This is a genomic window from Streptomyces sp. NPDC050732 (assembly GCF_040654255.1).
In the GTDB taxonomy this organism is placed as follows: Bacteria; Actinomycetota; Actinomycetes; order Streptomycetales; family Streptomycetaceae; genus Streptomyces.
Genome location: NZ_JBFAHP010000004.1, coordinates 1 through 57,671, shown reverse-complemented (window position 1 = coordinate 57,671; position 57,671 = coordinate 1). Strand labels below are relative to the sequence as shown.

The following is a 57,671-nucleotide window of genomic DNA, read 5'->3' as shown; positions in this document are numbered from 1 at the left end:
CCAGCGGCTGAGCGACGCGGCGACCGCCTGGGAACGGGAGCACCGCGATCCGGGGGCGCTGTACCGCGGCACACGGCTCGACGCGGCCGAGGACTCCTTCGCCGCTCCCGACAGCGGACTGACCGCACTGGAACGCGACTTCCTCACGGCGAGCGGCGCGGCACGCGACCGGGAGCGGCTGGCCGCGGCCCGCACCACGCGGCGGCTGCGCCGGCTCACCTTCGCCCTGTCCGTCCTGCTGCTGCTCGCGCTCCTCTCCGGCCTGCTCGCCTGGGACCAGTACCGGACCAGTGAGGGCCACCGGCGCGAGGCCGTCGCCCAGCAGCGCAGCGCCCTGTCCCGGCAGCTCGCGGCGCAGTCGGCGGCGCTCCTCTCCGAGGAGTCCGACCTCGCCTCTCTCCTCGCGGTCTACGCCTATCGGGTCGACCCCACCGCGGAGGCGACCTCCGGCCTCTTCGCCGCGGCCTCGCTCCCGCTCCAGCAGCGCATGGCCGGACACCGGGGCGATGTGCGGGCGGTGGCGTTCAGCGCCGACGGGCGGACCGTGGCGAGTGGAGGCCGGGACGGCACCGTACGCCTGTGGAACACGGTGACGGGCGAGTCGTCGAAGGTGCTGAGGGGGTATCAGGGCCCGGTGTCCTCCGTGGCGTTCAGCCCGGACGGGCACACCGTCGCCGGCGGGGGCGACGACGGGACCGTACGGCTGTGGAACACCGCCACCGGGGCGTCGCGCGCCGTGGACACCGGGAGGCGTGGGGATGTGGGGGCGGTGGCGTTCAGTCCGGACGGCCGCACGGTGGCGGGCGGCGTGCAGGACGGCAGCGTACGCCTGTGGGCGGTGACCACCGGCAAGGAGCGGCGCGCGACGGACGGCCCCGGATCGGTGACGAGGCATCAGGGTGCGGTGTCCGCCCTGGCGTTCAGCCCGGACGGGCGGACGGTGGCCAGCGGCGGTCGGGACGGGACCGTACGGCTGCGGAACACGAGGACCGGCGGGACGCGCGTCACGGAGTCCGGAGGGCACAGCGCCGTGGAGTCGGTGGCGTTCAGCCCCGACGGCCGTACGGTGACCGGCGGCGCCCGCGACGGCACGGTACGGGTGTGGTCGGTGGCCACCGGCGAGGAGCGCGGCGCCCTCGCCGAACGCCGCAGGGACGCCGAGTCGGTGGCGTTCAGCCCCGACCGGCGCACGGTCCTGAGCGGCGGGCACGACGGCACCGTACGGCTGTGGGACGCGGCGACCGGGGCGCTGCGCGCCGTGCTGGCCGGGCACAGGGGGACGGTGTCCGCCGCGGCGTTCAGCCCGGACGGCGGCACGGTGGTCAGCGGGGGCCGGGACGGCACGGTACGGCTGTGGGCGGTGGCCACCGGCAAGGAGCGCATCGCGGTGCCGGGCCGGCAGGGGCCTGTCGGGTCGGTGGCGTTCAGCCCGGACGGCCGCACGGTGGCCGGTGGCGCCCGCGACGGGACCGTACGGCTGTGGGACGCGGCCAACGGCAGGGCGCGGCAAGTGCTGAGAGGGCATCGGGGGCCGGTGCGGTCGGTGGCGTTCGGTCCCGACGGACACACCGTCGCCAGTGGGGGCGACGACGGGAACGTACGGCTGTGGGACGCGGCGACCGGTGAGGCGCGGGGCATTCTGACGGGACATCAGGGACCCGTGCGGTCGGTGGCGTTCAGCCCGGACGGGCGCACCGTCGCCGGTGGCGGTGGCGGTGGCGGTGGCAGTGACGGCGGGGCCGTACGCCTGTGGAACGCGGTGACCGGGGCACCCCGTGGTGTGTCGGAGGGGCAGCAGGGCACCGTGTGGTCGGTGGCGTTCGGGGCCGACGGGCACACCGTCGCCGTCGGCGGCGACGAAGGGGCCCTGCGGCTGTGGGACGCCGCCACCGGGGAGACCCGCTCGGTCCGCACCGGCACCACGTCACCGATACGCACGGTGGCGTTCAGCCCGGACGGACGCACCGTCGCCGGCGGCGAGGACGGCACGGTACGGCTGTGGGACACGGCCACGGGTACGGCCCGCGCCACGCTGACGGGGAAGCTCCGCGGCGCGCGGTCGGTGGCGTTCAGCCCGGACGGGCGGACGGTGGCCGGCGGCGGCCGGGACGGCACGGTGCGGCTGTGGGACGCGGCCACCGGACTGCAGAACACCGTGCTGGCCGGGCACGAGGGCACGGTCTGGTCCGTGACGTTCAGCCCCGACGGACACACCGTCGCCAGCGGCGGCGAGGACGGCACACTGCGCCTGTGGGGCGTGCTCCGCAACGCCGACGAGGCGCTCGACAGGATCTGCCGCTCGCTCCGCAGGGACCTGACCCGGCAGGAACGCGCCCGCTACCTCGACGCCCCGGGCGGCGAGTGGCCCCGCAGGGCGTGCGTGCGCTGACGCGACCGCCGCCACCTGGGCGACCGCACTGTCCGGGACCCTTTGTCCGGGGCTTGTTGTCCGGTGTCTGCCGGCCGACCCCGGACAACCCCGTACCGGTAGAAGCATGGCCATGACGTCTCTCACGACGACCGCGACCGGCACGACCCGCCCCTCCCCGGGCTCGTCGACACGGCACCGGCTGCTGTTCTGGCGCTCCCCCGCCGATCAGCCCCGGTGGGCGAGGCCCGCGCTCCTGGGCATCGCCGCGCTCGCCGCGCTGCTCTACACGTGGAACATCGCGAACAGCGGCTTCGCCCCCTACTACTCGGTGGCCGCGCGCAGCATGTCGGTGAGCTGGGAGGCGTTCCTGTTCACCAGCCTCGATCCGTCCGCCACGCTCACCCTGGACAAGATCGGCGGCTTCCTGTGGCCGCAGGCGCTCTCGGCGCGGATCTTCGGCTTCCACGACTGGGCGCTGACACTGCCCCAGTGCGTCATGGGAGTGATCTCCGTCCTGGTGATGTACCGGCTGGTGCGCCGCTGGCAGGGGCCCGCCGCCGGGCTGCTCGCCGCGGGGCTGCTCACGGTGACGCCCGTGCTGGCCTCCATGTTCGGCCACGCGATGCTCGACGGCTCGCTCACCCTGTGCCTCGTGCTCGCCGCCGACCAGTACCAGAAGGCGGTGGGCACCGCCCGGCTGCGGTCGCTGCTGCTGAGCGCCCTGTGGGTCGGGCTCGGCTTCCAGGCGAAGATGATGGAGGCCTGGATCATCGTGCCCGCGCTCTTCGTCGGCTATCTCGTGGCGGCGCCGGTCCGGCTGCGGCGCAGGATCGGCCAGCTGGCGGTGGCGGGCGTCGTGATGTTCTCGGTGTCGCTGTCCTGGGTGGCCCTGATGACCTTCACACCGGAGGACGACCGACCGTACGCGGACGGCTCCACCGACAACAGCGCCGCCGCGATGGTCTTCGGCTACAACGGCTTCAACCGGCTGCACGCGGGGCTGGTCGACGGTGCGGCGCCCGTCAGCAGCAACGGGCTCTGGGGCAGCGGCGGGAAGCAGGGCAAGCCCGCCGCGACCGACAGCGGGCGGGGGCCGTCCGGCGGGCCCTCCGAGGGGCGCACGGCCGGGCCGTCGGGACATCCCTCGGCCGGAACGCCCGGCGGGCCGTCCAAGGGGACTTCCGACGGGCCGTCGGGCACGCCGTCGAACGGAGCCACCGGCTCGCCGCCCCGGGACGGCGGCCGGGCCGGGCAGGCAGGCGCCACGCCGGCCGGCGCCCAGGCCGGCCCGGGGGCACCGTCGAAGACGTCCCTCTGGCTCAAGCTTCTCCGCAGCCCCCGTCTGACACCCCAGATCGGCTGGCTGTACCCGCTCGCGCTGATCTCCCTGGCGATCGGGCTGGCCCGGCACCGCAAGGCCGCCCGCACCCATCAGGGCCGCGCCGGACATCTGATGTGGGGCACCTGGCTCCTCACGGCGGCCGCGGTGCTCAGCGCACTCGGCAACCTTCCCCACACCGCCTACGTGGCCGTCCTCGCGCCTCCGCTCGTCGCCCTGTCCGCCGCCGGTACGGTCGCGCTGTGGCGCGCCCACCGTGCCGCGGCCGGGGGGCCGCGCGCCTGGGTCCTGCCCGCCGTGATCGTGGTCGAGGCCGCCTGGACGGTCCATCTGGCCTCCGGACACACGGACTTCGTCCCCTGGCTCGTGCCGCTGGTCGTGGTGGCCGCGCTCGGCGCCGTCCTCGCCCTCGGCCCGCTGCGGGGGACCAGTCGCGGGACCGCGCTCGCCGGACTGCTCGCCGGCTGCGTCGCGATGTTCGCCGCGCCGACGGCATGGTCGCTGTCCGTGCTGAACGAGCGGTACGGAGGGACGGCGGTCGACGCCCACGCCGGACCGGCCAAGGACATCCGCATCGCGACGGGGACACGCACCGTACGCGCCGCCGACGTCAGCGTCCGCACCACGCCGACGCCCACCCAGAGCAGGCTGCTCGGCTACGTCCAGGAACGCGACGGCGGCACGGCGTACGCCCTGTCCACCGAGACCTGGGAAGCCTCGGCCCCCTACATCTACGCCGAAGGCGCGTCCGTGCTGCCGCTCGCCGGGCTGCACGACGACTCCGTCACGCTCTCCCGATACCGGGAGCTCGTCGCCGCCGGCGACCTCCGCTTCGCCCTGGTCAGCGACCGAGGTGTGCAGACCTCGGAGATCAGCGCCTGGGTCGTGTCGGCGTGCGCCGAGGTCGACCCGCGGGCGTACGGCGGGAGCGGGGGCGACGGCACCCGGGACGCAGGCCCCTTGGACGAAGCCGGCCCGACGGCGCCCGAGCAGACCCTGTACCGCTGCGCACCGTCCGACGCCACGAGCTCCTGACCGGACGGGGCGCACCACGACCACGCGGCGTGCCGGCCACGGCACGCCCCATCGGGAACGGGGGAGGAGCGGTGGCCGCCCCGGCGTGACCCGCCGGTGCGGTCACCGCACCCCGTGTATTCGGCCCCTCATCCGTTCGATATTGCCGTCCGCCGTGGACTTCTCGTGGCCGGATCCCCGTGACGGAGCGGGAGCGACCCGCTCTGAACAGGACGCCGCCGGGGCCGGGCGGGGGCGGCCCCGCGGACGGGGCGGAGAATGGCAGGAAACGTCTTGCACCGCCCGGCACCTGCCCCCGGTCCTGCGTTTCTGCCTATCTGCCGTGCACATGCCGACGGCATGGTGTCCGAAAAGGGTGGAGCGGGCGTGAAGTTCCCGATGCCTCCGGTTACGCGTGGGACCACAGTTGATTGACAAACCATCAGATGGTCCGCGCTCCCTTTCGGACAGACCCCGGACTTTCGATTTCTCGTTGAATCCGGACCGCCTACGGTTGTTGCCGTGGGGGCAGGCACTGACCATGCCGGAGAGATGGCCGCTGCGCAGACGTATTCGAGGGGGAATCCGTGCGGCCGACGCCGAACGCGCGCCGCAGGAAAGGAGTTACCGTCCGGTTTGACCAGCCGGTCGGTAAGCCTGCGCTCTGCCGCTCGATGAAAACCTGCCCCCTGTCCGGCCGGCGCGTGCCGGAACGTCCATGTCGGGTTACACGGGGGCTTTCCAAGGGGGGACCCTAGTGACGGAATTTCTATCGAGCGATCCCGAAGCGGAACGGAGGGGCTCACTGTCGGACCGGAGCGGCCTGTTGCTGGAAGCCTTTGATCCACAGCAGTTCCGGGAGCATTCGGAGACCGCGCTCGCGAAGCTGGAGAAACATCTGTCGGACCTGTCGATCAGGGGCCTCGAACTGATCGAGCCCGCGACGCTGTCCCAGGCCGCGAGAGCTCTCATGACGACCGAGCACGAGAAGATCACCGCCTTCGACGAGGAGCGTCTCGCGGGGATCATCGACCTGTACATCCGCACGGGCATCCAGGTGCACTCCCCCGGCTACATGGGGCGGCAGTTCTCCGGTGTCGTACCGCTCGCCGGCGTCATCGACTTCGTGAGCTCCGTGGTCAACCAGCCTGCCTCGTTCTACGAGGCGGGCCAGCTGCCCAGCGCCGTGGAGCGGATCATGGCCGACGAGCTGAACCGCTTCATCGGGTGGGACCCGGACGACTTCACCATGATCACGACGTCGGGCGGCTCCCTGGCCAACCTGACGGCGCTGCTCGCGGCCAGGAACGAGAAACTGCCCGGTTACTGGTCACAGGGGGGTTCCGCGGTGCGCGGGCAGCCCAGGCCGGCCATCGCGGTGGGCGCCGACGTCCACTACAGCGTGGCGCGGGCGGCCGGTGTGCTCGGCATCGGCGACGCCCAGCTCGTCCGCCTGCCGCTCAACCGGCAGCAGCAGATCTGCCCGAGCGAGGTGCGCGCCACCCTGGAGGCGGCCGAGCGGCAGAACCTCAAGGTGTTCTGCATCGTCGCCTCGGCGGGGAGCACGTCGGTGGGCGCCTTCGACCCGATCGACGAACTCGCCGAAGTGGCCCGCGAGAAGGACCTGTGGCTGCACGTCGACGGCGCGCACGGCGCGAGCCTGCTCGTCTCGGACACCCTCCGCGACCGGCTCCGCGGGATCGAGAAGGCCGATTCCCTGACCTGGGACGCGCACAAGATGATGTTCGTGCCCTCCCCCTGCACGATGCTCTTCTACCGGAACAAGGAGCGCGCGCTCTCGGCATTCCGGCAGAAGGCCAGCTATGTGTTCGAGGAGGAGCAGGACATCTACACCGCGTTCGACAGCGGGGGAAAGAACTTCGAGTGCACGAAGCGCCCGATGATCATGACGCTGTGGGCGCTGTGGGCCATTTACGGACGGGCTCTGTTCGCGGAGAAAATCGAGTACCTCTGCCAGTTGACACGGGAGGCCCATGACGCCGTGCGGGCCGATCCCGACTTCGAGACCCTGCACCGCCCGGAAGCGAACATTCTCTGCTTCCGCTACCATCCGCCCGGCCTCGACAAGAAGGACGTGCACCGCCTGCAGATCGCCATCAGGAACCGCGTCAAATTCGAGGGGAACTTCTTCATCTCGAAGGTGAACGTGGACGGAGTGGCCGCCCTGCGCGTGGTCATGATGAACCACCGGATAACCGGCGAGCACTTCCGCATGCTGCTCTCCGAAATCAGGAGGACGGCCCAGGACCTCCTGACCGGATCAGAAACAGGAGCGCAAGACACAGCAAACGGAACAGAAAAAGGAACAGGTAAAGCGTAGAGGGGACGGATGTTGAGTACATCTCACGCTCCACAGGCAACGCATGTCCCACCGCCCGCACCGGCTCCCGGCGGCGCCCGCGAACTGGCCAACTGGCTCATCCCCGACTGGGAGCTGCAACCGGAATCCGTCGAGGCCGTCACCGTGCTCCCCTCCTTCGCGAGCAAGATGCGCGAGTGCGAGCGGGTCTGCCAGACGCTGTACAGCGAGATCCCGCACGAGATCCAGGACGCGGTCGTGCTGCGCCGGCTCCAGCAGATGGTGAACACCGTGCTGCTCAATCCGCTGTGGCGGGAGCGGCTGCGGGGCGCCGGCATCACGCACGCCCCGGAGACCTACGAGGAGTGGCAGCGCATACCGCTGTCGGACAAGGACGTCCAGCGCGACTTCTTCATGGACACGCGGCCGGGCATGGTGGTGCCGCTCAGCCGCGGCGAGTTCGAGATCGTCGCCAGCGGCGGCACCAGCGGCGGCAAGCCGCTCGAAGTCGTCTACGCCTTGAGCGAGTTGAAGGACACGTACGAGATCGCGGGCCGCTTCATGGGGGCCTATCAGCTCGCCCGGCACCTCGCGGGCACCGATCCCAAGTGGCTCTTCACCACGCTGGCGGACTACCAGATGTGGAGCAGCGGCACCATGGTCGGCGGCGTGCTCCAGCACGTGCCGGGCGTCAACTACGTGGGCGCGGGACCCGTCACCGCCCCCGTCCTTGAGCACATGTTCTCCTACCGGGGCCCGAAGGCCCTGATGGGCATCTCCGCGGGCATCGCGATCCTCGCGGAACTCGGCGCGGGCATGCGCCAGGAGTACCGCGACAGCTTCCGCGTCGCTCTGTACGGCAGCGGGGTGCTGCCGCAGCGCAAGCGGGTGGAGCTGCAGGCGCTGTATCCGAACCTCGCGATCCTCAGCTACTTCGCCGCCACCCAGGCGGAGACCATCGGCCTGCAGCTCGACGCGGCGTCGCCCTGGCTGTCCGCGGTGCCTGGTCTGCACTTCATCGAGATCGTCGACGCGGAGGGCCGCCAGGTCCCCGAGGGCGAGGAGGGCGAGCTCGTCGTCACCCGCCTGCACGCGCACGAGACGCCGCTGCTGCGGCTGAAGCTCGGCGACCGGATGATCCAGCGGCCCCGCACGGACGGACCGGGCCTGAAGACACGGCAGTTCGAGTTCGCGGGGCGCACCGGGGACATACTGCACCTCAACGACAGCCAGTACTCGGCGGCGCGGGCCTACGCCGCACTGCGCGACGAGCTGAAGGCGGCCGATGTGGTGGACCTGGACGCGGTGGCGCACGACGTCCAGTTCGTCAACCACCGGGAGGGCAGGACGATCACGCTCTACGCGGCGGTCGACGACGTGCTCGGCATGACCTACCGCGCCGACACGATGCTCGGCCCCTACGGCCTCCAGCAGGTCTTCGTGAACGCGCTGCCGCGCGCCCTGTCGCTGTTCAACCACGGCGAGGCGAACGCCGCGTCGATCGAGAGGACCGGATACACCCTCCAGCTCAAGTTCGTGCCCAGGCTGTCCGCCGAGATCGAGCGGACCGCCGTCGGAAAGGTCCCGCTGGTCCGGGACCGCGGCTAGGCACCCGAGAACAGGGAGTGGAATGAACAGGAGCGGAATGAAGTCGCAGGTGAACATCATCGCCGTCGTCGACGTCATCGGAGCGCTGTCGATCAAGTCGCTGTACGACGGCAACCTCTGCATGGTGGACGACAGCCCGTTCGACAGTACCCACCAGGGCACGCCGAATCTCGTCACCGTCGTCAAGCCCGGCCAGGTCGTGTCCTGGACCGCGCTCGCCGTCGACCTGCAGACCCCGGTCGAGATCAAGAGCATCTCGTTCACGCCCGCGGAGGGGCAGCAAGGGCACGAGGGGCAGCAGGGACAGCAGAGTCGGCTGCAACAGCCCGGACAGCAGGGACCCGGCACGCACAGCGGCCCCGCCACCGTCAGCGCCCCGCCGAGCGCCCCCGGCATGGGTACAGCGGTCCCGGGGCCAGGCCCCACGGACGCCACAGGTGCAGGCGCAGGCGCACAAGCCCACCAGCCCAACCAGCCCAACCAGCCCAACCAGAGCTACCAGTCCCACCAGCCCCACTCCTCGCAGGAGTCCGACGGCGACAAGCTCGACCTCGACGTGTGGACCGGAGTGGTGCCGCACTGGATGACACCGGGCGTTCCCTACCAGTACCGCCTCGAACTCCAGATGTACGAGGGCGACAACAGCGTCATGACCATCGATTCACCCGCGTTGATGTGTCAGTAGCGGTCGGCACGACGACGGCAAAGCCGGGAACGACGACGAAGGCGGAATCATGCCCCAACAGTTGGCGATCATCGTGCTCGTGGACGTCGGCAACGCGCTGGCCACCAGCACGCTCGAAGGCAACACCTATCTGTTCGACAACATGAAGCTGCACGGCTCCGAGAACCAGGGGACCGGCGAGCTGGTGACCGCGATCCACGGCTCCTACTGGCGGGACGGCTCGCAGGCCAGCGAGCAGGTCCTGAACTGGCTGCCGTACAGCCTCGGTTCCATCCCGCCGACCGTCCCGCGCGGTTACGAGACCGAGCGGGCGCGGCAGACCGACGAGCAGGCGCTGGCCGAACTGCAGGAGCTCGCCGCCAAGTCGACGGTGCCGGGCGCCGACGCCGCCGCGGAGCTCAACCGCATCCGGCGGAGCGTGGGCACCCGGGTCAAGACCACCCGGCGCACCCGCGGCCGGCTGTCCGGGCAGAAGATCGTGGACGTCATGGGCCAGGTCGTGACCGAGGACGCCACGGCGGCGGCCAGCCCGCCGGCCCCGGTGATCACCGACATCTACGGCGAGGCCGTGGACGCGAAGATCATGTACCCGGCGGAGTACGGCTCCCCGGACATGGTGACCGACGGCTGGTACTGGTCGGCGTCGGTCGACACGTCCCGCCCGGGGACGTACTCGTACACGATGCGCATCCAGCTGCACAGGCTGTCGCAGGCCAACGGCGAACTCCGGTGGGAACCCGTGAACCTGACGTGCGCGTCGGCCCTGAAGATCACTTCCGAGCCGCGGCGCAACGCCTTCACCAAGGCGGGCCTGGGCCAGCTCCCCATCCCGCCCTCGCGCCCGGCCCGCGGCGCCTGACCCCCACCGGACGAGGAGGACCTGATGACGACCAAATCGAAGCCGCGGGAGACCGCGGTGAAGCGGCCGATCTCCATCACCGCCGTCGTGGACTGCGTGGGCGCCCTGGCGGCCGGCAACATGGACGGCCACCTGTACATGTACGACACGAACCGGGCCGGCGGATCCACCGGGTTCGGCACGGAGCAGCTGCTGACCAAGGTCAAGCGCGGCGACCAACTGCTCTGGAACTGCCTGGCGTTGGAGTGCGAGGCGTACGTGTCGATCGAGGACATCGTGATCGACCGTGAGATCTGCGAGCCGGTGCGGAAGGTGTACCCCGGCACCGACGTGTCGTACTGGATCGCCACGGTGAAGAAGGCGGACCCGGGGACGTTCACGTACCAGATCAAGTTCAAGCTGGGCACGAGGGACGAGCCGATCACCACCACCCTGTCGTCGTCCCTCGTCGGCTAGGGGCCAGTCATGACGGCGTACGCGAAGGAGGAACGGGTGAGCACCACTACGCGCGGTGGCGTGGAGAAGCAGAACCCCGGCCAGCTGAACTCGGTCCAGCTCAACATCGTGACGCTCATCAACATGGAGCGGGCGACGGCGACGGGTTCGCTGAGCGACTCGATGTACATGATGGACAACAGCATCGGCGGCAAGGGGCAGGGCACCTCGTCGCTGGAGACGGTGTGCAAGCAGGGGCAGGTGATCAACTGGATCGTCCGCCCGATCGACATGGAGAAGCGCCTGGACGGCACCTGGCCGCCCATGCCGAAGATCAACAACATCGTGTTCCTCGACACCGAGCTGGGTGACGAGGAGGACGTGGCGGAGCGCCGGATCTTCAACGAGCTGAAGATCTACGGGATGCCGGACCGCATGCGGGACAAGTTCACGCCGGTCTACTACTACTGGGCCGGCACGGTCATGAGCACCGCGAAGCCCGGCCTGTACCGGTACCGGCTCGTGATGGAGCTGGAGCAGGAGAACAAGAAGGAGAGGCTGTACCTGAACACGGCCATCCATCCGTCGATCCGGGTGATCCCCGTCTAGACGGCGCGTCGGGCGCGAGCAGCGACACCACCGCAGCCACTATGCACGGGGTGTATACGCCCTGTGTATAGTGCTTGCATGCCTGCCGTGAACACACCTTCCGCCTTCAAGACGACGCGCTCGGCCAAGAGGTTGCGTCGCACCGCCCCCGTCCTCGCGGCGGGGGCGGCTCTCGCCCTCGCGCTGACCGGGTGCACCAAGCTCGACACCACGTCGCCCAGCTCCGTGCGCAACGGCGCGGCGGACGCGAAGGCCGCGGAGCAGGGGAAGTTCGGCACCGTCGACTGCCGCAGGGCCAAGTGCGTGGCGCTGACCTTCGACGCGGGCCCCAGCGAGAACACGCCCAGGCTGCTGAGCATTCTCAAGAGGGAGAAGGTCCCCGCCACCTTCTTCACGCTCGGCAAGAACCACATAGAGAAGTACCCCGAGCTGGTGAAGCAGATGGACGCCGAGGGGCACGAGGTGGCCAGCCACACCTGGTCGCACAAGATCCTCACGAAGATCAGCCCGAAGGAGGCGCGCCGCGAGCTGGAGCGCCCCAACGACGCGATCGAGAAGCTCATCGGCAAGAAGCCGACGCTGATGCGCCCGCCGCAGGGCCGCACCAACGACGACGTCAACAAGATCTCCAAGGAGCTCGGCCTCTCGGAGGTCCTGTGGACCGTCACCGCGAAGGACTACACGACCAATGACTCCAAGCTGATCCAGAAGCGCGTCGTCGACCAGACGAAGCGGGACGGCATCATCCTGCTGCACGACATCTACAAGGGCACGGTCCCGGCCGTCCCCGGTGTCATCACCGAGCTCAAGAAGCGCGGATACGTCTTCGTGACGGTGTCCCAGCTCCTCGCGCCGGGCAAGGCCGAGCCGGGCAAGATCTACCGCTAGGGCGTGTCTTTCGGAACACGTGGCACGCTCGGGGCGTGGCCATCTTCCAGATCACCCGAGACACGCCTCTGCCCGCCGCCGATACGTGGCGCCGGCTGACCGCGTGGGAGCGGCACGCCGACGTCGTCCCGCTCACCCGCATCACGGTCCGGACTCCCCCGCCCACCCACGCGGGCACGGTCTTCGTCGCGCGCAGCGCGCTCGGCCCCGTCGGCTTCGACGACGTGATGGAGGTCGTCGAGTGGTGCCCGCCGGACGGCACAGCGGCGGGGCGGTGCCGACTGGAGAAGCGGGGGACGTTCATGACGGGCTGGGCCGAGATCGAGGTCTACCCCACGGCCGGCGGCTCCGCGGTGGTGTGGCGTGAGGACCTCCGCGTGCGGTGGCTGCCCGCGCTGTGCGACGGGGTGCTGTCGTCCGTGTCGCGCCGGGTGTTCGGCCGCGCGGTGGACGGACTCCTTACACCCTGACCGGCGACCGGCAAAGGAGTCTTTCAGGCGACGGAGCCGATGCGCCCCGAAGGCCGGCTCGATGCGTCGTGGTGGATGGGCGTGTGGGCGCCGGTGAGGGAGGCCCCGCTGCCGCCCCGGCGGTTGGCGACGATCTCCGAGGCGATCGACAGGGCCGTCTCCTCGGGCGTACGGGCGCCCAGGTCGAGGCCGATGGGCGAGCGGAGGCGCGCCAGCTCCAGCTCGGTGACGCCGACCTCGCGCAGGCGCGCGTTGCGGTCCTCGTGGGTGCGGCGCGAGCCCATCGCGCCGACGTAGGCGACGGGGAGGCGCAGGGCGAGCCGCAGCAGGGGGACGTCGAACTTGGCGTCGTGGGTGAGCACGCAGAGCACGGTGCGGCCGTCGACCTGGGTGCGCTCCAGGTAGCGGTGCGGCCAGTCGACGACGATGTCGTCGGCGTCCGGGAAGCGCGTGGCCGTCGCGAAGACGGGCCGCGCGTCGCACACGGTGACGTGGTAGCCGAGGAACTTGCCCATCCGTACCAGCGCCGACGCGAAGTCGATCGCGCCGAACACGATCATGCGGGGCGGCGGGACGCTCGACTCGACCAGGACGACCAGCGGCCGCCCGCACCGGGAGCCGTCCTCGCCGATCTCCACGGTCGCGGTGCGGCCCGCGTCGAGCAGGGCGCGGGCCTCCCCCGCCACCGTACGGTCCAGCTCGGGGTGGCCGCCGAGCCCGCCCTCGTACTCCCCCGTGGGGCGTACGAGGAGGGCGCGGCCGAGAAGTTCCGCGGGCCCGGACGTGACGCGGGCGACGGCCGCCGCCTCCCCCGCCGAGGCGGCGGCGAGCGCCGCGGCGAACACCGGCCTCGACGCGGTGTCCGCGCGGACCGGGGTGACGAGGATGTCGATGACGCCGCCGCAGGTCAGGCCCACGGCGAAGGCGTCGTCGTCGCTGTAGCCGAAGCGTTCGAGGACGGTCTCGCCGTCCTCCAGGGCCTGCCGGCACAGTTCGTAGACGGCGCCCTCCACACATCCGCCGGAGACCGAGCCGATCGCCGTGCCCTCGCTGTCGACGGCGAGCGCGGCGCCCGGTTGCCGGGGCGCGCTCCCGCCGACCGCCACCACGGTGGCGACGGCGAAGTCACGTCCTTGCCCGACCCACCGGTTCAGCTCGTCGGCGATGTCCAGCATGTCGGCCTCCTCGGGGCTCACAGAGCGCGGAGCTCTACGGGTGTGCGGAGGGCCCGGCGCCTCAGTGGACGCCCAGCCATCCTTCGATGGGGTTGAGGGCGAAGTAGACGATGAAGATCACCGTCAGGCCCCACATGAAGGCGCCGATCTCGCGGGCCTTCCCCTGGGCGACCTTGATGGCGACCCAGGAGATGACGCCCGCCGCGACACCGGTGGTGATGGTGTACGTGAAGGGCATGAGCACGACGGTCAGGAAGACCGGGATGGCGGTGGCGCGGTCGGCCCAGTCGACGTGCCGGGCGTTCATCATCATCATCGCTCCGATGACGACGAGCGCGGCGGAGGCGACCTCCTGGGGCACGATCGCGGTGAGCGGCGTGAAGAAGAGGCAGGCCGCGAAGAAGAGGCCGGTGACGACCGAGGCGAGGCCGGTGCGGGCGCCTTCGCCGACGCCGGTCGCGGACTCGACGAAGACGGTCTGGCCGGAGCCGCCCGCCACGCCGCCGATGGCACCGCCGGCGCCGTCGATGAACAGCGCCTTGGAGAGGCCGGGCATGCGGCCCTTCTCGTCGGCGAGGTTGGCCTCGGTGCCGACGCCGATGATGGTGGCCATCGCGTCGAAGAAGCCGGCGAGCACGAGCGTGAAGACGATCATGCCGACGGTCATCGCGCCGACCTCGCCCCAGCCGCCGAACTCGACCTCGCCGATGAGCGAGAAGTCGGGCGACGAGACCGCGCTGCCGTGCAGTTCGGGGGCGCCGTTCGCCCACTGCTTCGGGTCGATCACGTCGAGTGCGTTGAGTACGACGGCGATCACGGTGCCGGTGACGATGCCGATCAGGATCGCGCCGGGGGTGTTGCGCGCCTGCAGCATGAAGATGAGGAGCAGGGTGCCCGCGAAGAGCAGCACGGGCCAGCCGGAGAGTTCACCGGCGGGGCCGAGGGAGAGCGGGGTGGCCTTGCCGGGGTGCACGAAGCCGCCCTTGACGAGGCCGATGATGGCGATGAACAGACCGATGCCCATGGTGATGCCGTGCTTGAGAGCGAGCGGGATCGCGTTCATGATCATCTCGCGCAGCCCGGTGACCACGAGGAGCATGATCACCACGCCGTACATCACGCACATGCCCATGGCCTGCGGCCACGTCATCTCGGGCGCGACCTGCGAGGAGATCACACCGGACACCGAGAGTCCGGCGGCCAGGGCGAGCGGCACCTTGCCGACGAAGCCCATGAGGAGCGTGGTGACCGCCGCGGCGAGCGCCGTCGCGGTGATCACGGCCTTCTGGCCGAGGGTGTCGCCCGCCGCGTCCTTGCCGGACAGGATCAGGGGGTTGAGCAGGACGATGTACGCCATCGCCATGAAGGTGGTGATGCCGCCGCGCACTTCGCGCGCGACCGTGGATCCTCTCCGGGATATGTGAAAGTACCGGTCGAGCCAAGACCTGCCGGCCGGGACGCGTGAGCCGGAGCCCGCGTCCTCTGCGGTGGTCTTGGGCTCCACTGACGACTGGGTCATGGGGCCTACTCCCAAGGTTCACAGGGGCACCCGCGGAGTCGCGGGATTTGGGATGGTGCGTTGGCTGCACGACCCGGGGGACGGCCCGAGACGAACGACATCTCCCTCAGAGAGGGGGCTGGGGGACGACGGTCCCCCAGCACTTCCTGCTACGTACCGGTGAGGTGTTCGGGCCGCACCGGCGTCTTGTTGAGCTCCAGACCCGTGGCCGCGCGGATCGCCGCGAGGACCGCCGGGGTCGAGGAGAGGGTGGGGGCCTCGCCGATGCCGCGTACGCCGTAGGGGGCGTGCGGGTCGGCGAGCTCCAGGTAGTCGACCGGGATGGTCGGGGTGTCGAGGATGGTCGGGAGCAGGTAGTCCGTGAAGGAGGGGTTCTTCACCTTCGCGGTCTTCGGGTCGACGATGATCTCCTCCATCACCGCGACGCCGAGGCCCTGGGTGGTGCCGCCCTGGATCTGGCCGATGACGGAGAGCGGGTTGACCGCCTTGCCGACGTCCTGGGCGCAGGCCAGTTCGATGACCTTGACGAGGCCGAGCTCGGTGTCGACCTCGACGACCGCGCGGTGCGCGGCGAAGGCGTACTGCACATGGCCGTTGCCCTGTCCGGTGCGCAGGTCGAAGGCCTCGGTGGGGCGGTGCCTGAACACCTCCTCGACCTCGACGGCCTCGTCCTCCAGGACCTCCACGAGGGTGGAGAGGACCTCGCCGCCGTCGGTGACGACCTTGCCGCCCTCCAGGAGGAGTTCGGCGTTGGCCCACGCCGGGTGGTACGAGCCGAACTTGCGCCGGCCGATCTCCAGGACCTTCTCGCGGACGATCTCGCAGGAGTTCTTGATGGCGCCGCCGGTCATGTACGTCTGGCGGCCCGCGGAGGTCGAACCGGCCGAGCCCACCTGGGTGTCGGCGGGGGCGATGGTGACCTGCTGGACGCCGAGCTCGGTGCGGGCGATCTGCGCGTGGATGGTGACACCGCCCTGGCCGACCTCCGCCGCGGCGGTGTGGACCGTGGCGACGGGCTCGCCGTTGATCACCTCGATGCGCACCTTGGCGGTCGAGTAGTCGTCGAAGCCCTCGGAGAAGCCGACGTTCTTGATGCCGACCGCGTAGCCGACACCGCGGACGACGCCTTCGCCGTGCGTGGTGTTGGACAGGCCGCCGGGCAGCGCGCGGACGTCGGCGCCCTCGCTGGACTCCCACTGGCGCTCGGGCGGCATCGGGCGGGCCTTGACGCGGCGAAGGAGCTCGGCGACGGGGGCGGGCGAGTCGACCGGCTGCCCGGTCGGCATGATCGTGCCCTGCTCCATCGCGTTCTTCTGCCGGAACGCCACCGGGTCCATGCCCAGCTTCGCGGCGACCTTGTCCATCTGCGCCTCGTACGCGAAGCACGCCTGGACCGCGCCGAAGCCGCGCATGGCGCCGCAGGGCGGGTTGTTGGTGTAGAGGCCGATCGCCTCGATCTCCACGTCGTCGACGACGTACGGGCCGACCGAGAGGGACGAGGCGTTGCCGACGACCGACGGGGTCGACGACATGTAGGCGCCGCCGTCCAGGACGATCTTGCACTTCATGTGCGTGAGCTTGCCGTCCTTGGTGGCGCCGTGCTCGTAGTAGAGCTTCGCCGGGTGCCGGTGGACGTGGCCGAAGAAGGACTCGTAGCGGTTGTAGACCATCTTCACGGGCTTGCCCGTGCGCAGGGCGAGCACGGAGGCGAGGATCTGCATCGAGATGTCCTCGCGGCCGCCGAACGCGCCGCCGACCCCGGCCATCGTCATGCGCACCTTCTCCTCGGGGAGGCCGAGGCACGGGGCGATCTGCTTGAGGTCGGAGTGCAGCCACTGGGTGGCCACGTAGAGGTCGATGCCGCCGTCCTCCGCGGGCACGGCGAGGCCGGACTCCGGGCCGAGGAAGGCCTGGTCCTGCATGCCGAAGGTGTACTCGCCCTTGACGATCACGTCGGCCCTCTTGGCGGCCTCGGCGGCGTTGCCACGGATGATCGGCTGGCGGTGCACGATGTTCGGGTGCGGGGAGTGGGCGGCGTGGTGGTCGCCGCGGTTCTCGTGGACCAGGATCGCGTCGGGGGCGGTCGCGGACGCCTCGTCCGTGATGACCGGGAGCTCCCGGTACTCGATCTTGATCTTCGCGGCGGCGCGGCGCGCGGTCTCCGGGTGGTCGGCGGCCACGAGGGCGACGGGCTCGCCGTGGTGGCGGACCTTGCCGTAGGCGAGGACGGGGGTGTCCTGGTACTCCATGCCGTAGTTCTTGGCGGCCGGCAGGTCGTCGGCGGTCAGGACGGCGTAGACGCCGGACAGGGCCATGGCCTCGGACACGTCGATCGACACGATCTCGGCGTGCGCGACCGTGGAGCGCAGGGCCTGGCCCCAGATCATCTCCTCGTGCCACATGTCCGAGGAGTAGGCGAATTCGCCGGTGACCTTCAGGGTGCCGTCGGGGCGCAGCATCGACTCGCCGACGCCGCCCTTGGTCTGCGAACCCTGGGTGACGTTGGCGGGGATGCCGGTGGTGGTGCCAGCCATGTCAGACCGCCTCTCCCTGACGGGCCGCGGCCAGGCGGACCGCGTCCAGGATCTTCTCGTAACCGGTGCAGCGGCAGAGGTTGCCGGAGAGCGCCTCGCGGATGTCCGCGTCGGACGGCGTGTCGTTGCGCTCAAGGAGCTCGTCGGCCGCGACGAGCAGGCCGGGGGTGCAGAAGCCGCACTGGACGGCGCCGGCGTCGATGAACGCCTGCTGGATCGGGGAGAGTTCGGCGCCCTCGCCGGTCTGCGAGTCCTGGCCCTTGGCGCTCCAGTTCTGGGCGTCCTGGAGGGAGGTGCCGCAGGCGCCCGAGGCGCCGGAGACGCAGCCGCCGCCGGGGTGGGCCTCGGCGCGGTGCTTGGCGTAGTCGGCGAGGCCCTCGACGGTGGTGACCTCGCGGCCCTCCACCTGACCGGCCGCGACCAGACACGAACAGACCGGCACGCCGTCGAGGCGGACGGTGCAGGAACCGCACTCGCCCTGCTCGCAGGCGTTCTTGGAGCCGGGCAGACCCATGCGCTCACGCAGCACGTAGAGGAGGGACTCGCCCTCCCATACGTCGTCCGCTTCCTGCTGACGGCCGTTGACCGTGAAGTTCACGCGCATTATGCGACTCCCTCAGTGCTGCGGCCCTCGCCGCGGTACGACTCCCAGGTCCAGCCGAGCGTGCGGCGGGCCATGATGCCGACGGCGTGGCGGCGGTAGTTCGCCGTGCCGCGCACGTCGTCGATCGGGTTGGCGGCTCCGGAGGCGAGCTCCGCGAACTGCTTGGCGATCGAGGGGGTGATGATCTTCTTGCTGTCCCAGAAGCCGCCCTCTTCGAGCGCCGCGTTCAGGAATTCCTCGGCCGCCTTCGCCCGGATGGGGGTGGGGGCGGCGGAGCCGATGCCGGTCCGTACCGTCCGGGTCTCGGGGTGCAGGGCGATACCGAAGGCGCAGACCGCGATGACCATGGCGTTGCGGGTGCCGACCTTCGAGTACTGCTGCGGCCCGTCCGCCTTCTTGATGTGGACGGACTTGATCAGCTCGTCCGCGGCAAGGGCGTTGCGCTTCACGCCGGTGTAGAAGTCGTCGATCGGGATCAGGCGGGAACCCCGCACGGACTCCACCTCGACCTCGCAGTCGGCGGCCAGCAGGGCCGGGTGGGCGTCGCCGGCCGGGGAGGCCGTGCCCAGGTTGCCGCCGACACCGCCGCGGTTGCGGATCTGCGGGGAGGCCACGGTGTGCGAGGCGAGCGCGAGACCGGGGAGCTCGGCACGGAGCTCCTCCATGATCTGGGTGTACGGGACGGAGGCACCCAGCCGGACCGTCTCCTCGCCCACCTCCCACTCGCGCAGCTCGACGATGCGGTTGAGGTCAAGCAGGTACTCGGGACGGCGGTGGTCGAAGTTGATCTCGACCATCACGTCGGTGCCACCCGCAATCGGCACAGCCGTGGGGTGCTCGGCCTTGGCGGCGAGCGCCTCCTCCCAGCTGGCGGGGCGAAGGAAGTCCATGAGGCTCTCTTCTTCGTATCGAGGGTCGTTCGCTTCAAGGGACGGGAGGATTCCGTTCCGGCCACTCGGGCCGTTCGTCCCTCGACTGCTCGTTCATGTGCTGTTAACGCGGAGTGGGGCAAGTACACCGCCCGCTCGTCCGATGGGGTCAGTCACCGAAACCATGAAGGAGTTGGCTGGCCAAGCCGCGCGTCTTGTAGATTCGTATGAAGAACGGGCCCCAGTAACCTCGCGGATTCCCCCGGGAAACGGGGGACACCCGGCGGCCCAGGACCCCGGCGCTACAGGGCGCACATGTTTGTACACACCATTCGAGACAGATCGGCGGCGACGACCCCATGCGGCTGCGCGCACTCCTTGACACCGACGCGCTGGGCCTGCGGCTGCTCGGCGGCGAGGACGAGCTGGACCGCACCGTGCGCGGTGTGATGACCACGGACCTGCGGGACCCCAGCCGCTACCTGGCGGGCGGCGAGCTGGTCCTCACCGGCCTCGCCTGGCGCCGTGACGCCTCGGACACGGAACCCTTCGTGCGGATCCTCGCGAGCGCCGGGGTCGCGGCCCTGGCCGCCGGTGAGGCCGAGCTCGGCGACATCCCCGACGACATCGTCGAGGCCTGCGCCCGGCACCGCCTGCCGCTCTTCGCGGTGAACGAGTCCGTGGCCTTCGCGACGATCACCGAGCACGTCGTACGGCAGGTCTCCGGCGAGCGCGCCGGGGACCTGGCGGCCGTCGTCGACCGGCACCGGCGCCTGATGACGTCGGGCCCGGCGGGCGGCGGCCCCGACGTCGTCCTCGACCTGCTCGGCACCGACCTGGACCTGCGGGCCTGGGTGCTCTCCCCCGCCGGGCGCGTGATCGCCGGGTCGAGCGCGGCCGGGACGGCCCTGCCGGGGCCGCTCTGCGCACGCCTCGCCGGGGAGCACCTGGCGGCCGTACGGACGGGCCGGCGCGGCCCGCACCGCGTCGCGGTCGACTCCGTCACGTACTCGCTGTTCCCCATTCGGACCAGTGGGCGCGGCACGGCCGGCGCGTCGCGGGACGTGCGCGAGTCGGTGCTCTCCGACTGGGTCCTCGCGGTGGAGGCCGACGCGGGCGACTGGCCCGAGGAGCGGCTCGACCTGCTCCAGGGCGTGACACAGCTGATCGCCGTGGAGCGCGACCGGCGCGACGCGGCCCGCACGGTGCGCCGCCGCCTCGCCCAGGAGGTCCTTGAGCTGGTGCAGACGGGCGCGGCCCCCGCGGAGATCGCGGCCCGGCTCCGCGTCGCCGCGCCGGTGCTGCTGCCCGGGCTCGGCGCGGCCCCGCACTGGCAGGTCGTGGTGGCCCGGGTGGAGTGGGAGGGCGGGGAGGTCGACGGCGGCCCGGTCGCCCAGTCGCTCCTGGAGGAGATCCTCGTCGACCCCCGGTCGGCGGGCCCCGAGCCGTCCGACCGGATCGCGGTCGCGCACACCGGCGACGAGGCGATCGCCCTCGTGCCGCTGCCCGCGATCGCCGGCGAGCACGACGGCCCGGAGACGGGGCTGCTCGCGGACGCGCTCCTCGCCTCCGTCCACGACCCGCTCTCCGCGGGCCTCGACGGCGACGGCCGCCTGACGCTGGGCGTCAGCGCCTCCGTGCACTCGGCGGAGGGGCTGCGCGGCGCCCTGGAGGAGGCACGGCACGCGCGCCGGGTCGCCGCCGCCCGTCCGGGCCGGGTCTGCGCGGCCGGGCACCAGGAGCTCGCCTCGCACGTCCTGCTGCTGCCCTTCGTGCCGGACGACGTGCGCCGGGCGTTCACGGCGCGGCTCCTGGACCCGCTGCGGGAGTACGACCAGCGCCACCGCGCCGAGCTCATCCCGACCCTGGAGGCGTTCCTCGACTGCGACGGTTCGTGGACGCGCTGCGCCGCGCGGCTGCACCTCCACGTCAACACGTTGCGCTACCGGGTGGGCCGCATCGAGCAGTTGACGAGTCGTGACCTCTCGCGCCTGGAGGACAAGCTCGATTTCTTCCTCGCCCTGCGGATGAGCTGAGGGAATCCGGCGAGGGCCCGGCCGGCGGGGCGCAACCGCCGGCCGGGCCTCGCCCGCCTCCTCGCCCACCCTTTGTGAATTCTTTCACCCGACCTCTTGGCTGCACGCCGCGATCCATGCTGAGATTCGCCCACGACTCAACAGCTCAATGGTGTGCTCGGGGAGGGCAACGTGGCGCATACCGCCATGTCTGGTACCGGAACGACCGCAGAGCACGATCCACTCCAGACCGCGGTATGGCGGCTGCGCTCGCGCGGCTGCTGGACCGACGCCGCGGCGCTGCTCGCCGCACGGGCGGGGGCCGCGGCGGCACTCCAGAGGGCGGCCCTCCTCGTCGAGCGGTGCCTGTTCACGGGGGACGGCTGGGGTGAGGCGGAGGACGTCCTGCGGACCGCGGAGGCCCTCGCCGAGAACGACGACGACCGGGGCGCGGCGGCCTGCGAGCGGGGCCAACTGGCGTACGCCTCCACGGTCCTGGGGGTACGCGACCGGGCCGACGAAGCCCGTACGGCGCTCGGCAGGGCGGCCGCGCTGCTCGCCCCGAACGCTCCCGGCCGGCCACTGCTCGACTTCCGCCGCGGCCTGATCGCCGAACACATCGCGGACTCACCGCAGTCCGCGAAGGCGGCCTACCGCAGGGCCCACGCGGGCGCCACCGCGCGCTCCGACGCGCTGCTGCTCTCCTTCACCTGGCGCCACCTCGCCGGACTCGCCCTGCGCGACGGGGAGTTGGCGGAGGCGCGGCACGGTTTCACGGAGTCCCTGCGGATCCGCGAGGAGCTCGGCTACCTGGTCGGCACGGCCCCGGCCCTCGCCGCCCTCGCGGACGCGGAACCAGAACCGGAGGCCACCCGCCTCCGCGCCGAGGCCACCCGCCTCTTCCGCCTCCTCGGCGGCGTCCCCTCCTGGCTGGCCCAGCACCTGCAGCCGCCGGCGGCCGCCGTATAGCGGGGCTTACCCGCCAGAGCCCGTGAAGTGCTCCTGGACGAGGGACGAGACCACGCAGAAGTCCTGGGCGGCGAGGGCGTCGAGGAGGGCCATGTGTTCGGCCGCGTCGGCTATCAGGTCGGCGCGGCGGCCCGCGACGGGGCCGGTCGCCAGGGGCCACTGCGAGCGGCGGTGCAGGTCGTCCGCGACCTGGACGAGCTGCTGGTTGCCGGAGAGGGCGAGCACGGCGCCGTGGAAGGAGCGGTCGGACTCGGCGTAGCGGGCGAGGTCGCCGACCGCCGCGGCCGTCACGGTCGCCTCCGCGAGGGGGCGCAGCTCCGCCCAGCGCGCCGCGGGCACCGTGCGGGCGAGCCGCAGCATCACCGGCACCTCGATCAGCGCCCGCACCTCGGCGAGCTCGGCCAGTTCGCGGGTGCTGCGCTCGGTGACCCGGAAGCCGCGGTTGGGGACGACCTCCACGGCGCCCTCGGTGGCCAGCTGCTGCATCGCCTCGCGGACGGGTGTCGCGGAGACGCCGAAGCGCTCGCCGAGGACCGGCGCCGAGTACACCTCGCCGGGCGCGAGCTCGCCGCCGACGAGAGCGGCCCGCAGCGCCGCGAGGACCTGTCCGCGCACGGAGCTGCGCCGGACCGTGCGGCGCGGCCCGCGCGCCCCGGAGCCCGCCTGCTCCGGCACCCGGACGCGCGGCGCCCCGGCGAGGGAAGTCCCCTCGCGTGCTCCGGTCTGCTCCACGACGTCCGCCCGCCCCGCTGATGAATGCTCTGAAAGGTACGAGAGGCACCATAGGCGGACACGACCCGAGTTGAAACCTCGATCACGTCGGGTAAGGTAAGGCTTACCTGCTATCGATCGCGATTCGGTGGTCCCCCGCATGTCCGTACCCACCTTGGCCGCTCCCCTTCAGGGCGCCTCCAGTGCCGTAACGGGCTCGTACGCCCGCCTCAACGAGGTGTACTCCGGACTGCGCATCACCGAGCTCGCCCCCGGCGAACAGCTCCCCCAGGGCGCGGGCTGGGTCACCGCCGCCCGGCTCGCGGCGGGCGGGGCCGACCTCGACGCGTTCCTCGCCTGGGACAACGCGCAGATCCTCAAGGACTACGGCACCCAGGCCCGCCCCGACGTGGTCGCCAGCTTCGGCCTGCACCGCTACGCCTGGCCCGCCACCCTCCTCATCACGGTCCCGTGGTTCCTGCACCGCCGCGTGCCCCGCTTCCCGGTCGCCGACGTCTCCTTCCAGCGCACCCTGGGCCACCTGGCCGTCCGCGCGGGTGAATTCGCCTGCCTCCCCGACGACCCGGCCGCGGCCCTCCCCGGCGCCCGCGTCGTACCGGACGAGGAAGCGCTGCGCGCCGAGGTGCGGGCCGCCGTCGCCGAGCACCTGGGCCCGCTCCTGGACGGCTTCGGCCCCCGGATGCGGCGCCGCTCCCGCGCCCTGTGGAGCCTCGCCACCGACGAGATCGTCGAGGGCCTCTGGTACGTCGCCCACCTCCTCGGCGAGGAGGAGCGCGCGATGACGGAGCTGGAGCGGCTGCTGCCCGGCGCCACCAAGCCGTACGTCGGCACGGCCGGCTTCCGGGAGCTGACGGGACCGAACGGCGAGAAGCTGCCGACCCGCGACCGGGCGAGCTGCTGCATGTTCTACACGCTGCGCCCCGACGACGCCTGCGTCACCTGCCCGCGCACCTGCGACGCCGAGCGCATCGTGCGGCTGAGCGCGGCCGCCGCGGCGAGCTGATCCCCCGCCGCCGTCCGAACCACCCTTTCGTGCACGGTTAATCGAACTCAACCATCGGTCACCCGTCGCGAGTTCGAGCAAAACTACGCCGTGCACCGTCCCTTGCACCCCCATGGCGTCCTCTTGCCCCGAAACCCCTTGAGCGCCGCCCGGGTTGGGTCAATATGGCGCCCGATACGCCCTACCGCGACGCAAGGGACCCCAGATGAGACTGACCGATATATCGCTGGACTGGCTGCTTCCCGGCGGCGTCCTGCTCCTGGGCATGCTGGTGGCGGTGGCGGTGCTCGCGCGCGGCAAGCGAGGCCACGACAAGACGGCGAAGGGAACCGCGAGCGACGACTCGTGGGAGCGCAGCGAGGAACGCCGCAGACGCAAGGAAGCCATCTACGGAACCGCCTCCTATGTGCTGCTGTTCTGCTGTGCCGCCGTTGCCGCCGCGCTCTCCTTCCACGGCCTGGTCGGCTTCGGCCGGCAGAACCTCAGCCTCACCGGCGGGTGGGAGTACCTGGTCCCGTTCGGCCTCGACGGCGCGGCGATGTTCTGTTCCGTCCTCGCCGTGCGCGAGGCCAGCCACGGTGACGCGGCGCTCGGCTCCCGCCTCCTCGTGTGGACGTTCGCGGGCGCGGCCGCCTGGTTCAACTGGGTGCACGCGCCGCGCGGGTTGGGGCACGCGGGCGCTCCGCAGTTCTTCGCCGGGATGTCGCTGTCGGCCGCGGTCCTCTTCGACCGCGCGCTGAAGCAGACCCGCCGGGCGGCGCTGCGCGAGCAGGGTCTGGTGCCGCGGCCGCTGCCGCAGATCCGCATCGTGCGGTGGCTGCGCGCGCCGCGGGAGACCTTCGGCGCCTGGTCGCTGATGCTCCTCGAAGGCGTCCGCACCCTGGACGAGGCCGTCGAGGAGGTCAGGGAGGACCGTCGCGAGAAGGAGCGCACCCGGCTGCACAGGCGCGACCGGGAGAAGCTGGAGCGCGCCCGGCTCAAGGCGATCAGCCGGGGCCACCGGGGTTACGCCCGCGGCGGCGGCCGGCAGGTCGAGGTACAGGCCGTCGCACCGGCCGCCGGGTCCGCGCAGGTCGGCGCGGACCCTGCCATAGCGGCGCAGGAACAGCTGCCGGTACGCTCCCGCCCCTCCCTCCAGGCCGTCAGGAACGGCCATGACGACACCGACCCCGCCGCACCCGTCACCGTCGACCTGACGGCGGAGGACGACACGCAGACCCTGCCCCGGCTCGACTCGCTGGAGCAGAAGCTGAAGGATTTGGAGCAGCAGTTCGGCTGACCGCCCCGGGCGGCGGCGGCAGGCTCATGCCGTGCCGCCGCCGTCCAGCTCGAACCACACCGCCTTTCCGACTCCGTGCGTCCGCACGCCCCACGCGTCCGCGAGGGACTGCACGAGGACCAGGCCCCTGCCGCTCGTACCGTCGTCCGCGGTCGGAACCCGTGGTTCGGGGTGGCGGCCCGCGAAGTCCCGCACCTCGACGCGCAGGCCGCGCTGGCCGACGGTCGCGGTGACGACGGCGTCATGGTCGGTGTGCACCAGTGCGTTCGTGACCAGCTCGCTGGTGAGCAGTTCGGCTATGTCGGATCTGCCTGGTTTCCCCCAGTGCCGCAGGAGCTCCCTCAGGGCCTTTCTGACCTCGGACACCGCGCGCAGATCCGCTCTCCCCAGCCTGCGCGTGAGCTGCCCCCGGTGGGGGCCGCCCGGCGCTTCACCGGTCCTCTCGTCGCGTACGTTCGATGAAGAGGCTCCGATCGCCCCGGAGCCGCCCCCTCGTGATTGCCTCCTCATGACCCCCGCCCACAAAGCGATGTGTCAGCCTCCCTGCTCGAACAGCCTCACGGGATGCATGCCCCGGGCCCGTGGCAGCAAGCCTGTCGAATCATCAACCAATCGCGGGGGGTGCGCCCGGGGATCGGGGGGAAGTGAAGCGGTGGACCCCACCGCCGAACGTTCCGAGGAGCCCCCGAGTGCACGACGACAGACTGCTGGTGGAAGGCCGCCTGGAGCGGGCGCTGCGCCAGTTCATCCGCCCCGCCCAGTACGCGCGACGCACCCCGCTGACCCTCTCCGTCTGGCACGCGCCGGGCGAGCCGGTGCCCGTCGAGACCGCGCTCGAAGCGGAGTACGAGCCCTTCGAGACCGGCACGGAGTGGGGAAACCCCTGGTCGACCAGTTGGTTCCGGCTTCAGGGGCGGGTGCCCGAGGAGTGGCGGGGAAGCCGGGTCGAAGTGGTGATCGACCCCGGTTTCACCGGGGAGGGTCCCGGCTTCCAAGCGGAGGGTCTGGTGTACGACGCGGCGGGCGTGCCCCTCAAGGGTGTTCACCCGCGCAACCGGCATATTCCGGTGGCCTCCCCCGCCCGGGGCGGCGAACCGGTGCACCTACTCCTCGAAGCGGCGGCCAATCCCGCCGTTCTGCACGACTTCGTGCCGACACCGCTCGGCGACGTACTGACCGCAGGCAATAGCCCGATCTACCGATTCGCGTCTGCCGATCTCGCCGTACTGGACGAGGACGTCTGGCAGTTGACCCTGGACATCGAGGTCCTTTCCGAGCTGATGCGCGAACTGGACGCCGAACGTCCGCGTCGTCACGAGATTCTGCGGGCTCTTGAGGACATGCTCGACGCGCTCGATCTGCACGACGTGTCCGGCACCGCCGCCGCGGCCCGCGCCGAGCTCGCCGACGTCCTCGCCCGGCCCGCGCACGCGAGCGCACACCGCGTATCGGCAACCGGACACGCGCATATCGACTCGGCGTGGCTGTGGCCGCTGCGCGAAACGGTGCGCAAGGCGTCGCGGACCTTTGCCAATGTGACGGCGCTCGCCGGGGAGTATCCGGAGCTGGTCTTCGCCTGCTCGCAGGCCCAGCAGTACGCCTGGGTGAAGGAGCACCAGCCGCACATCTGGGAGCGCATCAAGAAGGCGGTGGCGGACGGCAACTGGGCGCCGGTGGGCTCGATGTGGGTGGAGTCGGACGCCAACATGCCGGGCGGTGAGGCGCTGGCGCGGCAGATCACGCACGGCATGCGGTTCTTCCGGGAGGAGCTCGGCGTCGAGACGGAGGAGATCTGGCTGCCGGACTCCTTCGGATACACGGCGGCCTTCCCGCAGTTGGCGAAGCTCGCGGGAATCCGCTGGTTCCTGACGCAGAAGCTGAGCTGGAACCAGACCAACAAGATGCCGCACCACACCTTCTGGTGGGAGGGCATCGACGGCACCCGTGTCTTCACCCACTTCCCGCCCGTGGACACCTACAACTCACAGTTCCACGGCACCGAACTCGCCCACGCCGAGCGGAACTTCGCCGAGAAGGGGCGGGCGAGCCGCTCCCTGGTGCCGTTCGGCTGGGGCGACGGCGGGGGCGGTCCCACCCGCGAGATGATGGAGCGGGCGCGGCGCCTCCGCTCCCTGGAGGGTTCGCCGCGCGTCGAGATCGAGAAGCCGTCGGCGTTCTTCGCGGCGGCCGAGGAGGAGTACGGCACGCAGGCGCCGGTCTGGTCCGGCGAGCTGTATCTGGAGATGCACCGCGCCACGTACACCACTCAGGCGGCCACCAAGCGCGGCAACCGCCGCAGCGAACACGCGCTGCGCGAGGCCGAGTTGTGGTGCACGGCCGCCGCGGTGCGCGATCCGGCGTACGTCTATCCGTACGACACGCTCGACCGGCTGTGGAAGACGGTCCTGCTGCACCAGTTCCACGACATCCTGCCGGGTTCGTCGATCGCCTGGGTGCACCGGGAGGCGCGTGACACGTACGAGCGGGTCCTCGCGGAGCTCGACGAGCTGACGGCGTCGGCCGTGCGGTCGCTGGGCGCGGGCGGGCCCGCGGCGCTGAACGCCTCGCCGTACGCCCGCAGCGAGGTCGTCGACCCCGGGGACGGCACGCTGGTGCGCGTCGACGTCCCCGCGCTCGGCACGCGGAGCCTCGACGCCGACCGTGGAGCCGGGACCGGCGCGGTCGCGCACACCACCGGCGACACGATCCTGCTCACCAACGAGCACCTGAGCGTCACGGTCGACGCCGCCGGTCTGCTGGCCTCCGTGACGGACCTGGACGAGGGCCGCGAAGTCCTGGCGGCGCCCGGCAACCTCCTCCAACTGCACCCCGACCACCCCACGCACTACGACGCCTGGGACCTCGACAAGCACTACCGGCGCCGGCACACCGACCTCACGGACGCCGAGTCCGTCGAGCTCGTCGAGGACGGGCCGCTGCGGGTCGCCGTGCGGGTGGTGCGGGCCTTCGGGGGGTCGCGGATCACGCAGGAGATCCGGCTCGCGGCGGGCAGCCGCCGCGTCGACGTCGTCACGGAGGTCGACTGGCGGGAGTCGGAGAAGGTCCTCAAGGCCGCGTTCCCGCTGGACGTGCACGCCGAACGGTCCGCCGCCGAGATCCAGTTCGGCCATGTGCACCGGCCGACGCACGCCAACACCGGCTGGGACGCGGCGCGTTACGAGATCTGCGCGCACCGCTGGCTGCGCGTCGCCGAGGAAGGGTACGGCGTCGCGGTGCTCAACGACTCGACGTACGGCCACGACGTGACGCGCACCGAGCACGAGGGCACGCTCGGCACCACCGTGCGTCTGACGCTGCTGCGGGCCCCGCACAGCCCGGACCCGGAGACGGACCAGGGCACGCACCGGTTCACGTACGCGCTGCTGCCCGGCGCGACGACCGGCGACGCCGTCGCGGAGGGCCTCGCGCTCAACCTGCCGCTGCGCGTCGCCGACGCGCCCGTCCTGCCGCCGCTGGTGAGCGTCGACCACCCGGCGGTGACCGTCGAGTCGGTGAAGCTCGCCGACGACCGCAGCGGCGACGTCGTCGTACGGCTCTACGAGTCGCGCGGCGGGCGGGCGGCGGCCACGCTCGGCACGTCGTTCCCGGTGGCGCGGGCCGAGGTGACGGATCTCCTTGAGCGGCCGCTGCACGAGGCCGCGACGGGCGAGGCCGGCCTGGCGCTCGCGCTGCGGCCGTTCCAGATCGTCACGCTGCGGCTGCGTCCCGCCTGACGCGTCCGCGTGCCGGGGCCGGGGTGGTGCAGCGGGCCCTCACGGCCTCGGCACGTTCCGCAGGTTGGAGCGGGCCATCTGGAGCATGCGGCCCACCCCGCCGTCCAGGACGATCTTGCTGGCGGAGAGGGCGAAGCCGGTCACCATGTCCGAGCTGATCTTGGGCGGCATGGAGAGGGCGTTCGGGTCGGTCACGATGTCGACGAGGGCGGGGCCCCTGTGCGCGAAGGCGTCCTTCAGGGCGCCCGCGAGCTGTTTGGGCTTCTCCACGCGCACGCCGTAGGCCCCGGCGGCGCGGGCGACGGCGGCGAAGTCGGGGTTGTGGTTCGCCGTGCCGTAGTTGGGCAGCCCTGCCACCATCATCTCCAGCTCGACCATGCCCAGGGACGAGTTGTTGAACAGGACGACCTTCACCGGCAGGTCGTGCTGGACGAGGCTGAGGAAGTCGCCCATCAGCATCGAGAAGCCGCCGTCGCCCGACATCGAGACGACCTGGCGGCGCCGGTCGACGAACTGGGCGCCGATGGCCTGCGGCAGGGCGTTCGCCATGGAGCCGTGGCTGAAGGAGCCGATGATGCGGCGCCTGCCGTTGGGGGTGAGGTAGCGGGCCGCCCAGACGTTGCACATGCCGGTGTCGACGGTGAACACGGCGTCGTCGGCGGCGACCTCGTCGAGGACCGACGCGACGTACTCGGGGTGGATCGGGATGTGCTTGTCGACCTTGCGGGTGTACGCCTTCACGACTCCTTCGAGCGCGTCGGCGTGTTTCTTGAGCATCTTGTCGAGGAACTTGCGGTTCGTCTTCGGCGAGACGCGCGGGATCAGACAGCGCAGCGTCTCGCGCACGTCGCCCCAGACGGCGAGGTCCAGCTTGGAGCGGCGGCCGAGGTTCTCGGGGCGCACGTCGACCTGGGCGATCTGCACGTCGTCCGGCAGGAACGCGTTGTACGGGAAGTCCGTGCCGAGCAGGATCAGCAGGTCGCACTCGTGGGTGGCCTCGTACGCGGCGCCGTAGCCGAGCAGGCCGCTCATGCCCACGTCGAACGGGTTGTCGTACTGGATGAACTCCTTGCCGCGCAGGGCGTGTCCCACCGGGGACTTGATCTTCTCGGCGAACTCCATCACCTCGGCGTGCGCGCCCGCCGTGCCGCTGCCGCAGAAGAGGGTGACCTTGCCCGCCTTGTCGATCATCTTGGCGAGCTTGTCGATCTCCTCGTCACCGGGGCGCACGGTGGGCCGCGACGTCACCAGCGCGGTCTCCGCGGCCTTCTCCGGGGCGGCCTCGGAGGCGACGTCGCCGGGCAGCGAGACGACGCTGACACCGCTCCGGCCGACGGCGTGCTGGATGGCGGTCTGCAGCAGCCGGGGCATCTGCTTCGGGCTGGAGATCAGCTCGCTGTAGTGGCTGCACTCCTGGAACAGGCGGTCGGGGTGGGTCTCCTGGAAGAAGCCGAGGCCGATCTCGCTGGAGGGGATCTGCGAGGCGAGGGCGAGGACCGGCGCCATGGAGCGGTGCGCGTCGTACAGGCCGTTGATCAGGTGGAGGTTGCCCGGGCCGCAGGAGCCCGCGCAGGCGGCCAGCCTGCCGGTGATCTGGGCCTCGGCGCCGGCCGCGAAGGCGGCGGTCTCCTCGTGCCGCACCTGGACCCAGTCGATCTCCTTCGTGCGGCGGATGGCGTCCACGACCGGGTTGAGGCTGTCGCCGACGACTCCGTACAGGCGCTGTACGCCCGCGCGGACGAGGATGTCGACGAACTGCTCGGCAACGTTCTGCTTGGCCATGCTGCACGCACCTCTTTTGGACCGTATGGGCTGTCTTGGTGTCTCTTGCCCGATCTTTCTCGGTCCATGAATTCACAGGTGCGGCGGTCATGCCTCCCAGACCGCGGCGGCCGTCCGGTCGTCGGCGTACCCCTTGGCCCTGACCTGGATGTCGGCCAGGAAGGCGGCGAGGCCCGGCGGGCCCGCCTTCTCCCATCTGCGGGTGAGGTGCGCGGCGAGCTCGGGCTCGCCGCGCAGCGGCTCGGCGAGGCCGCCGCTGCACAGGACGAGCGTGTCACCCGGGCGGGCGACCGAGGCGCGGAACCGGAAGGGGTCGCGGGGCGGTTCGGGGGCGGGCTCGTAGGGACTGGGGGGTGTGGTGATGCCCAGGTCCATGGTGAGCCGGTCCCCGTCCGGGGACGGCGCGGGCGGCGAGCCGAAGCCGACCACAGGGTCGCCGGTGGCGTCGGCGACGCGCGGCTCGATGTCCTGCCACTCGCCGTCGCGCAGCCGGAAGAGACCGCCTGCGCCGACTCCGAAGAAGACGCGCGTACGGCACCGCGGATCGGCCGGAAGGAGGAGGCAGCGCAGGGACGCCGCGTACTCCTCCGGTGCCAGGCCGAGGTCGGCGGCGTGCGCGCGGAGCCTGCCGAGGCTGCGGTCGGTGAGGCGGTGCAGGCCCGACTTGAGGTCGCCGCGCCGGGCGGCCCCGATGTCCTCGGCGAGCCGCCGGTGGCTGCGGCCCACGGCGCGGCCGATCCACGCGCAGGCCTCCGCGGCGGCGCGGTGCGCGCCCGGCGTCGCGCGGGCGCCGGTGGCCACGGCGACGAGCACGAGGGCGTCCTCGCCGGTGCCGAAGCGGGCGGTGAGCAGGGCGTCGCGGCGCGGCTCGCCGCGATACCTGGCGGAGTCCCCGCGCACGGAGGCGGCGCGCAGGGTGCTCCCGCCGTACCGCGCGCCTTCGAGCACGGTGTCGGGGACGAGATCGGCGAGGTCGTCCGGATCGGCGGCGGGCAGGACGGTGGGCTCGGCCTCATAGGTGGGCGGCCCGTCCCCCACGTAACCGATGCCCATGTCGCCCGGCGGCCCGTCGACGCCGTCCGCATCCGCAAAGATCCCGCTCGCCGGGGTGGGCGAGGCGGGCTCCGGCAGGCGCGGGGCGGGGAAGTCCGGCTTCACGGTGTCCGCCGCCGAGGCGAACCGGTCGTCCAGGGTGTCCGGCGCGGGCGCGGGACCCGTGTCCGGCGCGGAGTCGTCGTACAGCTGTCCCCACCAGTCGTCGTCGCGGCCGGTGGGTGTGTCCCCCTGCTGGCTCATGCCCTTATTTTCCACCGCGGAGGCCGTACGAAAACGGTGCATCCGGAAATTCCGGCCATTCCGGGGAAGTTGAGGCCGCCGGGCGGACCCACCCCCCACAGGAGGACCGCCCGGCGGGGCCGGTGTGGCCGGCACGCCTCGTGGGCGCGGGCCACAGTCTGTGTGACGGAGGTGCCGTAACCATCCGTCAGTCTGCTGATGAGCCGGATCTGTTGTCCGGAAGGACCGGTGGGCCGGATTCGCTTTTGTGAGCGAACCGTGCTCGTGACCCGCGTTCCCAGTCGACGTGAGTTCAATCGTCCTCGTCGACGACCTCACCGTTCCAGAGTGCCGGGTGGTGCGGGGATGATGTTCCGGGGAGGGAGGTCACCGCATGCTGGCAGCGATCGGTCTGGACGAGACGCACGAGTCGGCGTACCGGGCGCTGGTGTCGGTGGGCGCCGCCGACGTCGCGGATCTCGCGCGGAAGCTGACGCTCGGCGAGCCGGAGACCGAGCGGACGCTGCGCCGCCTGGAGCGGCACGGCCTGGCCGCGCAGGCGTCCGGCAGGGCGGGCCGCTGGGTGGCGGCGCCGCCGGGCGTCGCGCTGGGCGCGCTCCTCACGCAGCGGCGGCACGAGCTGGAGCAGGCCGAGCTGGCGGCGACACTGCTCGCCGAGGAGTACCGGGCGCAGGCCGCCGAACCGGCCGTCCACGACCTGGTCGAGGTGGTCACCGGTGCCGCCGCCGTCTCGCAGCGGTTCCTCCAGTTGCAGCTGGGCGCGAGTGACGAGGTGTGCGCGCTGGTGACCGGCAGGCCCGTCGCCGTCACCGGCATGGAGAACAGCGCCGAGGAACAGGCCGCGGGGCGCGGTGTGCGCTACCGCGTGGTGATCGAGCGCTCCGTCCTGGATCTGCCGACGGGCCTGGTCGAGCTGTCGACGGCGATCGGCCGCGACGAGCGGGTGCGGGTGGTGGGCCGCGTCCCGACCAAGCTGGTGATCGCCGACGGCTCGCTCGCGATGGTCCCGCTGACCTCGCGCGCGGCGGAGCCCGCGGCGCTCGTCGTGCACGCCAGCGGTCTGCTCGAATCGCTGACGGGCCTCTTCGAGGCGGTGTGGCGGGAGGCGCTGCCGCTGCGCCTCGGCGAGGACGGCACCACGCTCACCGAGGACGCCCCCGACGGCCCGGACGGCACCGACCTGGAGATCCTTTCGCTGCTCCTCGCCGGCCTGACCGACGCGAGCGTCGCCAAACAGCTCGATCTGGGGCTGCGCACGGTACAGCGCCGGGTGAAGCGCCTGATGGAGCTGACGGGCGTGACGACGCGGCTGCAGCTGGGCTGGCACGCGTACGAGCGCGAGTGGGTGGCACGGCGCCCGCGGCCGCCCCAGAACCGGGCCCCGGGGGCCCCGGGACAAACCTGACCTGCGGTTTCGCCGGATCTCGGGCACTCTGGGCAGATGGGAGCGTGGGAACTCCTGCTGGTCGGTGTGGTGATGCTGCTCGGCCTGTGCGGAGTGCTGGTGCCCGGCGTACCGGGGTCGTGGCTGGTGTGGGCCGCGGTCCTCTGGTGGACGCTGCAGGACCCGGACGCCCTCGCCTGGGGCATCCTCGTCGGCGCGACGGCCGTGCTGCTCGCGTCGCAGGCCGTGCGCTGGCAGCTGCCGCCCCGGCGGCTGCGCGAGAGCGGCGCCACGCGCCGGATGGGCGTCTTCGCCGGGGTCGGCGCGCTCATCGGGTTCTGTGTGCTCCCGGTGATCGGGGCGATCCCCGGCTTCGTCGGCGGGATCTACACCGGGGAGCGGCTGCGACTCGGCGGCCACGGCGAGGCGGTGACGGCGACGCGGGCGGCCATGCGGGGCGGCGGCGGCAGCGTGCTGACCGAACTGTTCGCGTGCCTGCTGATCCTGGGGGCGTGGCTGGGGGCGCTGATCTGGGGCTGAGTCGGCCGGGGCGGTGACCCAGGCCCCTCATCCCGGCCGGTGCCGCTCCTCCTGCCAGGTCGATGTCGATCTGGTCCCTGATGAGCTTATGGGTGCCGCCCTCGGGGTCGTGCGGTGCGGGCGCCTCCCGCACGGCGGCGGGCGGCTTCCGGTGATCCGTGGGAAAGGCCGCTCCGGTCGTGCCGGCCAGCACGGCCGCGGCGGCCGCGGCGATCACGGCTCGGCGGATACGTCTGTACGCCATGGGCACCTCCACCAATCGGGTGATGCCGCAGTCTCCCTCTCCGGGATGAGAGGGCCTCTTAAGAAGAGGTGGAGGACGCCAGGGACAGGTGGCGCAGAGCGTACGAGCGCCAGGGGCGCCACGAGTCGCGGGGCGGTTCCGGGGCGCCGGGCAGGGCCACGTCGGGGTCGCCGAGCGCCCGCATCCGGATGACCGCGGCCGTCCTCGCGTCCAGGCCGGGCAGGGCGCGCAGCGCCGCCTCGGCGTCGTCGCGGTCGGCGCCCGCGTCCAGGCGCAGGGAGCCGTCGGCGAGCGCCGTGGCCAGTGCGCCCAGCGGGCCGGGCTCGGCGGCCAGCTCGGCCGGGGCCGGGAAGACGTGGGTGAGCCGCCCGCACGCCGCGTCCAGGACCTTGCCGTGCCGGGCCACGAGGCGCTCGGCGCCCTCCCGCCCCACCAGCGCACGCACCGCGAACTCGTCGGGGTCGGCGGCGCCCGGCGACCGCAGGCCGGGCCGGGCGGCGACGAGCGGGGCGAGCCGCGGGTCGGCGCCGAGCCGGTCGTCCACGGCGTACGGGTCGGCGTCCAGGTCGAAGAGGCGGCGCAGGCGCTGGACGGCGGTGGTGAGGTCGCGCAGGTCGGTCAGGTGCAGCCGGGCGTCGAGCCAGCCGCCGCGGTGCAGGGCCCCGCCACTGCCTGCCCCGTCGGCGTGCGCCTCCTCGACGGCCACGATGCCCGTGCCGTACGGCAGCCGGAGCGTACGCCGGTAGGTGCGGGTGCCGCGCTCGCCGGTGACCTCCTCGATCCCGGTGACCGCCTCGCCGGCGAGCAGGTCGAAGACGGCGTCGGCGCGGTAGGGGCCCCGGTGGGCGAGGCGCAGCGGGATGCCGGCGGCGGGGGTGGCCCGGGCGGCGCCGCGGCGGGGGGCGGCGGCGCGCAGGGCGGTCGGTGTCAGCGCGTACACCGCCTTGATGGTGTCGTTGAACTGCCGGACGCTGGCGAACCCGGCGGCGAACGCGATCTCCGTGACCGGCAGGCCGGTGGTCTGCAGCAGTACGCGGGCGGTGTGCGCGCGCTGCGCCCGCGCCAGGGCGACGGGTCCCGCGCCCAGCTCGGCGGTGAGCTGGCGCTGCACCTGCCGGGCGCTGTAGCCGAGGCGCACCGCGAGCCCGGGGACGCCCTCGCGGTCGACGACGCCGTCGCCGATCATGCGCATGGCGCGGCCCACCACGTCGGCGCGTACGTTCCAGTCGGCGGAGCCGGGCACGGCGTCCGGCCTGCAGCGGCGGCAGGCACGGAAGCCGGAGGTCTGGGCGGCGGCAGCGGTGGTGTAGTAGCGGACGTTCTGCCGCTTGGGGGTGACGGCGGGGCAGCTCGGCCGGCAGTAGATGCCGGTCGTCGCGACGGCGAAGAAGAACTCCCCGTCGAACCGGGCGTCCCGGCTGCGCACGGCCTCGTACCTGGTCTCTTCATCGATCACAGGTCCATTGTGGAGCGGCGGGGAGGCGAGGTCTGGCGGATTTCGGACACGAGGGTGACGGGCAGGGGCGCATCCCCCGCCCGCCCCGGGGCGCAGCCCCAGGGGCGCGGGGAACTGCGCGCCCAGCCACGACGAACCCGCAGCTGCCCGCCGACCGCACAGCCCCGCCGCCCCCACCGCTCAAGCTCAGCGCGAGCGCCCCCGCTTGATCTCCAGCGCCGCACGCCCCTCCGCGCCCCGCAGCCGCCACTGGCGCCGCATCTCCGCGCGTGCCCGCGCGTCGGTCTTGGCGACGATGCGCTGGTTCTCGCGGATCAGCTTGCGGTAGCTGTCGAGGCGGCGTTCGGGCAGGGTGCCGTCCTCGACGGCGGCGAGCACCGCGCAGCCGGGCTCCGCGGCGTGGGCGCAGTCGTGGAACCGGCAGTCGGCCGCCAGTTCCTCGATCTCGGAGAAGACCAGTCCGACGCCGCTCTCGGCGTCCCACAGGCCCACCCCGCGCAGTCCCGGCGTGTCGATGAGGACGCCGCCGCCGGGCAGCGGGATGAGGTTGCGGGTCGTCGTGGTGTGGCGGCCCTTGCCGTCGACGTCACGGATCGCCTGGACCTCCATGATGTCGGCCCCGGCGAGCGCGTTGGCCAGCGTCGACTTGCCGGCGCCGGACTGGCCGAGCAGCACCGACGTGCCGCCGGATACGACGGCGGACAGGACGTCGACGCCCTCTCCGGTCGCGGAGCTGACCGGCAGCACCTGCACGCCGGGCGCCGAGGTCTCCACGTCCTCGACGAGATGACCGAGCGTGACGGCGTCCGGCACGAGGTCTGCCTTGGTGAGCACGACGACGGGCTGCCCGCCCGACTCCCAGCCGAGGGCGAGGAAGCGCTCGATCCGTGCGAGGTCGAGCTCCGCGGTGAGCGGCACCGCGATGATCGAGTGGTCGACGTTGGCCGCGAGGACCTGCCCCTCGGACCGCTTGGAGGAGGTGGACCGTACGAAGGACGTGCGCCGCGGCAGATACGCCTGTACGTAGCGGGGGTCGGCGCCGTCCGGGTCCACGGCGACCCAGTCGCCGGTGCACACGACCTTCAGCGGGTCGCGCGGGGTGACGAACTCGGTGTCGGCCCGCACGGGTCCGCCGGCGGTGACGACGTCGCACTGTCCGCGGTCGACCCGGACGACGCGCCCGGCCACGAGGCCTCGCGCCGCGTACGGAGCGAACTCGGTTTCCCAGTCGGCATCCCAGCCGTAGGCGGCGAGGGGGTGGGGAACGGACGAACCCTCAAGAGAGGAAGAAGAGAACAACGAGGAAAACAAGGGGTGACCCTTCACAGGGTGGCCCCGGCACACACGCGCACTGTCGGCGCGGAGGGATTCAGGTCAGCCGGAGGCCACGGAGGTGGACTTGATGAACTTCCGGATGCGGGCAGCGCCCATCGCAACGACAGCCATCGGTCTACACCTCCACTTTCCTGCACAACCTCGACGGACCAGGGCGGCCGACCGGCCACCTGGCAACACGCAGAGCCTAGCCACACCCCTGCCCGGACCACCACTGTTTTTTCCGCTCCCCGGTCGATACCCACAGCGCGAGGCCGAGGGCGCTGAACGTGGCGCCCAGGATGCATACGGCGGGCCAGCCGGCGGCCGCGTAGAGGGAGGTCGCGGCGAGGGCGCCGGTGGCGCTGCCGACGGAGTAGAAGACCATGTAGCCGCCGATCAGGCGGCTTCCCGCCGCCGGGTGCAGGGCGTAGATCAGGGTCTGGTTGGTGACGTGGACGGCCTGCACGGCGAGGTCGAGGAGGATCACCCCGGCGGCCAGGGCCCAGAGCGAACTGCGGGTGAAGGCCAGGGGCAGCCAGGAGAGGGTGAGCAGCGCCAGGGCGATGCCGGTGGTGCGCCGGGAGAGGCCGCGGTCGTTCAGGCGGCCCGCCACGCTCGCGGCCAGGGCACCGACGACGCCGACCAGCCCGAACGCCCCGATCTCGCTGTGGGAGAGGGAGTACGGCGCTTCGCTGAGCGGCAGCGCGACGCTGCTCCACAAGGTGCTGAACGCGGCGAAGACCAGCAGGCCGAACAGAGCCCGCAGGCGCAGCAGCCGTTCCCGCGCGAACAAGGTGACCGTGGAGCGCAGGAGTTGTCCGTAGCGCAGGGTCGTCGGCGGAGCGGCGCCGTGGCGCGGCAGTACTCGGTGAAGGACCAGCGCGAGCAGGGCGGTGAGCGATGCCGAGGCGACGTAGACGGAGCGCCAGCCCGCGAGATCGGCCATGAGGCCGGACGCCGTGCGGGCGAGCAGGATGCCGATGACGACGCCGCTGGTGACGAGGCCGACCACCCGGCCGCGCCCGGCGGCGGGCGCCAGTGACGCCGCGAAGGCCACGAGTGTCTGGGTGACGACCGCGAGGAGCCCGGTCGCGGCCACTCCCGCGAGCAGCATCGCCGCCGTGGGAGCGGTGGCCACCACTCCCAACGCCACCACGAGGAGAAGGAGTTGAGCCACGACGAGCCGTCTGCGGTCGGCCATGTCGCCCAGCGGGACGAGGAAGAAGAGTCCGAGGCCGTAGCCGACGTGCGTGAGGGTGACCACGCTGCCGACGAGTGCGGGGCTCATGGCGAGATCGTGGCCCATGGTGACCAGGAGCGGCTGGGAGAAGTAGACGTTGGCCACGGCGGCGCCGCAGGCGACGGCGAACAGGATGACGACGCCACGGGACAGCACGTACGCGGAGCCCTCCCCGCCTCCCCTCTCGGTCTCGGTCTCAGTCCGTTGTGGCACGGACGCGCAGTTGCCGGACATGGGGCTCCCCTCCGCACATCGGGTTGCATCTTGCCACCAGCGGGTGACGGCGCCGACGGTAATCGCTTTGGTAGCATGTTGCAACCAGCCTGAGAGTCATGACAGTGAGGGACGCCATGGTGAGCAGGACCCGCTTCGACGACAGCGAATGCCCCGTCGCCCGGTCGGTGGACGCGATCGGCGACTGGTGGTCCCTGCTGATCGTGCGGGACGCCTTCGACGGGAGCCGCCGCTTCGGGGAGTTCCAGCGCAGCCTCGGCGTGGCGAAGAACATCCTCACCGCGCGCCTGCGCACGCTGGTCGCCGGCGGCATCCTCGACTCCGTGCCCGCCTCGGACGGCAGCGCCTACCGCGAGTACGTACTGACCTCGAAGGGCGAGGCCCTCTTCCCCGTCATCGTGGCCCTGCGGCAGTGGGGCGAGGAGAACTTCTTCGCCCCCGGCGAACCGCACTCGGAGCTGGTCGACCGCCGGCAGGGACAGCCCCTGCGCACACTCGACGTGCTGGCCGCCGACGGGCGGCGGCTGCGCCCCGACGACACCGTCGTGCACAAGCCGGCTCCCGGCGGCGGGAGTTGAGGCCGGGGGCCCGGCCTCGCCGTCAGCCGCGGTCCTCCGCGAGCGGCCGGTGCGCCACGAACACCAGCTCCCGGCCCGGCCGGTCCGGTGCGTCGCGGACGGCGTCCAGTACGTAGCCCTGCGCGGCCAGGTCCGCCTCGACCTGCGCGCGGTCGCGGAAGCGCAGCGTCGAGTCCGACGTCAGCACCTCGCCGTCCGCGGCGAAGACGTAGGTCCAACGGAACGACACCAGCGGCCCGTTGACCTCCGTCACCTCCACCCAGCTCTCGACCGCGCCCACACCCGGGACCTCCGTGACGCCGTGCGAGGCCTCGCGGTTCCAGTTCTCCCAGCCACGCCGTGCCGGGTCCCGGGTCTCGAAGACCAGGTGCCCGCCCGGGCGCAGCGCCTCGCGGGCACCCCGCAGGGTCTCGCGCCACGCGCCCGGGTCGGTGATCTGCTGGGCGACGTTCGCGGTCATGGTCGCGAGATCGACGCGCAGCGGTGGCAGCGCCGTCGCGTCGCCGTGCAGCCAGCGCACCCGTTCGCCGCCCGGCTTGGCGCGGGCCACGTCGAGGGAGGCCGCCGCGGGGTCGACGCCGACGACGTCGATGCCGCGCGCGGCCAGCAGCAGCGCGAACACGCCGGTGCCGCAGCCGATGTCCAGGACCTCACGCGTCCCGAACTCCTCCGCCATGCGGAGATACGGGTCGAGGTCGCCGCGGTCGGGGTCGAGCACGTCGTAGAGCGCCGCGAGGCGGGGGTTCCCGAACTCCGCGGCGACGGGGCCGTCGGCGCTATCGATGTTCTCGATGCCGTGAGCCATGCGGTGCCTCCTCAGCAGGTACCGCGAGCGGCGCGTGCGGCGCGCCACTCGGGTGCCAGTACCGACCAGATCTCGGTGTCCTGCCGTACGCCCCGATAGGGGTCGCTCTCGCGCTGAAGCCCCTCGCGGCTCATGCCCAGCCGCTTGGCCACGTTGACGCTCGGGGTGTTCTCGGGGGCCACCAGCCACTCCACCCGGTGGATGCCGCGCACCTCGACCGCCCAGTCGACGACGGCGCGCACCGCACGGGTGACCAGGCCGCGCCCGGCGGCGTCCGGTTCCAGCCAGCAGCCGACTTCGCAGGTGCCCGCCGCCGCGTCGAAGGCCCGGAGGAGGACACCGCCGACGAGCCGCCCTTCGAGCCGGATGCCGTACAGCCGGCCGGTGTCTGCCGCGGCCTTGTCGGCGTACACCTGGAGCCAGGCGCGCGCGGAGTCCAGGTCGGCCGTGATGTCGGGGAGTCCGACGTAACGGCCGATGAAATCGCGGCCACGGTCCATGTGCGCGAGGAACTCCTCGGCCTGCCAGGGCTCCAGCGGCCGCAGTTCGGCTCCGTCGGCTCCGTCGGCTCCATCGCCCAGGGGTATCGCGAACATCCTCTTCCTCCACAGTGGCCGCGCGGTCGCTCCGGATCTTCGCACGACGGTCCGCGTACTCGGCCGGAATTTGTTCGTCGACAGCGGCCGACGGCTGCCTCGGGGAGGGGAAAAGGCCATGGCTCGCCGCCCCGGACGCGCCGGGCCGCCACCGAATGGCCCCGGAGTCCTAGACGCAGACAGGTTGAGCGGAGGGGGCTGTTCCGGACAGATGTGGCGCTCCGGCGATCTGGCCGGTCTTGTCGTGGACGACTTAGTTGCCTCAGCCATCCAATGGGGGTGGATCAGGGACGAACTGCGCTTGCGAGGTACTTCCATGACGGAGACAACGAAGCCGACCGCAACCATCGCCTTCCCCCAGGACCGCACGTGCCCGTACCACCCGCCCACCGCCTACGCACCGCTGCGCGAGGACCCGCCGTTCTCCCGCGTCAGACTGTTCGACGGCCGCTCCGTCTGGCTGGTCACCGGCCGGGCCGCGGCACGTGAACTGCTCGTCGACCCGCGGCTCTCCGCCGACCGCGAGAACGCGGCCTTCCCCATCCCGACCGAACGCTTCGCCCGGCAGCGCGACCGCCGCGTCGCCCTGCTCGGCGTCGACGACCCGGAGCACAGCACACAGCGCCGGATGCTGATCCCCAGCTTCTCCGTCAAGCGCATCGCGGCCCTGCGACCGCAGATCCAGGCGACGGTCGACCTGCTCCTCGACGACATGGTCGAACAGGGGCCGCCCGCCGAGCTGGTGAGCGCGTTCGCGCTGCCCGTCCCCTCGATGGTCATCTGCGCCCTGCTGGGGGTGCCCTACGCCGACCACGAGTTCTTCGAGGAGCAGTCGCGGCGGCTGCTGCGCGGCCCCACCGCCGACGACACCCAGCGGGCGCGGGAGGAACTGGACGCGTACTTCTACGAGTTGATCGACCTCAAGCGCGAAGAGCCGGGCGACGGGCTGCTCGACGAGCTCATCCAGCGGCAGCTCGCGTCGGGCGCGGTGGACCGGGAGGAGCTGGTCAGGCTCGCGACCATCCTGTTGATCGCCGGGCACGAGACCACGGCGAACATGATCTCCCTCGGCACGTTCACGCTGCTCCAGCACCCCGAGCGGTTCGCCGAACTGCGCGCCGGGCTGCGCGCCGACCCGCCGCTGATGCCGGCCGCGGTCGAGGAGCTGCTGCGCTTCCTGTCCATCGCGGACGGGCTGCTGCGGGTGGCGAAGGAGGACATCGAGACCTCCGCCGGCACCATCCGCGAGCACGACGGCGTCATCTTCGCCACGTCCCTCATCAACCGTGACGGCACGGTGTACAAGGGCCCGGAGGACCTGGACTGGCACCGTCCCGACCGGCACCACCTCGCCTTCGGCTTCGGCATCCACCAGTGCCTGGGCCAGAACCTCGCACGGGCCGAGATGGAGATCGCGCTCGGGACCCTCTTCGAGCGCCTGCCGGGGCTGCGCCTCGCGGCGCCTCCGGAGGACATCCCCTTCAAGCCCGGCGACACGATCCAGGGGATGCTCGAACTCCCCGTCACCTGGTAGGGGGCGGCCGTGGAGCTGGAGCGCGTGACGATCCACGTCGACAAGGACCGGTGCGTGGGCGCGGGCATGTGCGCGCTCACCGCGCCGAGCGTCTTCACCCAGGACGACGACGGCCTCAGCGAGGTGCTGCCCGGCCGCCGGGACGGCGGCGGGGACCCGCTGGTACGGGAGGCCGCGCGGGCGTGCCCGGTGCAGGCCATCAGCGTCGAGCCGAGCTGACCTCCCGTCAACCCGGCGGTTCACCAAGCGACTTCACTCGCCGAGCGTGGCCGTGAAGCTCCTGCCGTACGCATGGTGCGTGTCCACTTCGATGCGGGTGCCGCCGGGAGCCCTGCGCACCCGGATCTGCGGGTCCGCGGTCACCTTGCGCAGGGGGCGGCCGCGGAGCAGGACCGTCACGGTGCTCCGGTCCGTCGTCGGATCGGACACCGCGACGGAGACCGTCCCGCGCCGCCCCTTCGCGGCCTCGCGGCGCACGATGACCGAGGCAGGGCCGTGCACGCGCAGGCCCGCTGTCTCGTGCCATCCCCGGGTGAAGGCGTTGGCGGCCGTGATGCCGAGCCCCGCGTGCGAGACGACTTGCAGGTGACGGGAGTTGGCGAGGACCTCGATCGGCCCGTGGCGGTGGGCGCGCAACCGGTCGTCGTCGGCGTTCGGCACCAACGCGTAGGCCAGGCGCGCGGGCCGGGCGCCCGCCGCCCCGTCGACGGTGACGCCGAACACCGAACGCGTCACCTGCGTATCGGGGTTGGCGGTGCGCACGACCCTGCGGCTGCGGGTGACCCGGTCCAGGGAGACCCGCACCCGTGGGGTGTCGAGGAGGACATAGCCGACCGCGGTGCCCTCCGTGGCATTGGCGTAGCGCAGCCAGCGCAGGTCGGCGGTGCCCGGGCCGGTCCAGGGGCGGCCGTCGCGGAGCGCGCCGGTGAGCGTGATCCGGTCGTCGGCGGCCGCGGTGCGGGCGTCGATCGTCGTGGTGACGGCCCTGCCCGCGGGGTCGCCGACGTCGGCGGCGAGCACCACGATCTCCTCGTCGAGCAGGAACCACGACTTCGTCGCCGTCGCGTTCCGGTACACCACGAAGTCGTCGGGCAGCAGCGCCCGGTCGCGGTACGCCGCGTCGTCGGACTGCACCATCCCCGCCGCGCCGTACGCCCCGAGGACGGCGCCGCCCGAGTACCGGTCGGTGCCGCGCGGGAAGTAGACGTACTTGTTCTGCGACTCGGAGGACGAGGTGAAATGGAGGGGGTGGCCGGGGTTGTCGTAGAACGGCTTGCCGTACAACTCCGGTACCGTACGCCGCTGTTCGACCGGTGCGGTGACGCCCGCGAGGCCGTACGGCGAGACGGTGGTGTAGTGGTCGACGCCGTACGCCCGGGTCTGGTCCTGCCCGGAGAGGTAGAGGTAGTACGCGCCGTCGCCCTGGAACCACGGCATGAGGTTCTCACCGCTCATGTACTCGTACTTGCTGATCCGGCCGGAGCTCCGCGCGAGCGCGAAGGCGTAACCCGGTCTGCGGTGCACGGTCTTGTCCATGGCGTTGAACGCGACGCTGCGCGCGGCCGGGTTGAGGTCGGCGGGCGGGACGGTGGTGTCGCCGAGGATGTCGGCGTAGCGGACGACGCTGACCGGTGAGACGAAGCGGGCCGGGTCGAGGGCGGTGCGCGAGGTGGCCCTGACGTGCTTCACGTAGCTCTTGAGGGCGGTGGCCGCGGCGCCCGTCGCGAGTGAGGAGAGGTCGACGACGGCCTCGACGACCACCGCCACGTCGGTGTACCCGGAGTCGGGGCGCGACACCGCCCGGCCCTTGACGATCTCCATCATCCAGCCCTCGAAGATCAGCGGGGCGAAACCGTTCCGTACCCAGCCGTACACGGTCGGCACGAGCTCCTCGCCGTGCGCGAACCCGGTGCCTTCGAGGATCTTGAGGGTCTGCACGACGCGGGTGAGCAGGCCCTTCCCGTACGAGCCGGTGTACGCGACGGACGCGTGCTGGATGAAGGAGCCGTCGGCGTAGTGGCCGTCCGTCACGCCGTGCCGCAGCCGGTAGGGGTCGATGGTGAGGAAGACCGTCAGCTGGTCGGTGAGGGCCTTGCGGATCCGGGCCTCCCCCGGCTCGCCGAGGAGCGCGCCCTGGAGGATCCGGTTGGTGGTGATGTCGGCGAGGTTGGCCCCCGTGTGGAAGCGCGAGTCGAGGTCCACGTCGCCGTCGGTGCCGTTGCGCAGGTAGGCGTCCATCGAGGCGACGTAGGCGGGCAGCAGGTCGGGGCGGTGTGCGGCCACGTCGTCGGCGAGCAGGACGAGCGTCCTGCTGACGTGCTGCGAGATGCCGATCTCCCAGTGGAACCAGTTGCCGTAGTAGCCCTTGGACTGGTCCCCGTAGTAGCGCTCGTGCAGCCAGGCGAGGCCGTCGATCACCCGGCGCCGCACGGCCCGGCTGCCGTACAGGTCGGCGGGGAGGCCGGGCGTACGGGTGGCGAGGGCGGTCTCGTACAGCCTGCGGTAGGCGGTGTTCAGGTTGGCCTCGTCGGTGCCGAGCACCAGGCCCGCGAAGAGCTCGCCCGCGCCCGCGTCGTCCATCGCCTTCAGGTTGGCCCGCGCGGTCCGTTCGACGGCGGCGAGCTTCGCGGCCGTCTCGGGGCGCGCGTTGGACGCGGCGGTACCGGCGAAGACCGCCACGGTATTGGCGAGGAGCCGGGCGCGGCCCGCCTCGCTCGCGGCGGCGGTCGGCCGGCCCACGGGGACCACCGCCAGGAGACCGGCGGCCGACAGGGCGGACAGCAGGCGTCTGCGGGTGAGCTCCATGGCGGCCTCCAACGACGACATACGGCGTACGGCATACGTGGCGTTCCGGGCGGCTTGGTACGTGGCGTTCCAGAGGGCGTGCGGCGAGCGGAGTCAAGCAGACGTCCCCACCGCGGACAAGGTCCCGGGCCGCGGTGGTGTCGCGGGTGGTGGAGAGCGTCCACCCGATCATGGTGCCGTGCACGGGGGGAAGGGGAGCGCCATGCCCGAGGGAGGCGCGCCGCGCACGGCGCGGCGGCGCACCTGGCCGGCGGCCTCCCTGCTCGTGGACTGCCCGAAGGGCTGGAGGGGCGGGGCCGGTCGACGCGGGACCTGCTCTGGTCGGCGGAGCTGCCGTCCGAGGCGGACGGGTACGAGACGGACGAGTACGAGACGGACGAGTACGACGTACCGAGGGCCGAGCGGCTCGCCGGCCGCCCGGGGGCGGCCTCCCTCAGCCCTGCCGAGTCCCGGCCCGCCCCGCGATGTGCGACGGCGGCGCGATCCCCGCCCGCAGCAGGGGGTCCGGCACCGGTTCGCCCCAAGTGGCCGTCAGCGGCAGGTTCCCCGCCCAGACGTCGAGCTCGGCGTCCGGGCCGTCACCGTCGTCCGGTGGACCTGCCGCCACCTTGACCGAGGCCTCCGCGAGGGAGAGGGCCAGCAGGGTGGTCGCGGCGAGTTCCTTGCGGCTGGGGCGACGGGCGTAGTCCCACTGGCCGGGCGTCGCGTGCTCGGTGAGGAGACGCAGGCCGCGCAGCTTCTCCTCGGGGTCGGTCACCCGGCGCGGGACGCCGTGGATCATCGCACTGCGGTAGCCGACGCCGTGCTCGAACACCGAACGGGCGAGTATCAGCCCGTCGATGTGCGTGACGGTGACGCAGACCGGCGCCTCGGGGTCCGCCGCCAGACTGCGGCTGGCGACGGACCCGTGCAGGAAGAGGTGGGTGTCGTCACGGCCGTACACGGTGGGCACGACCATCGGGTGGCCGTCGACGACGACGCCGAGGTGGCAGACGAACCCCGCGTCGAGGATCGCCTCCAGGTCGGCGCGGTCCAGACTCCCGTGCTCGCGCAGGCGGCGGTGGCGGGTGCGGTCGGTGACGGGCAGGGCTGCGGGGAGGGGCTGGGGCTGGGGCTGCTCATGGTCGTCGTTCACGACGGGACAAGTTACCGAGCGTCGAGGGCGGACGACGCGGACAGGGCGGCGATGGCTGCGGGCGCGTCCGGTGCGGATGAGGGTGCGGGTGCGGCGACCGCCGCCTCGGGTGCGTAGGGTGCGTCAGGCGCGGGGACGGCGACAGGCGTGGCGATCGCGGCGACGATGACGAGGGCGGCGACGGCACGCAGGGTCCACTTCAGCACGGTCGGGCTCCGATCTCAGTGTGTGACGGCACGGCATGTCATGGGTGGCGCCGCACGGCATGTCATGCGTGGCGCCGCACGGCACGGCTGTGATGCGTGCGGTTGCACGCGTCTTGAGCGTCGCCTTCCGCCCCGTACCCCCGCATCGTCCAGAAGTCGCGGCTACCTCCGCCCCGCGGGGGAGGCCGAGGCGGCCGCCCCCTGTCAGACGACCAGTACCCGGCGCCCGCGCGTATGGCCGGCCTGGCTGTCGATGTGTGCCGCCGCGGCATCGGCCAGCGCGTACGACGTGTCGACCGGGATGTGGAGCCTTCCCCGTGCGATGAGGTCGGCGGCCTCGGCGAGTGCGTCCGGCACGCTCCCGGCCGTGCCGGAGAACCGGACGCCGTGCTCCGGCGCCGTGAGGTCGGCGATGGAGATCACCTTCCGCGGGTCCCCGGTCAGCTCGACGAGTTCGCGGAGCACGCCCGAGCCCGCGAGGTCGAGGGCCGCGTCGACCCGGCCGAGCCCGCGCACCCGCTCGACCCATCCCTCCCCGTACGTCGTGGCGAGGGCGCCCAGGCCCCGCAGGTAGTCCTGGTTCGCGGCGCCCGCCGTGCCGATGACCGTGATGCCGCGCTCGCGGGCGATCTGCAGCACCGCCGATCCCACTCCCCCGGACGCCCCGCTGACCAGCAGCGTCTGCCCGGGCCGCACGCCGACCTCGCGGAGGACGCGCAGCGCGGTCTCCACCACGGAGGGGTACCCGGCCGCCTCTTCGAACGTCAGCCCCTCCGGCATCGGCGCCCACGCCGACAGCACGGCGAACTCCGCGTACGTGCTCGCCCCTTCGCCGAACACGTGGTCGCCGACCCGCACCCCTTCCACGCCCTCGCCGACCTCGTCCACCACCCCGGCGGCGTCCAGCCCGACTCCGGCGGGCAGCTCGGTCGGGTGGGCCGACAGGACCTGGCCCTCCCTGACCCGCCAGTCGACGGGGTTCACGCCCGCCGCCCGCACGGCGATGCGTATGTGGCCGGGGCCCGCGTGGGGCTCCTCGGCGTCGATGAGGTGGAGGACGTCCGGGCCGCCGAACTCGGCGAAGCTCACTTTCTTCATGCGGCGGAACGTAGCACTAACCGTTAGCGCTACACAACGGTTAGCTTTCCATAACGGTTACACCTTTGCATTTGGTAGCGTCAGCGCATGACCGCACCCGTGCCGACCGGACGCCGCGAGCGCAAGAAGGCCGCCACCCGCCAGAAGATCGCCGACACCGCCCTGCGGCTCTTCCTCGAACGCGGATACGAGGCGGTGGGCATCCGGGACGTGGCCGCCGAGGCCGATGTGGCCGTGACCACGGTCTTCTCCCACTTCGCCTCGAAAGAGGCGCTGGTGTTCGAGCAGGACGAGGACTTCGAACAGCGCCTCGCGCGGGCGGTCACCGACCGGGCGCCGCACGAACCGCTCGTCCCCGCGCTGCGCCGCGAGATCCACGCACTGGTGCGGCACTGCACGGCGGACGGCGCCGCCCCGATCTGGCGCATGATCGACGAGTCGGCCGCCCTGCGGAAGTACGAGGAGTCGATGCGGCTGCGCCACGCGGAGTCGCTGGCGACGGCCATCGCCGCCGAGCCCGGCCTTTCGCGGACCGCGACGGCCTGCCGGGCGATCGCGAGGTTCGCGATCGACGCCTTCTCGGTGGCCCGCGAGGCGGACGACCCCGAGGCCGCGGTGGACGAGATCTTCCGCATGATCGAAGCGGCCTGGGAGGCCACCGGCCCTTCCTGAAGACAGGCTCCGAGGGGCCCGTGGCGTGGCGGGTCCAAGTCGGGGGCGAAGAATCCAACGACTTCCGGCCCGGGACGATGGCGGCCCCCGGCCCCCGCGCGGTCTCATGGAGCCCATGGAGCTTCCCCACCACGAGGACGTGTCCCCCGGCACCGGCGCCCTCCCGCCCCGCGCGTGGTACGCGACGTCGGACGCCGCCCGCCTCTCCCTCAACGGCCCATGGCGTTTCCGCCTCTCCCCCACGGCCGACGCCGAGGACGACGCGTTCGCCGCCGACGGGTACGACCCCGGCGCCGCGGACGCCTGGGGCGAGATCGCCGTGCCCGGCCACTGGGTGCTGCAGGGCCACGGCGCGCCCCACTACACCAACCAGCTCTACCCGTTCCCCCTCGACCCGCCCCGCGTGCCCACCGAGAACCCGACCGGCGACCATCTGCGCCTCTTCGACCTGCCCGCCGACTGGCCGCGGGACGGCGCCGCCGTCCTGCGCTTCGACGGCGTCGAGTCCTGTGCCCGCGTCTGGCTGAACGGCACGGAGCTCGGCGACTTCAAGGGTTCACGGCTCCCCCACGAGTTCGCCGTCGGCGAGCTGCTGCGGCCCGAAGGCAACGTCCTCGCGGTCCGCGTCCACCAGTGGTCCGCCGGTTCCTACCTGGAGGACCAGGACCAGTGGTGGCTGCCGGGCATCTTCCGCGACGTGACGCTGCTGCACCGGCCCGAGGGCTGCGCCCGCGACTTCTTCGTCCACGCCGCGTACGACCACCGCACGGGGACGGGCACTCTCCAGGTCGACTCGGAGGTCCAAGGGCGCGTCACCGTCGCCGAGTTGGGCATCGATGTACCGACCGGCGAGCAGGTCACCGTCGCCGTCGAGCCGTGGACGGCCGAGACGCCCCGGCTGTACGACGCGACGCTCGCCACACCCGGCGAGCGGATCCCGCTGCGGATCGGCTTCCGCACGGTCGCCGTCGAGGACGGCCTCATCAAGGTCAACGGCCGTCCCGTCCTCTTCCGCGGCGTGAACCGCCACGAGTTCCACCCCCGCACGGGCCGCGCCCTCGACCTCGAAACCATGCGCGCCGACGTGCTGCTGATGAAGCGTCACAACATCAACGCCGTCCGCACCAGCCACTACCCGCCGCACCCCGCCTTCCTCGACCTCTGCGACGAATTCGGCCTCTGGGTCGTCGACGAGTGCGACCTGGAGACCCACGGCTTCCAGGCGGTGGGCTGGCGCGGCAACCCGGTCGACGACGACCGCTGGACGCCCGCCCTCCTGGACCGCGCCGCCCGCATGGTCGAGCGCGACAAGAACCACGCCTCGGTGATCCTCTGGTCGCTCGGCAACGAGTGCGGGACGGGCCGCGGCCTGACCGCCATGGCCGAGTGGATCCGCGCCCGGGACGGCAGCCGCCTCCTCCACTACGAGGGCGACGCGTCCTGCGAGGACACCGACGTGTACTCCCGGATGTACGCCGACCACGCCGAGGTCGAGCGCATCGGCCGGGGCGAGGACGAGGGACCGAAGGAGCGGCGCCGGCTGCCGTTCATCCTCTGCGAGTACGCGCACGCCATGGGCAACGGACCCGGCGGACTCAGCGAGTACCAGCGGCTGTTCGAGACGTACGGCCGGCTCCAGGGCGGCTTCGTCTGGGAGTGGATCGACCACGGCATCGCGCACCCCGCGTACGACTACGCGTACGGCGGTGACTTCGGCGAGGAGCTGCACGACGGCAACTTCGTCTGCGACGGCCTGGTCTTCCCCGACCGGACGCCGTCCCCCGGTCTCGTCGAGTACAAGAAGGTGGTCGAGCCGGTCCGGATCGAGGGCGACGGCCGCGCGGGTACGGTCGCGATCACCAACCTCCACGACTTCGCCGGCCTCTCCCACCTCGCCTTCACCTGGTCGTACGAGAAGGACGGCACGACCGTCGCGGACGGCGTCCTCACGGTGCCGCCGGTCGGCCCCGGCGAACGCACGGAGGTGAAACTGCCGCCCCCGCCGCCCAGGAACCCGGACGCCGAGACGCAGTGGACGGTGCGGGCGTCGCTCGCCGAGGACACCGCGTGGGCACCGAAGGGCCATGTGGTGGCGTGGGCGCAGCTGCCCGTCGAGTACGGCATGGTGCTGCCCGTGCCCGGCGGCGCAGCACCCGTGCGCGACGCGGGCGGCCGGCGCGTCACGCTCGGTGCCGCGGACTTCGACGCCCGCACCGGCTCGCTCCTCACCTTCCACGGCCGCGAGGTCAGGGAGCTGCGCCTCGACGTGTGGCGGGCCCCCACCGACAACGACAACGGCATGCCGTGGCGGCCCGAGCCGTCCGTGGCCTCGCTCTGGCGCAGGCACGGCCTCCACCGGATGCGGCACCGCGTCGACTCCGTCGAGACGACCGGCGAAGGGCTGACCGTACGGACCCGGGTGGCGCCCGCGGCGAGCGACCTGGCGCTGCGCACGGAGTACCACTGGGCGTCGGACGGCGGCAAGCTGCTGCTGCGGATGTCCGTGACGCCGGAGGGCGACTGGCCCGTGCCGCTGCCGCGCCTCGGCATCCGCTTCGGGCTGCCCGGCGCGTCCGGGCGGGTGCGGTGGTTCGGCGGCGGGCCCGGCGAGGCCTATCCCGACACCGCGGCCGCCTCGCTGATCGGCGTCTGGGAGTCGGACGTCGACGCGATGCAGACGCCGTACGTGCGCCCGCAGGAGAACGGGGCCCGCCCCGCCGTCCGCTGGGCGGAGGTCGGCGGGCTGCGCGTCGAGAGCGACGGCGCCCCCGCGTTCACCGTCCGGCGCTGGACGACCGAGCAGCTCGACGCCGCCCGGCACCGCACCGACCTCTCGCCCGGCGACACGGTCTGGGTCAACCTCGACATCGCCCGGCACGGCATCGGCACGCAGTCGTGCGGCCCCGGCGTCCTGCCGCAGTACGAACTCCGCGCGACACCCCGGCCGTCCTCCCTGAGCTGCGTCTTCTCACTGTTCGACGACTGAGCCCGGGGAGCACCGAACCGGGCGCCGTCCGGTCACCCGTCGGTCGTCAGGCGTTCCCGCAGGAACTCGACGACCCGTTCGCGCGCTGCGTACGCGGGGTGGCCGGGCTGCTCGCGGACCTCCTCCGTGAGGACGGAGTGCGCCGACTTCGCGAAGCCCGTCGGGTTGCCCGGCGACGAGTCCAGTTCGACGACCTCGAACGCGTCGCCGAAGTGGCGGCGCAGGGTGGCGAAGCGGTCGCGCGGGACCAGCTTGTCCTCGCTGAAGCGCAGGCCGAGCGCGCACAGGCCGTCGCTCCTGGTGCGGGCCACGACCGTGTCGAACTCGGCGCGGGACAGGCCCGGGTCGACCCGCCGCGCGGCGCTCACCGGGAGCGGCAGCGAGGGCTGGCTGAGCACGGGGGCGAGGACGGCCTCCTCCGTGGCGGCGGCCAGCGCGAAGCCGCCCGTGAAGCACATGCCGATGACGCCGACGCCCGGGCCCGGCGTGCGGGACGCCAGATCCCGGGCGAGCGCGCGAAGGTGGTCCGCGAAGGGGCGCCGGGCGTTGGTGGCGAAGGCGCGGAACTCGGCGGCGACGCAGACCCGGCCGAAGACACCGAGGACGTACGGTGTGGAGAGCGGGCGGCCCGGTTCGCCGAAGGGGGACGGGATCGCGACGGTGAAGCCCTGTTCCACCAGGTGCTCGCCGAGACCGAGGACACCGGGATGCACACCGGGGATCTCGGGAACCAGGACGACGCCGGGGCCTGTCCCCTTCTCGTAGACATCATGCGTGAGGCCGGCCCCCGTGAACGGGGTCACATGCCATCCTGTGAGGTCCGCTGTCGGTTCCGAACCGGGCACGGCGCTCACTCCCTTTCGTCACAAGTGCCTGATGGGTAAGTGGAGTTCATGCCTACAGCACCCATGCGCGGAAACACAGACCCCACCGGTCGGCCCGGGCGGCTCGTGGCGTGGCTGGGCACATTCGGTCCCGTCGCCGTGGGGTACGCCGTCTTCCAGGCGCTGGTGGGACTGCTGCCCGACGGGCTCTTCGGGGACACGGCCCGCTATTCGCTGGCCGTGGTCAGCGGCCTCGGGACGGGGATCTCCGCCTGGCTGGCCGGTGCGCTGCTGCGGGCGCGGGCGTCGGCCGCCGACAGGGCGGACGACAGGGCGGGCGGTGACCTGGGCGGGGTTCCTTCGCCGCGCCGCCCTGCGGCGGGGGTGGCCGCCGGCGCGGCGGAACCGGTGGTGCCGGGACCGCTGCCGGGGCTCTCCGCCGCCACGTACACCACGCTCGCCGACCGCCTCGCGGTCTTCGACGACCCGCTGCGCGGCCGCCTCGTGGGCTGGCCGCACGCCCTCGACGAGCAGTCAGGACCGGTGCGGCCGACTGCGACCGGCACCGCGTACGGACTGCACATCGCCCTCGAACTCGGCATGCCGGACGGGAGGTTGCGCGCGTCCGAGCTCGTGCGGACGCTGTGGCGGCTGCGGCTGCCCGAGGGTGGCTGGGCCGCCCGCTCGCAGGGCTCGGTGGGGCGCCCCGAGGTGACCGCGCTCGTGCTCGGCGCACTCGCCCGGGCGGGCGCCGACCCGCACCTCCTCGCCACGGAGGCGGAGCGGTGCACCGAGCGGTTCAGCCACGAACTGGAGCCCGCCGGTGTGGAGTTGACGCACGTCGTGACCACGATGCTGCGCGGGCTGCTGCGCGCCGCGCCCGACTCGCCCGCCCTGCCGCTCCTGCGGGACGCGCTCGTCGACGGGGCCGTCACCGATCCGGCGCGCGGGCACCGGCGCTGCTGGGGCTCCCGGCTCACCCCGCCGCGCGGCAGGGCGGTGGCGCCGTCGGCCGTGCACACCGCGCAGGCCGTCGTCGCCCTCGACCGGGCGGCGCGGGTGCTCGGCGAGGACGCGAACGCCCGCGCCACCCGCGAGGAGGGCATCCGCTGGCTGCTCTCCTGCCCCGGGCCCGCGCACGACGGCTGCGACGACCTGGAGAGCGGTCACGAGACGGTGCGCCGTCCGCACCCCGTCGACGCCTCGCGCCACGAGGTGCTCTCCGTGCGGCACTTCTCGGCGGCCTGGGTGGTGCGGGCGCTGCTCACCCCGGACGTCCCCGCGGTCGCCGCCGACGAGGAGAGGGAAGCGGTCCGGCAGGAGATGCTGGCGGGTGCGGTCGCGTCCGTGTGGCGGCAGCAGGACAACGGGATCTGGACGTGGGGCGGGGTCGATCTCGCCTACCCGCTGTGGATGACCTATCAAGGCCTTTCCGCCCTGCGGGCGCATGCCGTATGGATGTATCAGCCGGGCGGCTGAACGCCGGCGGGCGCGTGGACGAGGGGGAGAGTGCATTGGGCGGTCGGCACGTCCACGACGCGGAGCGGCTCCTGGCGGAGACGCTGGACCGGTCGACGGGGGACGAGCTGCTGCGGGCGGCCCGCGCGGCCGTCGCCGAACTGGGCGCCCCGGGGCGCCTGGTGCCGCTGATCCGTGAGCTGGCGGGCGGCACGGGCGACCCCTCGGGACGCGCGCTCCTCTCGTACCGCCACATCCTCGGCTTCGACAAGCTGCTCCTGATCGACGGCGGCCCGCGCCACATGCTGCGCGCGCACGTGTGGCATCCGGGCCGGGACACGCGCGAGGACATCCACAACCACCGCTCCCCGCTGGCCTCCTACGTGGTGCGGGGCGCCCTCGGCGTGGACCTGTACGAGCGCGCGGGTCCCGCCGCCGGCGAGGGGGTCGCGACGTCCTGGTACCGGGAGTCCCTCGCGGGCGAGGACGGCGACTGGCTCCTGGAACCTGCGGGCGGGGCGCGGCTGCGCCTCACGCAGACCGCGCTGTACGCGGCCGGGAGCGGCTACGCGCTGCCGCCGCACGTGCTGCACCGGGCGTGGTGCGCCTCGCCGGGGCCCGCGGTCTCGCTGTTCCTGGAGACGGGGGCGGGGCGGCGGCGGTACACGGACGTGTTCGCGGGGCCGGACGTGGGGGGCCGGGCGGTGGCGAAGAAGCCTTTGGAGGTGAACGACTATCTGGCGGAGCTGTCGACGCTGGCCGAGCTGCTCGGCTGACGCGTCGCTCAGGCGAGGGCCTGGCGGACGATCTCGCGGTTGTAGTCGTCGATCCGGACCGTGCCGAGGTCGGCGGGGGCGAGCCAGCGGTGGTCCTGGTCGGGCAGGGGCAGGGTCACGTCGAAGGTGAGGGGGCGGACCAGGAAGTTGTCCTGCCAGTTCTTCACCTCGTGCCCGCGGTAGGTGCTGACGAAGGAGGACTCGCCGACCTTGCGGAGGACCTGGCCGAGCAGGCCCGTCTCTTCCTTGAGCTCTCTCAGGACGCCGTCCCCGGGACTCTCCTCGGGCTCCAGCTTCCCGCACGGAACACCCCACACACCGGGCAGGAATCGCTCGGTCCGGCTGCGTCGCACGAGCAGCACACGGTGGCGGTGCATCACGACGGCCGCCGCGAGCCGGTTGTCACCGGGATAGTCCATGCCTTCCAACGTAGCGGGGATTCGGGGGCCGTGACAGTCGGGCTGTCCGATTCCTTCAAGACCTGGCGCGGAACCGCTGCCTACGCTGCCGGGCATGAACAGCACACCGAAGTCACCCGCTCCCCGGTTCGACCTGATCGGTCTCGTCGTCTCCGACCTGGCCGTGTCGCTCGCCTTCTACCGCCGGCTCGGCCTGGAGTTCCCCGCCGGGTCGGAGAGCGCGCCGCACGTCGAGGCGGCGCTCCCCGGCGGTCTGCGCCTGGCCCTCGACACGGAGGACACCATCCGGTCCTTCCACCCGGGCTGGCGGCCGCCCGCGGGTGCGGGCCGGATCGGGCTCGCCTTCCACTGCGGCACGCCCGCCGGGGTCGACGCCGTGCACGAGGACATGACGGGCGCGGGGTACGTGAGCGAGCTCAAGCCGTTCGACGCGCCCTGGGGCCAGCGGTACGCCGTCGTCCTCGACCCGGACGGCAACGGCGTCGACCTCTTCGCGCCTCTGGGCCAGTAGGCGACTCAGCGGCAGCCCCGTGAATTCCCTGACGTCACGAGCGAGATGGGCCTGGTCGGCGAAGCCTGCGGCGGCGGCCGTCTCCGCGTACGGCAGGCCCGCGCGGGCCAGTGCGAGGGCCCGCTGCAGGCGCAGCACCCGGGCCAGCGTCTTGGGGCCGTAGCCGAACGCGGGCAGCGAACGGCGGTGCAGCAGACGGGCGTTGACGCCCGCGTCCGCCGCGGTCCGCGCGACCGAGTTGCCCGCGCTCAGCGACCTGACGACGTGGGCGATGAGCGGGTCCGGGGGCTCGGTGGCGGCGGCCCGGTCCTTCGCGACCGCCTCCAGGGCGGCCACGGGGTCGCGCGCGGCGTCCACGCGCTCGGTGAGGCGGCGCGCCTCGGCCGCGGTCCACAGGTCGGCGAGCTCCACCCGCCGGTCGCGCAGTTCGTGGGCGGGCACGCCCAGGAAGGCCGGGGCGGTGCCGGGACGGAAGCGGATGCCGACATACCGTCCCGGCCCGCCCTCAGGGTCGTACGCGCGGGTGTCGGGACCCGCGACGAACAGCCTGCCCTCGGTCCACAGCAGGTCCATGCACCCGTCGGGCAGCACCGGCCGGGTGGCGCCGGGCACGCCCGTGGCGACCCGGGTCCACACGACCGCACCACGCACCGCGGCCGGCCGCTCCCGGTAGCCACCCGCACCACCACCCCCGGCCTCCTCGCCCCTCACGCACAAAAGGCTACGCCGCCCGGCCACTGCCTCCACGGGACCGCCCCCGCACGCGCCGAAAAGCTACGCCGCGCGGGTGCGGTGTTCCTGGGGGCTGATGCCGTGGACCCGCTTGAAGGCGCCGGAGAGTGCGAACGCGCTGCCGTAGCCGACTCTGCGGGCTATCGCGCCGATGGTCAGCTCGCTGTCGCGCAGCAGGTCGGCGGCGAGCGCGAGCCGCCAGTTCGTCAGGTACGTCATCGGGGGCTCCCCCACGAGCTCCGCGAACCGCCGGGCCAACGCGGCCCGTGAGACGCCCGCCTTCGCCGCGAGGTCCGCGATGGTCCAGGGGTGCGCCGGGTCGTCCTGGAGCAGGCGCAGCGCGCGGCCCACGACCGGGTCGCCCAGCGCCAGGTACCAGGCGGGGGCCGCCGCCTCGGGGCGGGAGAACCAGGCGCGCAGCGCGGCGATCAGGAGCAGGTCGAGGAGCCGGTCGAGGACGACGTCCTGGCCCGGTTCGTCCTTGCGGATCTCGTCGGCGAGCAGCGGTGTGAGCGGGCAGTCCCACACCTCGGTGGGCAGCACGAGCAGCGGCGGCAGCGCGTCGAGGAGGCGTCCGGTGAGCTCGCCCCGCAGCTGATAGGTGCCGATCAGCATCTCCACGGAGCCGTCGTGCGACTCGCCCCAGGCGCGCGGGCCCAGGTCCCGGTAGCGCGCGACGGGGGCGCCGTCGAGCGGCACGCACTGCTGCCCCGGCCGGATCTCGGCGAAGGGCACGGTGGTGACCTCGCCGGCGCAGGTGTAGTGGCCGGGGCCGCGGGCGATGGCGAGGTCGCCGGGGCCGATGCGCTGGGCGGGCGCCCCGTCCGCGGGGACGATCCAGGCGGTGCCGCGCACCATGACCATGACGGAGAGGGGCGCCTCGTCCGCGATGCGGACGGACCAGGGCGGGTCGAAGAGCGCGCGGATCATGAAGGCGCCGCGCGCCCGCGGTCCTTCCAGCAGTCCGGCCAGTACGTCCATGACGGCAGCGTAGACGCACGCGTATGGGGGTGAGCTCCTCACCGATGGTCCCTCGACGCGCCCGCCGGTTGACTGCCGTACATGACGAACACGGGGAACACGACGGACATGGCGGGCATGACGGTTCTGGTGACGGGGGCGAGCGGGCGGGTGGGCCGCCGGGTGGTGGAGACGGCCGGGGCCGCGGGCCTCACGGTGCGGGCGGCTTCGCGGTCCGGCGCGGTGCGGTTCGACTGGGCGGACCGGTCGACCTGGGCGGACGCGCTGCGGGGCGCGGACGCCGCGCACCTCGCGTATCTGCCGGACGTCGGGGCGCCCGGCGCGGCCGAAGCGGTCGGCGCGTTCGCACGGCAGGCGGTCGCCCTCGGCGTACGGCGGCTCACGCTGCTCTCGGCGCGGGGCGAGGAGCAGGCGCACGCGACGGAGCGGGCCGTGCGGGAGTCGGGGGCGGAGTGGACGGTGGTGCGGGCCAGTTGGTTCGCGCAGAACCTCAGCGAGGGCCCGCTGCTCGACGGGATGCGGGGCGGGGAGCTGGTCTTCCCGGCCGGTGAGGTGCTCGAACCCTTCATCGACACGCGGGACATCGCGGACGTGGTGGTGGCAGCGCTGACCGGTGGCGACCGGTTCGCGGGCCGGACCCTCGGCCTGACCGGGCCGCGGCTCCTCTCCTTCCGGCAGGCGGTGGCGGAGGTCGCGGCGGCGGCCGGGCGGGAGATCACGTACGTGCCGGTGTCGGCCCGTGAGTACGGGGCCGCTCTCGCCGGGTTCGGGGTGCCGGCCGGGGAGGTGGAATTCCTGGTCGAGCTGTTCGAGACGAACCTCGACGGCCGCAACGCGAAGCTCTCGGAGGGGGTGCGGGAGGTACTGGGCCGGGAGCCCAGGGACTTCGCCGACTTCGCCCATGAGTGCGCCGGGGCCGGTACCTGGACGTCATGAGCCCCGGCCCCCGGGGGGGAGGTTCCGGGGCTCCGCAGGCCCGGCTGCGGGTGGGAGGGGGCTGAGCGCGCAGTTCCCCGCGCCCCTGACAGGGC

47 protein-coding genes and 1 pseudogene (1 of these 48 running past the window's edge) are annotated in these 57,671 nt (G+C 72.5%); 26 read left to right on the top strand and 22 right to left on the bottom strand.

The features are described from left to right. From AB0H82_RS05065 to AB0H82_RS05020, 10 genes are all read left to right on the top strand, one after another. Positions 1–2,389 carry the 3' portion of a hypothetical protein gene (locus tag AB0H82_RS05065; protein WP_362988923.1) on the top strand. The gene continues 1,442 nt to the left of window position 1, outside the view, so only the last 2,389 of its 3,831 coding nucleotides appear in the window; its start codon lies beyond the left edge, outside the window; the stop codon is at positions 2,387–2,389. Between the two features lie 112 nt (positions 2,390–2,501). Then, positions 2,502–4,745 (top strand): glycosyltransferase family 39 protein, encoded by a 2,244-nt coding sequence (locus AB0H82_RS05060; protein ID WP_362988921.1) that lies wholly within the window; start codon positions 2,502–2,504, stop codon positions 4,743–4,745. 805 nt (positions 4,746–5,550) lie between these two features. Beyond that, positions 5,551–7,065, top strand: coding sequence for an aminotransferase class V-fold PLP-dependent enzyme (locus AB0H82_RS05055; protein WP_362988919.1), 1,515 nt, complete (start codon positions 5,551–5,553; stop codon positions 7,063–7,065). 9 nt (positions 7,066–7,074) lie between these two features. Then, positions 7,075–8,652 (top strand): hypothetical protein, encoded by a 1,578-nt coding sequence (locus AB0H82_RS05050; RefSeq protein ID WP_362988917.1) that lies wholly within the window; start codon positions 7,075–7,077, stop codon positions 8,650–8,652. Positions 8,653–8,689: 37 nt separating this feature from the next. Further along, positions 8,690–9,337: a hypothetical protein gene (locus AB0H82_RS05045; RefSeq protein WP_362988915.1), complete on the top strand. Its 648-nt coding sequence runs from the start codon at positions 8,690–8,692 to the stop codon at positions 9,335–9,337. Between the two features lie 49 nt (positions 9,338–9,386). Further along, a complete protein-coding gene (locus tag AB0H82_RS05040) occupies positions 9,387–10,196 on the top strand; it encodes a hypothetical protein (RefSeq protein ID WP_362988913.1) in 810 nt (269 codons plus the stop codon). Between the two features lie 24 nt (positions 10,197–10,220). Then, positions 10,221–10,652 (top strand): hypothetical protein, encoded by a 432-nt coding sequence (locus AB0H82_RS05035; protein ID WP_362988911.1) that lies wholly within the window; start codon positions 10,221–10,223, stop codon positions 10,650–10,652. A 36-nt stretch (positions 10,653–10,688) separates the two neighbouring features. Next, the gene (locus AB0H82_RS05030; protein WP_362988909.1) at positions 10,689–11,240 is read left to right on the top strand and encodes a hypothetical protein; all 552 of its coding nucleotides are present in this window, start codon (positions 10,689–10,691) and stop codon (positions 11,238–11,240) included. A gap of 78 nt (positions 11,241–11,318) precedes the next feature. Further along, positions 11,319–12,128, top strand: a complete 810-nt coding sequence (locus AB0H82_RS05025) for a polysaccharide deacetylase family protein (RefSeq protein ID WP_362988908.1) — start codon at positions 11,319–11,321, stop codon at positions 12,126–12,128. 35 nt (positions 12,129–12,163) lie between these two features. Then, a complete protein-coding gene (locus tag AB0H82_RS05020; protein ID WP_362988906.1) occupies positions 12,164–12,598 on the top strand; it encodes an SRPBCC family protein in 435 nt (144 codons plus the stop codon). 23 nt (positions 12,599–12,621) lie between these two features. Here AB0H82_RS05020 and AB0H82_RS05015 read toward each other — a convergent pair whose 3' ends face one another. The 5 genes from AB0H82_RS05015 to AB0H82_RS04995 all read right to left on the bottom strand — a co-directional run bounded on the left by AB0H82_RS05015 (position 12,622) and on the right by AB0H82_RS04995 (position 19,320). Further along, positions 12,622–13,773 carry an XdhC/CoxI family protein gene (locus AB0H82_RS05015; protein ID WP_362988904.1) on the bottom strand — a complete coding sequence of 384 codons (1,152 nt, stop codon included), beginning with the start codon at positions 13,771–13,773 and terminating at the stop codon, positions 12,622–12,624. Positions 13,774–13,834: 61 nt separating this feature from the next. Further along, a complete protein-coding gene (locus AB0H82_RS05010) occupies positions 13,835–15,292 on the bottom strand; it encodes an NCS2 family permease (protein ID WP_362988902.1) in 1,458 nt (485 codons plus the stop codon). 149 nt (positions 15,293–15,441) lie between these two features. Next, entirely contained in the window at positions 15,442–17,826 is a 2,385-nt protein-coding gene (locus AB0H82_RS05005) for a molybdopterin cofactor-binding domain-containing protein (protein ID WP_362988900.1), read from the bottom strand. A gap of 1 nt (position 17,827) precedes the next feature. Continuing rightward, on the bottom strand, positions 17,828–18,430 hold the full coding sequence (locus AB0H82_RS05000) for a (2Fe-2S)-binding protein (protein WP_362988898.1): 603 nt from the start codon (positions 18,428–18,430) through the stop codon (positions 17,828–17,830). Further along, positions 18,430–19,320, bottom strand: a complete 891-nt coding sequence (locus AB0H82_RS04995; RefSeq protein WP_362988896.1) for a xanthine dehydrogenase family protein subunit M — start codon at positions 19,318–19,320, stop codon at positions 18,430–18,432. The genes AB0H82_RS05000 and AB0H82_RS04995 overlap by 1 nt, the downstream gene beginning before the upstream one ends. 338 nt (positions 19,321–19,658) lie before the next feature. Between AB0H82_RS04995 and AB0H82_RS04990 the strand changes: the two genes are divergently transcribed. Both AB0H82_RS04990 and AB0H82_RS04985 read left to right on the top strand, forming a co-directional pair. Continuing rightward, entirely contained in the window at positions 19,659–21,335 is a 1,677-nt protein-coding gene (locus AB0H82_RS04990) for a PucR family transcriptional regulator ligand-binding domain-containing protein (RefSeq protein ID WP_362988894.1), read from the top strand. A 186-nt stretch (positions 21,336–21,521) separates the two neighbouring features. Further along, positions 21,522–22,283, top strand: a complete 762-nt coding sequence (locus AB0H82_RS04985) for a hypothetical protein (RefSeq protein WP_362988892.1) — start codon at positions 21,522–21,524, stop codon at positions 22,281–22,283. 6 nt (positions 22,284–22,289) lie between these two features. On the opposite strand, the gene AB0H82_RS04980 is transcribed toward AB0H82_RS04985, so the two are convergent. After that, positions 22,290–22,958, bottom strand: a complete 669-nt coding sequence (locus AB0H82_RS04980; RefSeq protein WP_362989259.1) for a GntR family transcriptional regulator — start codon at positions 22,956–22,958, stop codon at positions 22,290–22,292. Between the two features lie 196 nt (positions 22,959–23,154). On the opposite strand from AB0H82_RS04980, the gene AB0H82_RS04975 reads away from it, so the two are divergent. Together AB0H82_RS04975 and AB0H82_RS04970 are read left to right on the top strand one after the other, a co-directional pair. Further along, on the top strand, positions 23,155–24,018 hold the full coding sequence (locus tag AB0H82_RS04975) for a (2Fe-2S)-binding protein (RefSeq protein WP_362988890.1): 864 nt from the start codon (positions 23,155–23,157) through the stop codon (positions 24,016–24,018). 205 nt (positions 24,019–24,223) lie between these two features. After that, positions 24,224–25,297: a DUF2637 domain-containing protein gene (locus tag AB0H82_RS04970; RefSeq protein ID WP_362988888.1), complete on the top strand. Its 1,074-nt coding sequence runs from the start codon at positions 24,224–24,226 to the stop codon at positions 25,295–25,297. Positions 25,298–25,321: 24 nt separating this feature from the next. Here the strand turns inward: AB0H82_RS04970 and AB0H82_RS04965 are convergent, their stop codons facing one another. Beyond that, positions 25,322–25,807, bottom strand: a complete 486-nt coding sequence (locus AB0H82_RS04965; RefSeq protein ID WP_362988886.1) for an ATP-binding protein — start codon at positions 25,805–25,807, stop codon at positions 25,322–25,324. Between the two features lie 179 nt (positions 25,808–25,986). Between AB0H82_RS04965 and AB0H82_RS04960 the strand changes: the two genes are divergently transcribed. Then, positions 25,987–29,031, top strand: coding sequence for a glycoside hydrolase family 38 C-terminal domain-containing protein (locus AB0H82_RS04960; RefSeq protein WP_362988884.1), 3,045 nt, complete (start codon positions 25,987–25,989; stop codon positions 29,029–29,031). A 39-nt stretch (positions 29,032–29,070) separates the two neighbouring features. Here the strand turns inward: AB0H82_RS04960 and AB0H82_RS04955 are convergent, their stop codons facing one another. Further along, on the bottom strand, positions 29,071–30,813 hold the full coding sequence (locus AB0H82_RS04955; protein WP_362988882.1) for a pyruvate dehydrogenase: 1,743 nt from the start codon (positions 30,811–30,813) through the stop codon (positions 29,071–29,073). A gap of 87 nt (positions 30,814–30,900) precedes the next feature. Next, on the bottom strand, positions 30,901–32,109 hold the full coding sequence (locus AB0H82_RS04950; RefSeq protein WP_362988880.1) for a protein phosphatase 2C domain-containing protein: 1,209 nt from the start codon (positions 32,107–32,109) through the stop codon (positions 30,901–30,903). A gap of 373 nt (positions 32,110–32,482) precedes the next feature. Here AB0H82_RS04950 and AB0H82_RS04945 point away from each other — a divergent pair, with 373 nt between their 5' ends. Both AB0H82_RS04945 and AB0H82_RS04940 read left to right on the top strand, forming a co-directional pair. Then, complete coding sequence (locus tag AB0H82_RS04945) at positions 32,483–33,514, top strand: helix-turn-helix domain-containing protein (protein ID WP_362988878.1); 1,032 nt, start codon at positions 32,483–32,485, stop codon at positions 33,512–33,514. 36 nt (positions 33,515–33,550) lie between these two features. Next, on the top strand, positions 33,551–34,033 hold the full coding sequence (locus tag AB0H82_RS04940; protein WP_362988876.1) for a DUF456 domain-containing protein: 483 nt from the start codon (positions 33,551–33,553) through the stop codon (positions 34,031–34,033). Positions 34,034–34,335: 302 nt separating this feature from the next. Here AB0H82_RS04940 and AB0H82_RS04935 read toward each other — a convergent pair whose 3' ends face one another. The 3 genes from AB0H82_RS04935 to AB0H82_RS04925 form a co-directional block, all read right to left on the bottom strand. Beyond that, a complete protein-coding gene (locus AB0H82_RS04935) occupies positions 34,336–35,733 on the bottom strand; it encodes an AlkA N-terminal domain-containing protein (protein ID WP_362988874.1) in 1,398 nt (465 codons plus the stop codon). Positions 35,734–35,919: 186 nt separating this feature from the next. After that, positions 35,920–37,032 carry a ribosome small subunit-dependent GTPase A gene (gene rsgA, locus AB0H82_RS04930; protein WP_362988872.1) on the bottom strand — a complete coding sequence of 371 codons (1,113 nt, stop codon included), beginning with the start codon at positions 37,030–37,032 and terminating at the stop codon, positions 35,920–35,922. A 223-nt stretch (positions 37,033–37,255) separates the two neighbouring features. Then, positions 37,256–38,446, bottom strand: coding sequence for an MFS transporter (locus AB0H82_RS04925; RefSeq protein WP_362989257.1), 1,191 nt, complete (start codon positions 38,444–38,446; stop codon positions 37,256–37,258). A gap of 194 nt (positions 38,447–38,640) precedes the next feature. Between AB0H82_RS04925 and AB0H82_RS04920 the strand changes: the two genes are divergently transcribed. Continuing rightward, complete coding sequence (locus AB0H82_RS04920; RefSeq protein ID WP_362989255.1) at positions 38,641–39,102, top strand: helix-turn-helix domain-containing protein; 462 nt, start codon at positions 38,641–38,643, stop codon at positions 39,100–39,102. 22 nt (positions 39,103–39,124) lie between these two features. Here the strand turns inward: AB0H82_RS04920 and AB0H82_RS04915 are convergent, their stop codons facing one another. Continuing rightward, a complete protein-coding gene (locus tag AB0H82_RS04915; protein WP_362988870.1) occupies positions 39,125–39,907 on the bottom strand; it encodes a class I SAM-dependent methyltransferase in 783 nt (260 codons plus the stop codon). Between the two features lie 11 nt (positions 39,908–39,918). Then, positions 39,919–40,503: a GNAT family protein gene (locus AB0H82_RS04910; RefSeq protein WP_362988868.1), complete on the bottom strand. Its 585-nt coding sequence runs from the start codon at positions 40,501–40,503 to the stop codon at positions 39,919–39,921. A 316-nt stretch (positions 40,504–40,819) separates the two neighbouring features. On the opposite strand from AB0H82_RS04910, the gene AB0H82_RS04905 reads away from it, so the two are divergent. Together AB0H82_RS04905 and AB0H82_RS04900 are read left to right on the top strand one after the other, a co-directional pair. Next, complete coding sequence (locus AB0H82_RS04905) at positions 40,820–42,037, top strand: cytochrome P450 (RefSeq protein ID WP_362988866.1); 1,218 nt, start codon at positions 40,820–40,822, stop codon at positions 42,035–42,037. 24 nt (positions 42,038–42,061) lie between these two features. Next, the gene (locus tag AB0H82_RS04900; protein ID WP_362989253.1) at positions 42,062–42,256 is read left to right on the top strand and encodes a ferredoxin; all 195 of its coding nucleotides are present in this window, start codon (positions 42,062–42,064) and stop codon (positions 42,254–42,256) included. 33 nt (positions 42,257–42,289) lie between these two features. On the opposite strand, the gene AB0H82_RS04895 is transcribed toward AB0H82_RS04900, so the two are convergent. The 4 genes from AB0H82_RS04895 to AB0H82_RS04880 all read right to left on the bottom strand — a co-directional run bounded on the left by AB0H82_RS04895 (position 42,290) and on the right by AB0H82_RS04880 (position 47,281). After that, entirely contained in the window at positions 42,290–44,842 is a 2,553-nt protein-coding gene (locus tag AB0H82_RS04895; protein WP_362989251.1) for a polysaccharide lyase family 8 super-sandwich domain-containing protein, read from the bottom strand. A 433-nt stretch (positions 44,843–45,275) separates the two neighbouring features. Further along, complete coding sequence (locus AB0H82_RS04890) at positions 45,276–45,977, bottom strand: pyridoxamine 5'-phosphate oxidase family protein (RefSeq protein WP_362988864.1); 702 nt, start codon at positions 45,975–45,977, stop codon at positions 45,276–45,278. A gap of 11 nt (positions 45,978–45,988) precedes the next feature. After that, complete coding sequence (locus AB0H82_RS04885; protein WP_362988862.1) at positions 45,989–46,183, bottom strand: hypothetical protein; 195 nt, start codon at positions 46,181–46,183, stop codon at positions 45,989–45,991. A 204-nt stretch (positions 46,184–46,387) separates the two neighbouring features. Continuing rightward, entirely contained in the window at positions 46,388–47,281 is an 894-nt protein-coding gene (locus AB0H82_RS04880) for an NADP-dependent oxidoreductase (protein ID WP_362988860.1), read from the bottom strand. Positions 47,282–47,368: 87 nt separating this feature from the next. On the opposite strand from AB0H82_RS04880, the gene AB0H82_RS04875 reads away from it, so the two are divergent. After that, a complete protein-coding gene (locus AB0H82_RS04875; RefSeq protein ID WP_362988858.1) occupies positions 47,369–47,953 on the top strand; it encodes a helix-turn-helix domain-containing protein in 585 nt (194 codons plus the stop codon). A gap of 115 nt (positions 47,954–48,068) precedes the next feature. After that, positions 48,069–50,939, top strand: coding sequence for a glycoside hydrolase family 2 TIM barrel-domain containing protein (locus AB0H82_RS04870; protein WP_362988856.1), 2,871 nt, complete (start codon positions 48,069–48,071; stop codon positions 50,937–50,939). Between the two features lie 32 nt (positions 50,940–50,971). Here the strand turns inward: AB0H82_RS04870 and AB0H82_RS04865 are convergent, their stop codons facing one another. Beyond that, positions 50,972–51,742, bottom strand: coding sequence for a dienelactone hydrolase family protein (locus AB0H82_RS04865; RefSeq protein ID WP_362988855.1), 771 nt, complete (start codon positions 51,740–51,742; stop codon positions 50,972–50,974). 90 nt (positions 51,743–51,832) lie between these two features. Here AB0H82_RS04865 and AB0H82_RS04860 point away from each other — a divergent pair, with 90 nt between their 5' ends. Beyond that, positions 51,833–53,242, top strand: a complete 1,410-nt coding sequence (locus tag AB0H82_RS04860) for a hypothetical protein (RefSeq protein ID WP_362988853.1) — start codon at positions 51,833–51,835, stop codon at positions 53,240–53,242. A 35-nt stretch (positions 53,243–53,277) separates the two neighbouring features. Beyond that, positions 53,278–53,997: a hypothetical protein gene (locus AB0H82_RS04855; RefSeq protein WP_362988851.1), complete on the top strand. Its 720-nt coding sequence runs from the start codon at positions 53,278–53,280 to the stop codon at positions 53,995–53,997. A gap of 8 nt (positions 53,998–54,005) precedes the next feature. Here AB0H82_RS04855 and AB0H82_RS04850 read toward each other — a convergent pair whose 3' ends face one another. After that, the gene (locus tag AB0H82_RS04850; RefSeq protein WP_362988849.1) at positions 54,006–54,416 is read right to left on the bottom strand and encodes an NUDIX hydrolase; all 411 of its coding nucleotides are present in this window, start codon (positions 54,414–54,416) and stop codon (positions 54,006–54,008) included. Positions 54,417–54,510: 94 nt separating this feature from the next. Between AB0H82_RS04850 and AB0H82_RS04845 the strand changes: the two genes are divergently transcribed. Then, positions 54,511–54,927 carry a VOC family protein gene (locus AB0H82_RS04845; RefSeq protein WP_362989249.1) on the top strand — a complete coding sequence of 139 codons (417 nt, stop codon included), beginning with the start codon at positions 54,511–54,513 and terminating at the stop codon, positions 54,925–54,927. Here AB0H82_RS04845 and AB0H82_RS04840 read toward each other — a convergent pair. After that, a pseudogene (locus tag AB0H82_RS04840) lies at positions 54,922–55,638 on the bottom strand (DUF6597 domain-containing transcriptional factor); the annotation flags it as partial. The gene AB0H82_RS04845 and the pseudogene AB0H82_RS04840 overlap by 6 nt on opposite strands. A gap of 63 nt (positions 55,639–55,701) precedes the next feature. Beyond that, positions 55,702–56,640 (bottom strand): AraC family transcriptional regulator, encoded by a 939-nt coding sequence (locus tag AB0H82_RS04835; RefSeq protein WP_362988847.1) that lies wholly within the window; start codon positions 56,638–56,640, stop codon positions 55,702–55,704. Between the two features lie 81 nt (positions 56,641–56,721). Here AB0H82_RS04835 and AB0H82_RS04830 point away from each other — a divergent pair, with 81 nt between their 5' ends. Continuing rightward, the gene (locus AB0H82_RS04830; RefSeq protein ID WP_362988845.1) at positions 56,722–57,576 is read left to right on the top strand and encodes an NAD(P)H-binding protein; all 855 of its coding nucleotides are present in this window, start codon (positions 56,722–56,724) and stop codon (positions 57,574–57,576) included. The last annotated feature ends 95 nt before the right edge of the window (positions 57,577–57,671 follow it).

Coding starts and splice junctions, on each gene's coding strand:
- AB0H82_RS04940 (WP_362988876.1), top strand. CDS start 33,551: ATGGGAGCGTGGGAACTCCTGCTGGTCGGTGTGGTGATGCTGCTCGGC.
- AB0H82_RS04970 (WP_362988888.1), top strand. CDS start 24,224: ATGAGACTGACCGATATATCGCTGGACTGGCTGCTTCCCGGCGGCGTC.
- AB0H82_RS05050 (WP_362988917.1), top strand. CDS start 7,075: ATGTTGAGTACATCTCACGCTCCACAGGCAACGCATGTCCCACCGCCC.
- AB0H82_RS04955 (WP_362988882.1), bottom strand. CDS start 30,813: ATGGCCAAGCAGAACGTTGCCGAGCAGTTCGTCGACATCCTCGTCCGC.
- AB0H82_RS04910 (WP_362988868.1), bottom strand. CDS start 40,503: ATGTTCGCGATACCCCTGGGCGATGGAGCCGACGGAGCCGACGGAGCC.
- AB0H82_RS04875 (WP_362988858.1), top strand. CDS start 47,369: ATGACCGCACCCGTGCCGACCGGACGCCGCGAGCGCAAGAAGGCCGCC.
- AB0H82_RS05010 (WP_362988902.1), bottom strand. CDS start 15,292: ATGACCCAGTCGTCAGTGGAGCCCAAGACCACCGCAGAGGACGCGGGC.
- AB0H82_RS04905 (WP_362988866.1), top strand. CDS start 40,820: ATGACGGAGACAACGAAGCCGACCGCAACCATCGCCTTCCCCCAGGAC.
- AB0H82_RS05035 (WP_362988911.1), top strand. CDS start 10,221: ATGACGACCAAATCGAAGCCGCGGGAGACCGCGGTGAAGCGGCCGATC.
- AB0H82_RS04985 (WP_362988892.1), top strand. CDS start 21,522: ATGTCTGGTACCGGAACGACCGCAGAGCACGATCCACTCCAGACCGCG.
- AB0H82_RS05005 (WP_362988900.1), bottom strand. CDS start 17,826: ATGGCTGGCACCACCACCGGCATCCCCGCCAACGTCACCCAGGGTTCG.
- AB0H82_RS04860 (WP_362988853.1), top strand. CDS start 51,833: ATGCCTACAGCACCCATGCGCGGAAACACAGACCCCACCGGTCGGCCC.
- AB0H82_RS04965 (WP_362988886.1), bottom strand. CDS start 25,807: ATGAGGAGGCAATCACGAGGGGGCGGCTCCGGGGCGATCGGAGCCTCT.
- AB0H82_RS04915 (WP_362988870.1), bottom strand. CDS start 39,907: ATGGCTCACGGCATCGAGAACATCGATAGCGCCGACGGCCCCGTCGCC.
- AB0H82_RS04995 (WP_362988896.1), bottom strand. CDS start 19,320: ATGGACTTCCTTCGCCCCGCCAGCTGGGAGGAGGCGCTCGCCGCCAAG.
- AB0H82_RS04950 (WP_362988880.1), bottom strand. CDS start 32,109: ATGAGCCAGCAGGGGGACACACCCACCGGCCGCGACGACGACTGGTGG.
- AB0H82_RS05000 (WP_362988898.1), bottom strand. CDS start 18,430: ATGCGCGTGAACTTCACGGTCAACGGCCGTCAGCAGGAAGCGGACGAC.
- AB0H82_RS04895 (WP_362989251.1), bottom strand. CDS start 44,842: ATGGAGCTCACCCGCAGACGCCTGCTGTCCGCCCTGTCGGCCGCCGGT.
- AB0H82_RS04990 (WP_362988894.1), top strand. CDS start 19,659: ATGCGGCTGCGCGCACTCCTTGACACCGACGCGCTGGGCCTGCGGCTG.
- AB0H82_RS04975 (WP_362988890.1), top strand. CDS start 23,155: ATGTCCGTACCCACCTTGGCCGCTCCCCTTCAGGGCGCCTCCAGTGCC.
- AB0H82_RS04830 (WP_362988845.1), top strand. CDS start 56,722: ATGACGAACACGGGGAACACGACGGACATGGCGGGCATGACGGTTCTG.
- AB0H82_RS04870 (WP_362988856.1), top strand. CDS start 48,069: ATGGAGCTTCCCCACCACGAGGACGTGTCCCCCGGCACCGGCGCCCTC.
- AB0H82_RS05040 (WP_362988913.1), top strand. CDS start 9,387: ATGCCCCAACAGTTGGCGATCATCGTGCTCGTGGACGTCGGCAACGCG.
- AB0H82_RS05025 (WP_362988908.1), top strand. CDS start 11,319: ATGCCTGCCGTGAACACACCTTCCGCCTTCAAGACGACGCGCTCGGCC.
- AB0H82_RS05015 (WP_362988904.1), bottom strand. CDS start 13,773: ATGCTGGACATCGCCGACGAGCTGAACCGGTGGGTCGGGCAAGGACGT.
- AB0H82_RS04845 (WP_362989249.1), top strand. CDS start 54,511: ATGAACAGCACACCGAAGTCACCCGCTCCCCGGTTCGACCTGATCGGT.
- AB0H82_RS04920 (WP_362989255.1), top strand. CDS start 38,641: ATGGTGAGCAGGACCCGCTTCGACGACAGCGAATGCCCCGTCGCCCGG.
- AB0H82_RS04880 (WP_362988860.1), bottom strand. CDS start 47,281: ATGAAGAAAGTGAGCTTCGCCGAGTTCGGCGGCCCGGACGTCCTCCAC.
- AB0H82_RS05045 (WP_362988915.1), top strand. CDS start 8,690: ATGAAGTCGCAGGTGAACATCATCGCCGTCGTCGACGTCATCGGAGCG.
- AB0H82_RS04945 (WP_362988878.1), top strand. CDS start 32,483: ATGCTGGCAGCGATCGGTCTGGACGAGACGCACGAGTCGGCGTACCGG.
- AB0H82_RS04850 (WP_362988849.1), bottom strand. CDS start 54,416: ATGGACTATCCCGGTGACAACCGGCTCGCGGCGGCCGTCGTGATGCAC.
- AB0H82_RS04835 (WP_362988847.1), bottom strand. CDS start 56,640: ATGGACGTACTGGCCGGACTGCTGGAAGGACCGCGGGCGCGCGGCGCC.
- AB0H82_RS05060 (WP_362988921.1), top strand. CDS start 2,502: ATGACGTCTCTCACGACGACCGCGACCGGCACGACCCGCCCCTCCCCG.